This is a genomic window from Novosphingobium sp., assembly GCF_041905565.1.
Classification (GTDB): domain Bacteria; phylum Pseudomonadota; class Alphaproteobacteria; order Sphingomonadales; family Sphingomonadaceae; genus Novosphingobium.
The window spans coordinates 56,775-110,495 of sequence record NZ_JAYRKX010000013.1 but is presented as its reverse complement, the minus strand read 5'-3'; the positions used below and the strand labels follow the sequence as shown (position 1 = coordinate 110,495).

Genomic DNA, 53,721 nt, shown 5'->3' with positions numbered 1-53,721 from the left:
CAAAGCCGCGTCGTGGTCCGCTCGCACCTGCGCTGCCAAGTTGTCCCACCATGACCATGTGCTAGGACTCGGTGGCGTTTCGAGCAGACCTGCGGCCCGGAAGCATTGGCTACCGTTGAGCGGTACTACGCGCATTACCTGCTCGCGACCGCCGGGTGCCAAGCGCGTCCATAGCGGGCGGTGCATATTGATGATAGCGTCGATGCAAGCTCGAAAGAAGATATCGGGAGTGTCGTCCAATAAAGCCGGTAACGCAGCTTCAAGCAGCAGGCCGGCTTCATAGTCGAGAGCGTATAGGTCTGCTCGAATAGCCCTTATCGTCTTCACAGCTTCCTGATCAGGCAAACCCGGATTGCGCTGCCTGAAACTTCTGAGCACTTGAGCTGCTTCAAACGCGCTCATCGACAGCAGGCGTTCCGCCGATACCGAGGACATCAAACGCCCTCGTTTTCGTCGAAGGCCCGATGTCCCTCCAACTCCTCGACAAGGTCGACCAAGTCCTGCACGTCCACGTCATAGTCGATGGGCTCCTCGGCATTTTCCTCGTCGAGGGCAATCTTGTTCAGATCCTCGTCGTCCAGCAGTTCCTGGAGCGCGCGTACCTTCTTCGCGAGGCGGCGACTAACAGAATGGTCGATGCAGCCCAGCCCCATCGGTGACCGAGTCTGGAAGATATGAACATTCGTGATCGTGCCTTCGGGCAGGCCGAGGCGATGAATGCGGTCGATTGATTGCAGGAAATGAGTGCTGACGTAGCTGCGGTCGAGATAGAGTGCTTCATGTGCAGCCATGTGCAGGCTGATGCCCTCACCAGCGGCGGCGGGGTTCGCGATCATCACCATGCAGTCATCATCATCGTGGAAACGCCTAATGCGCCCCTCACGAGTCTCTGGATCAGTCGGGTGGCCGGACGGTACGGCTCCATACAACGAAACAGGATTTAGGTCTGCGAGCATCAGACTCATCTGCTCGATGTTCGCCGTAAAGATGGTCCAGATGACGCATTTGCGATTCGCTCGCGCCAAACTTCGAGCCATGTCGGCGACGGCTCGCATTTTCAGCGAGGGGCCATCTTCCAGCACCTGATCGATCAGACCCGAGTTGACGCCAACGATATCGCCGGTGATGGATCGTAGAGCCAGCACGGGATTAGATGAGAGCTGAAGCAGACGCATGACAGATTTGCGAGCGGCCGCGAAATCGAAGATACCGCTGCGAACACTGCTTAGCTGGCGCAGACTCTCGTCGCGGACGAGGGCATAGAGTGCGAGCTGCCCCTTCGCCATGCCGACCTGGTGAAAATGTGTTTCTCGTGGCGGCAGACCCAACTGTTCCTTGGTCGTCCGCACATAAAGATCGCCCAGAACTTCGCGGGGCGGCTTGCCTGCGATAATCTTCCGGCCGAGGCCTTGACCCGGCCAAAGGAAGTTAAGCTGCGAAATGATGTCATCCTTGCCTTGCGGCATGGGCGTTCCACTCAGGATATCGCGGCGGACAGGAAGCCAGGCGAGGTTCAATAGTAGCGCACCGCGCTGCGAACCTTCGCCCGCTTTCATGCGATGAGACTCGTCAATGATCAGGTGGACGGGATTGCGCGATAAATAATTGGCGATCACGTCCGGCATCTGGATCATGAGATCGTAGTTGATGACAAAGCGTGTGCCGCCCCCGGCCAGTGTGCGTTCCACGGCATAGGCATTGCCGGAAAGCACTTGGAAGGGCTCTGCATTGGCTCCGGCAATAGCTGGGTCGATGCACTCTTCGACAATTTCCATCCAAGCCGGGAACGCCGCCTTGGGGCAGACGACAAGGACGTGCTGTCCGGGCTGACTGGCGAGAAGATGGACGGCGAAGCTAACGGTGGTTTTACCCGCGCCCGGAACCGAGAAATTGGCACCGTTGGCAAGGGCCAAAAGGTGGCGGACGTCACGCTTCTGAAACCATTTCAGATCGCGCCTCACAAAGCCGAGCGCCTTGAGGCGGGTAACGATTTCTTCCTCGGTTAGGGTAAGCTGGAGCGAGCCTTGGGCTGCCAGTACCTTTCGGCGCTCATCGGAATACTGCCGGATTAGATCACGGGCTTCGCCCTCGGTGCGGAAGCGGAAATTATAGTTGAGCTGCTGTTCCTTGCTGCCGTAGTCGTTGAGAATATCGAGAAATGCAGACCAGGCGACATCGATGCTCGTTTCGGTCAGGCGCGGCTCTTGACTGGCCCCCGAGGCTGCGAGCTTTAGCCGTTCCCAGATCGTGTTCTGCGTCGGCTCCGCGATGCTTAGCAAGGCGCGTCGCGTGTTCGGTTCATACCGGACAGCAATGGCGAGAGGCGCGAGATCGTTTGTCACGGCACGGCCCTAGGACGGCTTAGCGCCGTCGCTCTTTTTCTTCGCCACCACGGTGCGGAGTCGGGCGACGTTGCTCTCGATGGCGTCGAGCTGCTTTTCGATAGCCGCGAGGCTCGCCGGGGCAGCGTCCGTCAGGTCCACCTCGGTAAGCTTGCTGTTGGCTTGCTGGATAAGGTTCAGGGGCTGCTGCGCGCGCTTCTTACCTTTGTCCGCTTCAACGATACTTTCCCACACCTCAAGCAATTCGTCGCCGAGGTCCTCGCGAGTCGTCGGATCGTCAAAGAGCGCGATCAGCGGCTTGTAGGAAACCTCTCCAGCCTCAACGATATCGATGTCAAAATCGTCATCGGTTGCATCCAGATATTCCTCAGCTCCTGTTTGCAGCTCCACGCCCATGCGCTCGGCGAGGCGTTCCGCCACCTCGTCGGCTTTCTTCCCGAACATGGGGTTAAAGTTGTAAACGCGTCCTGAGAGACCACCTTTGCCGCGCTTTTCGACGAGCGTCCACGCGAAGCGTCGGCTCATCTCCTGCGCTTCACCCTGCTTTGACGACAGGCTTGAGCCCATGTCGAAAAACAGCTCTTTAGCGAAGTCGATCGCCTCATAATCGCCTGGCGTGCCGCGCCGGTCAGAGAGATAGAGATCTGCTTCGGCCAGCGCGTTAATGGCATCCTCGATGTCGCCTTTGGACTTGTTCATCAGGGCAGACAAATCTTTTATGCCTTTGCCGCTGTCCCTCAGCTCGCGGATGGCGATGGCCTCATCGATCCAATTGTAGGGAAGTTCAGTGCGCCGCTTCATCTGAAGGCGCACCTCGATCTCCACCACCTCATCTTCAGTGATCGTAGAGGGCAGAACCATGCATTTCACGTGGCTGAAGGCGCGGTGTTGGCTGCTGTCTTCACCGTAGAGCTTACGCATGGCCGCCAGACGACGATTGCCGTTCACCACGATGCCAAGGCTGGTGATGAGAAGCGGCAGGCGTTGCTTCTCATCTTTCAGGACTCCGATGATGCTGGCAATCGAACGGTCGCGTTCTTCCTCGGCAAATTTGATCAATATCTGATGCTGGATCGCCTGCGCGTCCTCGTTCTCCTGCTGGAAAAAGCCGGCATCCTTGCCCTCACGGCGTAGATAGCTCTGCTGGGCCGTCCGGGTCCGAAAGTTCGCCATACGGTAGATGGGAACATGCAGGGGAAGGGTGATGACCGGCAGCTTGTGCTCCCGGTTCTGATATTCGTGGAAGGTCTCCGTTTCGGTCGAAACCGCGACCCGCTCCGCAATCATCTCAGCGCGGACGCGCGATGGCTCTACCTTGGTCTCGTACGTCATGCCCCCTCCGTTTGCCGCCTTACTCGAACCCGATCAGAAACAGCGGCACGGTAATCGTTCGGTCGAAAAGCATTAGCTCGCTCATCACCCTTTCGAAATTGGCGATGTTGCTGCCCATCCGGTTCGCTGCCGCCTTCATCGGCAATGCGAGAGCGGCTGCCTCAATGCGTCGGCATTGAAATAGGTGCTGCATCTTCAAAAGGTCATAGGGGGCCCGGCTGATGTTGCCGGTCTGAAGATGGAAGGCGAGATCGTCCTTTACGCCGAACACCGTGAGATCGAAGTTCTGGTCGATGCGCACGTCATAAGCCCAGCCTTGAGCCGCTAGTTCGGTCTTAACGTGATCCCGGATCAGCGTCGACGTGCTCTTGCCGATAGAGATATCGGGGCGTTCGAACACGTCTGTAAGCCATTCGTCAATCTCGCGATCACGCCATTGATCGTGTCCGTTGTGGTGAGAATAGGCTTGAGTGAACCGCATTAACCCTCCCTCATCGGCGGCTCATAGACCGGCTTGTTCATAGGCCGCGTACGGAGTGTGCCGCGCTCCAAGTCCTCAACACGGCTGAGGGCAATGTCGATATACTCTTGCACCACATCACAGCCGAAAGCATTGCGTTCATTCTTGAGCGCCGCAATAGCCGTCGAACCTACGCCCATGTAGGGATCCAGCACGTTGTCGCCTGGGTTGGTAAGGCTGAGCACCAGCCGTTCAACTAGACCGACAGGAAACTGGCACGGATGCTCTGTCTTCTCAACGTGGTTCGCCTTTACGTTGGGTATTTCCCAAACATCAGATGGATTCTTTCCGAGAGGATTACTAGATATCTCGCCTCGCTTTGGGCCCTTAAAATGCTTCTTCTCTGGATATTTAGAAGGAACACGCACCGGATCGAGATTGAACGTGTAATCTTCGGATTTGGTGAACCAGAGGATCGTTTCGTGGCGACCGGAGAACCGTTTTTGGCAATGAAGACCGTGCCCGAATGTCCAAACGATGCGGTTGCGGAGCTTAAGTCCATGATTCTTAAAGAGGGGGTAGAGCAGGATATCCAGCGGAAACACCTCGCCGTCGTCGACGTGATTGCCGACCTGCCAACATACTGATCCTTGCGGGTGCAACAGGCGAGCAGCTTCCGCAATCGCGGCCGCTTGCTGCTCAATGTAGACATCGTTAGTTGTTCGACGCTCGTAGGGTTTTCCAATATTGTAGGGTGGCGAGGTGACGATGAGCTTCATGCTCTCATTCTTGAGAGTGCGCATGAATTCAAGATTGTCACGGCAGTCAATCTGAGCTGCAACAGGACGCCTGAACGGAATGACCGATTGATTTTCGGATTTTCTTGCAAGAGCTGTCATTTCATTCTCACGTTAAGTAACGACCTCCCTGCCTCTATACTCCGAATCAAAAAGAAGATCTAGCCATATGATGGCGGTGACAGCTGGTGCGCGCAAGCGCCGGTTTGGCGTGGATGAGAGGTGGCCCTGCGATGCGCCCTCGGCTCAAGGACAAGCATCACGGACCTTCCCCGCCGGGCCGCACTTTCGGCTCCGCTGGAACTACGCCTGGGGCGCATTTTCAAGCTGGTGCATGGCCGCCGCCACTTGATCCTCAGCAGGTTTGCTAAGGGCCTTGCCCTCGCGCCAGCAAGGTAAGTGGAACCGTCCGGGGCGGTATCCCCTGCCTTCCGCGCCCAAAGGGCTTGTGCAGGCCGGGTGATCCCCCTCCACCCCGGCCGCCCTTGCTCGTTGCTACCCCAGTCTCGGCGACGGCCAGAAGGTCAGGCGCGGCGTTCCGCTTCGCTGACCTTCAGACCCGAGGATCAGAGACATGACCAATGTATCCTGCAGCACCCCCCGCATCTATGTTGCTTGCCTTGCAGCTTACAATAACGGCTTCCTGCATGGAGCTTGGATCGACGCGGATCAGGACGCCGGCCAGATCAGGGACGAGATTGCCGCGACGCTTGCCCGTTCCCCTGTCGAGGACGCGGAGGAATACGCCATTCACGACTATGAGGGCTTCGAGGGCGTCAGCATCTCCGAATATGCCGGCATCGACAGCGTGGCCCGGATGGGCGCTTTCATCGCAGAACATGGCGCACTCGGCGCGGGCCTGCTGGAGCAGTTCAGCGGCGACATGGACCAAGCCGAATCCACCTTGGAGGACTGCTATCATGGTCAGTTCGCCAGCCTCGCCGACTACATGGAGGAATTGACCACCGAGAGCGTCACGATCCCCGAGGCACTACGCTACTATGTCGATTGGCAGGCAATGGCGCGCGACGCTGAGATCGGCGGCGACCTGTTCACCATCGAGACGGCGCAGGGCGAGGTGCATGTGTTTTCAAGCAGATGAGATCATGCCTGCCTGTCCGTGCTCATACGGGCAGGCATCTCGAAAGAACCGGCTGCCGCCAAGCTAAAAACACCAAAGAATGATCGGGTTAGCCGCTCAAGGTATCTGCTTTGAGCGGCTTCTATATTTCCAGTGATCCTTGAACCTCTTTTTGCCGGGCGCTGCCCAGCATCCCGGCTTGGGGAGGTGACGCCATGCTCAGCATCGATTGGCGATCTCCGGCGGCATACGGGCACACAAAGCACATCCCTGCCGCTGGTTTCGCTTGGGAATATTTGCGCCGCAACGACGAATATCGTCGGGACTGCCAGACCATTGCATCGACCGGAGGGGAGGCTGCGCGCGACCTTGAAGCGTTCGCGCATCGCTGGGGGGTGCGATTTCCCGTGCGATCCCGACGCGCCGCATGACCGGCAATCGACGATCTGGTGTCCGCGCCTTCAACCGCAAGCCGTGATGTTGTCGCCGGTCGATCACAAGGACGACGACACCGAACCGATATTGACGTTGGCGCATCTCGACGGCCTCGACTTGCGCCGTGCTTCCGATGGCTGGCACGGCGTCTGGCAGGTGGATGGCGTCGCGCATCAATTCTGGCTGCCCGATTCCGTGCCCGATGCCGCCGCATTCTACGCCGTCACGTTACCGATGGATTCGTTTCTGGAACTGCGTGCTCACGCGGCCCGCCGATTTTGGCGGTCCCTCAACGGTCGCGCGCCCGGTCCTGATTTCCGAGCTGTGCCTGCCCAACTCCGGCAATGGCATATCTTGACCCTGCGCGCGCTTGACGCGCGGTTGCGCGGCGAAAGCTATCGCACCATCGCTGAAGTCCTGCTCGGCTTTCGCGGCACGAAGGAGGATTTCGAGAGCGATCCGCGCAAGAACAAAGCCCGCCGCCTGGTCGCGCACGGCATCAAGATGATGCGCGGGGGCTATCGCCTTCTGCTCCACTATCCGATCAAGCCCGAGAAGCGTTGATGGGCACGGCCATCGACCTCACGCCCTATTGGCTGCCGCCTGCTCCAGAATCTTCCGATAGCCTTCACGCGATAGCCATTGCGCGCGTTCGAGATGGCTTTGCCAGCAACGGCGGGTCAGCAGTTCCTCAGCGGCCGGATCACGGTGCAGCACGATCCGCGCGACTTCCTTCCAGTCCGCACCCTCGGCCTTCGCATCCAGCAAACGCAGATAGGTGACGTAATGCCGTTCGTCATAGACGGTTATGGTGTCGCCGGTCGGCGCTTCATCGTCCACATCTGGATCGAGTTCGACGGGAACCCGCATAGTCATTCCCCGTATCCGAGAGAGCTTTGTCTGCGGTACGCCCCCGCAAACGATTCTCTCTGACTCTTGGTGATCGGGGAGTTCGAAACCGTCACGAAACGGCCCCATGGCCTTTAGCTCGGAAAGCCTGTTGTATACGCCACAGGCTCCCCGACCATAGGTCAAGGAGTTGGTGCCGTTCTGGCCAGCACCAGCCATTCGTGAGGGGTTTCGACGCCCCAGAGCAGCGCGTCTGCTCCACCCGCATTCTTAGCCGAACCGCGTGCGAATGTCTTTGCCTATTCAGCGCCGCAGGCAATGAGCCGCTGAAATCCCTCACCTATTGGCCGCGCGACGCCCCGAAGGGGGGGTGCCGCCAGCGCATAGGCGCAAATGCGGCACGCTACGCGCCGCCAATCCGTCGCCATGGTTCGCCACAGTCCGCCGCCGCCCCCGGCAGCCCAATCCCGACTGGAGGTGATCCATGCCCAACCCGCTTGCGGGCCTGCCGCCGCGCCTGCTGCGCACCAAGGAAGCCGCGCGCTTCCTCGGCATATCCATCAGAACCCTTGAGAAGCATCGCACCTATGGCACCGGGCCGACCTATCGCAAGGTCGGTGGCCGTGTCCTCTACACCGTCCGCGATCTGGAGAGCTGGAGCGCGGCGGGCGAACGCAAATCCACCCGCGATAAGACCGCTGGCACCGTCTTTCCGGCGCGTCCGCTCACCCCCGAAGAACGTGGCGACTGCTAGATGCTGCGCGAGGACGACCACGATCCCGCGCAACCGGCCGAGGACAGCGAGCGCAGCCGCCTAGACCCCTTCGTGGTCGCAACAGGCGATGCGCCCCCGCGCGACCAGCGCGACTTGATGGAACGGCCGTTTTTCTCGCTGGGGAAGACGCCGCGCACCAAGCCGATTCTTTACAACGCCGCCGACATAGAGGTGCAGGTGTTCGGGATGCCCGAGCACGGGATGGCGACCATATGGGACGCCGATGTGCTGATATGGGCGGCCTCGCAGATCGTCGCGGCCGAGAACAATGGCCTCACCACGTCGCGCTTTGTCCGGTTTACGCCTTACCATCTATTGCGCGCCATCGGGCGGCCGACCGGCAATCACCAATATCGGCTTCTGAAAGCCGCGCTGGCGCGGCTGCAATCGACCGTCATTGCCACCACCATCCGCAACGGCCCGCATTGGCGTCGCCGGCAATTCTCATGGATCAACGAGTGGGAGGAAATGACGACGCGCGCCGGTCGCGTCGAGGGCATGGAGTTCGTCCTGCCCGAATGGTTCTACAACAGCGTCATAGACCGCTCGCTGGTCCTGACCATCGACCCGGCCTATTTCCGGCTGACTGGTGGCATCGAGCGTTGGCTTTACCGCGTCGCCAGAAAACACGCCGGGCACCAGCGCCACGGCTGGATTTTCGAGGTCGCGCACCTTCACCAGAAATCCGGCAGCCTCGCGCGGCCGTCCGACTTCGCGCTCGACCTGCGCCGCATCGCGGCCCGCCAGCAGCTCCCCGGCTACCTGCTCCAGATCGAGCGGGAAGACCGCCGCGAGCTGCTGCGCATCCGTCCCGAAAACCTGTCAACAGGCACTGTTGATAACCCTGTTAATGCCATCGGCAGATCAGGCGCACGGGGTATCGGCACATCAGGCGCATCACTATCGGCAGATCAGGCGCACGAACCGCAGCTAACGCTTTGGCCTGAAAAGCGGAATCCGACCGCTAACTTATCTAACAGAGAATCTAACTCTTTTTCTTTGACGCGCGCGCAGGCGAAGCGTGGTGCCGGTTCTGCCCGAAGGGGCGGCGAGCCATGACGGCCGCGCTCGACGCGCTGCGCCCGCGCAGCCCCCAGCACATCACCGGAGACGAACAATGACCCGTCGCGCCCACCGCAGCGCGCACGGCCGTCCGATGCCGGACGGGCCTGCGCCCTTCACAACATTGGTCGAGTTGACCTTCGAGAAACGCAAGGTCGAGCACTGGATACGCTTCGGCCGCAAGAACTACGAGCAGATCATCGACCGCCGCCGCAGCGTCCTCGGCTTCGCGCCGGGCAGCGTCTTTGCCTTCGTGCGATGGGCGAAAGGCGAGCACGGCACTGTCGTTTCCCGCATCGACATTGTGCGCGCCATCGGCCGGGGCGAGCCGTTCCAGACACTGCCGTTCGTGCGCCCCGGCGGCGAAATCCTGTTGCGCCTCGATAGCTGGCCCAAGGTGCAGCGTGCGCTTGCCGCTATCGACGCCGTGGAATCGCTCGGCCTCGATCCGGCCGATGCCTCGCCGGATCATTGGCGGCACGTCCACAACCGTTTGACCGCCAATCTGGAGCCGCACGCCTACACCCCCGAGCGACATGCCGCGTGGCTTCATCGCCGAAGGATCGACCCATGACGCGCCGCCGCACCCTCACGGTGACGGCGCTCGCCGTCATCGGCATCGCTGCTGCAAGCGCGGTCGAGACGCCGACGAAACTCATATGGAACGCCACCGCCAGCGCGCCCATCGGCTTCTACACCGTCGAGCCAGCCGACCGGATCGACGTGCCCGAGCTGGTCGCCATCATGCCGCCCGAACCGCTCGCCGGCTTCATGGTCGAGCGCGGCTATATCGCGCGAGGCGTCCCGCTGTTGAAGCGCGTCTTGAGCCTGCCCGGACAGCGGGTTTGCCGCGCCGGCCGCACGATCACGGTGAACGGGATCGAGATGGGCGAGGCGCTGGAGCGCGACAGCCTCGGCCGCGATCTGCCCGTCTGGCAGGGCTGCCGCGTCATCGGCGACGACCAGCTTTTCCTCATGAATTGGGAAGTCCGCGACAGCCTCGACGGCCGTTACTTCGGACCCATCCCCGCAGCTTCCGTCATCGGCCGAGCGGTCCCGCTCTGGACCGATGAGGAAGGCGTCGGCCGCTACGAGTGGCGCGCTCCAACGCACTGAAACCACCCCCCGAGAACCAACCGCAGGAGATTTCCATGGCAGAGATAGGCACCTTCACCCGCACCGAAACCGGCTATGCCGGGGAGCTTCATTCGTTCGGCCTCCACGAAAAGCTGTTCATCGTCCCGGCCAAGCCGAGCGACGTGAAAAACGCGCCCGATTATCGCGTGCGCCTCGATAGCGAGGACGGCCCGGACGCCGGCCCCGCATGGAAAGACTTCAGCGAGAACGCTGGCGACTTCGTGTCGATGCGATTGGAGGGACCAATCTTCCCGTTCCCGATCCGCGCCAAACTGTTCCAGTCCAACGACGATCCTTCGGTCTGGACCCTGCGCTGGAAGCACGCCCGGAAGATCGAGGATGAGGAATGACGGCCGCGCGCGTTCGGCCCGCCATCCGGTCAAAGATCGGCATCCCTTTGTTCGCGGAAAAGCCGTCTCATCCCTTCGTCCCGCTCGGCGACCAGACGGCCGGCGCGCGCAGCGAAGGTCAGGGGCGGCCATCGGCCGGCGCTTGCGCCTTGCCCTTGACCGCAGCGAGCACGCTGGCAGGCTGGCGGCGCAGCGGAGACAGGCCGGCATGGCATTATGCCGTCCTGCTACTGGCGGGGGCGCTTTCCGTCTGCATCGGATCGGGCGTCGCTGTCGCGCAATCCGTGCCGGTCGAGCGCGTGGCCGCCGCCCATCCCTATGCGGCGCACATCGCCGAGGCGTCGCAGCGTTTCGGCATCCCCGAGCACTGGATTCGCGCCGTGCTGCGCGCCGAGAGCGCGGGCGACGTGCGCGCGATTTCGTCGGCCGGGGCGATGGGATTGATGCAGGTGATGCCCGACACATGGGCGGGCCTGCGCGTCCGCCATGGCCTCGGCCGCGATCCCTACGACCCGCGCGACAACATCCTCGCAGGCACGGCCTATCTGCGCGAGATGTTCGACCGCTACGGCAATGTCGGTGCGATGCTTGCGGCCTATAACGCCGGCCCCGGCCGCTATGACGAGCACCGCGCGACAGGCCGCCCGCTTCCCGCCGAGACGCGCGCCTATGTCGCCGCGCTCGCCCCGATCCTCGGCGGCGCGGCTGCAATCGAACCGCCGTCATCGGCACCGCCACCGCCGCCAGATTGGCGTGAATCACCGATGTTTGTCACACGCTCGACCGACGCCCGAACTGCGCCCGCGCTGCCGTCCGAGGCGCAATCCGGCGATCTGTTTGCTGCCGTTTCGGAGCCGGATCGCCGATGAAGATCGCCTATGCCGACCCGCCCTATATCGGCTGCGCACACCTCTATCGGGACCATCCCGATTACGCGGGCGAGGTCGATCATGTGCGCCTGATCGAGCGGCTGGAGCGCAACTATGACGGCTGGATATTGCACGCCGCCGCGACGCCGCGCTCCATCGCAACGCTTGCCCCGCTGGTCGAGAGGACGGGCGCGCGATGGATGGCATGGGTGAAGGGATTTGCGGCGTTCAAACGCAATATCCCGGTCGCCTTTGCGTGGGAGCCGGTCATCGTGAAGGCGGCGCGAAAGCCTGTCGTCAGCAAACGGCTGGTGATGAGGGACTGGATTCAGGAGAGCATCACGCTTCGCCGTGGCCTCACTGGCGCAAAGCCCGAAGCGGTCTGCCATTGGGCTTTCGAGATGGTCGCCGCGCGTCCCGACGATACGCTCGACGACCTGTTTCCCGGCACCGGGGCGGTTGCCGAAGCATGGCGCACATGGCGGCTCAAATTCGCTTTGCCGGACGAGCCGGCGGCGCGCTCCGCAGCGCCTCCCGGTGTGCAGGATCGTGCAGCGGATGGAGCAGGATCATGAAGGCAGGAGGGGCAGAAAAGGCAGGAAGGGCGGAGGGCAAGATTAAAGAAGACGGCACCATGTCGGGCCGCTTCTGGAAATTATTGTTGTCTGCACACTGGTTAGGTGACCGGTTCCGGCACCATGGTTTTGAGGGGCGGCGTGCCGCGATTTTGCGCAAAGCCTTGGCTTTGCAGGGGTTCGAGCGGCACCATAGGCGCAGATCGGCCGTTTTCCGGCGGTTTGGGCTGGAGTCGCGCCCTTGAGCGCCGACGACGAAAACCGCTTCCGTCCGAAGCCCGGCCGCATCCGATCCGACACGCCGAAGGCTGGCAAGACCAAGAGCTTTTTCACGCAGGTCAAGAAGATCACCCGGCAGCATCAGGCAGCGGCCTCCCGCGATCCTTCCATGCCGTCACCCGCCCGCCCGTCACCGCCGGGCCGGTCCCGCGCCGTGGTCGCCAGCGGCAAGGGCGTGAAGCGCGGCCGGGGCGCAAGCTTCGTGCGCGCTCGCAACATCTCTGGCCATTGGCATCATCGCCAGCCGGGCAGCCGCCGCGTGATGGTCAAGCAGCGCAGCGTCCGGGCTGCGTGGAAGGGCGGCCGCGCCCGCGCGCATCTGCGCTATGTCCAGCGCGACGGCACGTCACGCGATGGCGAGCGCGGCCGGCTCTATTCGGCGACCGAGGACCGCGCCGATGGCGACGCCTTCCTTGATCGCGGCAAGGACGACCGCCACCAATTCAGGTTCATCGTCTCGCCCGAGGACGGCGCGGAGCTATCGGACCTCACGGCTTACACCCGCGATTTCATGAAGCAGGTGGAAGCCGACCTCGGCACGAAACTCGATTGGGTCGCCGTCAATCACTACAACACCGGCCATCCCCATGTGCATGTCATCGTCAACGGCCGCGACGATAGCGGCGGGGATCTAGTCATCAACGGCGACTATCTTTCCGCCGGCCTGCGCGAACGGGCCAGCGAGCTTGCCAGTCTGGAACTCGGCCCTGTCACCGAGATCGAGCAGACCCGCAAGCTGTCCGACGAAATCGACCAAGACCGTTTCACCCGGATCGACCGCGCCATGGCCGAGGAAGCCGACGCCAGTTTCCTCGACCTTCGCCATGAACCGGCAGAGCCGAGGCGGCAGTTCGAGCGGACGCTGCGCCTGCGCCGTCTCGGCAAGCTGGAGAGGATGGGGCTGGCGACGGGGCACGCGCCCGGCGTTTGGGAATTGAGCAAGGACATGGAGCCGGCCCTGCGCGAATTGGGCGAGCGCGGCGACATTATCCGCACAATGCAGAAGGCGCTCGGCCCGCAGGGCGGCGCACGCGATCCCATGAGCTTCCAAATCCATGACGGAACGCCCGAGACACCCATCGTCGGGCGCGTCGTGGACAAGCACCTGTCCGACGAGCTGGGGGAGAACCTGACCGTTGTAGTGGACGGGATCGACGGCCGCACCCACCACATCGCCGGCATCGCGCCCGAGCGGCTGGAGGACGCCCGTATAGGCAGCGTCGTCCAGATCGGCCCGGCAGAGGTGACGGCCCGGCCGTCCGACCGCAGCATCACCGCCATCGCCGAGGACGGCATCTATCGGCCGAGCCGTCATCTGGAGCAGGCCAAGTTCGAGGGGCGCGTCCCCGGCGGCGACTATGAGGGCTATGTCGATGCCCATGTGCGCCGGCTGGAGGCGCTGCGCCGGGCCGGGATCGTCGAGCGGATCGACGCCGACCAATGGCGCATCCCCGATGATCTGGTCAGCCGCGCCGCTACCTATGACGCCGGCCGCGACCGGCAGGCCAGCGTTCGCGTCCTGTCCCCGGTCGGTCTGGAAAAGCAGATCGGATTGGACGGCGCGACATGGCTGGACCGGCGATTGATCCATGGCGAGACGGCCGACCTTGCGCCGTCCGGCTTCGGCCAGCAGGTGCGCGAGGCCATGGACCAGCGCCGCGAGCATCACATCGAACAGGGCGACGCCACCCGAGCACGGAACGGCCGCATCTTCTATCGGCGTAGCCTTCTCGCCACGCTGCGCGAGCGCGAGGTTGAGCGCGTCGGCGCGGAGATGGCCGGGAGCAAGGGCCTGCCGTTCCGCGCCGCCACGGACGGCGAGAGCGTGAGCGGCAAGTTCAGTGGCACCGTGCAGCTATCGAGCGGCAAGTTCGCCGTGGTCGAGAAATCCCATGAGTTCACCCTTGTCCCTTGGCGGCCGGTCATCGACCGCCAGCTCGGCCGCGAGGTCATGGGCGTTGTGCAGGGCGGTTCAGTATCATGGCAACTCGGGCGGCAGAGGGGGATAAGCCTCTAATCTGCTGTAGATGAACGTAGCCGCTCGAAACCGGCGATGAGGCTGTCGAGTCCGAAGTTGAACGCAGCATCCATGCCGTCTGTTTCCAACTCGTGAAACAGATCGTGCAGGAAGGACGACGGTGCTTGCTCGGACACATCTGGCCTGTCCGGAACTCTCTCATCGGCATCAGATGCCTGCTGCTCGAGAACGGAACCGACCACATAGTGACTGACCGCCCGGAGCGCCCAAACGGCGCGCTTCGGACCAAAGCCCGCCGAGCAGAGAAAGCGTATTTGCGTCTCGGCGGTGCCAAAATTCGGTTCTGTAGGTCGAGTGCCGGCATGGATACGCGCGCCGTCGCGATAAGAGAGCAACGCCGTTCTGAAGCTTAGGGCGTTCTCTTTCAGGAACACCCGCCAGTCCTCATCGCCTTCGGGTAGTGAGCGGGTGTGGCGTTCCGCCAGCATCGCCTCCGCCAATGCGTCAAGCAGCGCTCGCTTGTTCTGGAAATGCCAGTAAAGCGCAGGCTGCTGAACCTTGAGGCGTTCAGCGAGCTTCCGCGTCGTCAGGCTGTCCATGCCAACCTCGTTCAACAGCTCCAGCGCCGCCGCGATCACGGTGCCCTTGTCCAGTTTGGTCATTCACGTTCCTTCGCCAGTGCTTGACAATTTATCACCGATAAGTTCTATGTCCACATCCTTATCGTTGATAAAGTCGCTCGCATTGAGCGGCGCTGGAGTTTCAGGTGCGCAGCTCTGCCATCATTGCCCTGCTGATCGTGGGGCTCGACGCCATGGGTCTCGGCCTCATCATGCCAGTCCTTCCGACTCTTCTGCGTGAGCTTGTGCCAGCAGAGCAGGTCGCCGGTCACTATGGTGCCTTGCTGTCGCTCTATGCATTGATGCAGGTCGTCTTCGCGCCCGTGCTTGGACAGCTTTCGGATTCTTACGGTCGGCGTCCGGTGCTTCTGGCTTCCCTTGCGGGAGCCGCAGTCGATTACACGATTATGGCATCAGCGCCGGTCTTATGGGTGCTCTATATCGGCCGACTCGTCTCCGGCATCACGGGCGCAACCGGAGCTGTAGCTGCCTCAACCATTGCCGATTCGACGGGGGAAGGTTCTCGCGCACGCTGGTTCGGCTACATGGGTGCCTGTTATGGGGCGGGCATGATTGCCGGGCCAGCACTTGGTGGCATGCTCGGTGGTATCTCTGCTCATGCCCCGTTTATCGCCGCCGCCCTTCTCAACGGGTTCGCGTTCCTGCTTGCCTGCATTTTCCTCAGGGAGATCCGTCGCGGTCATGGCAAGACCGGAAAGCCGGTTCGTATCCAACCATTTGTTCTATTCCGGCTGGATGATGCATTGCGTGGGCTAATTGCGCTTTTCGCAGTTTTCTTCATTATTCAACTGATCGGCCAAGTGCCTGCGGCCCTATGGGTCATATATGGCGAGGACCGTTTTCAGTGGAACACCGCGACCGTTGGTTTGTCGCTCGCGGCGTTTGGGGCAACACATGCGATCTTCCAAGCGTTTGTTACCGGCCCGCTTTCAAGCCGGCTTGGAGAGCGGCGCACGCTACTCTTTGGCATGGCTGCGGATGCGACTGGCTTCGTTCTTCTGGCTTTTGCCACGCAGGGATGGATGGTGTTCCCGATTCTGTTGCTGCTTGCCGCCGGGGGCGTTGGCATGCCGGCCTTGCAGGCAATGCTCTCAAACAATGTCAGCAGTAACAAGCAAGGGTCTTTGCAGGGAACGCTAACGAGCTTCACCAATCTAAGCTCTATCGCGGGACCGCTTGGCTTCACAGCACTCTATTCTGCCACCGCCGGAGCATGGAACGGTTGGGTTTGGATTGTCGGCGCGATCCTCTATTTAATATGTCTGCCAATACTACGCAGACCATTCGCAACTTCATTGTGATTTAGTCATGGCGAATTGGCATGCGTAGACTTAGGAGAAATGACGGATTAAATCCGTTGAGCAATCATCTCCTTTCGGGGCGAGTGCCAATGATGACCTTAGTTCACACTCTCGCTGTCGCCGAATATCTCAACTTCCGTCACGCCGCCAATGCGCTCGGCGTTGCACAGTCCAGCGTCAGCGCCCGCGTGAAGGCACTGGAAGAAGACCTTGGCATCCTTCTGTTCGAGCGCCATGCGCGGGGTGTTCGGTTGACCGAGGCCGGACGCCACTTCGTCGAGCGGATAGCCGCAGGCATCGACCAACTCGACCATGCGGTGAAGACCGCCGGCATGGCGGCAGCCGGAGAAAGCGGCCGGCTTCGCATCGGTATCCATGCCCTGATCCCTCGCAGCTTCCTCGCAAAGCTGATCGGCCAATACCGCGAAGGCCACCCCGGCGTTGAAGTCGAAATGACCGAAGGCACGGCCCGCGATGCGGTCATGCAGCTTCGCGCCGACCGGCTGGACGTGGTGTTCGTGGCGGGCACGCCCGAGCTGCCCGACTGCCATTCCCGCCACATATGGACCGAACCGCTCTTGGCGGTGTTACCGGAGCGGCATCCGTTCGCCGAGCGGTCGGCCGTTACATGGGCCGATCTGGCGGGCGAGACGTTCCTTGTTCGGCATGGCGGCACTGGCCCGCAAGTTCATAGCCATATCGTGCTGCGCCATGCCGGACTCTGGCCCGCGCCGTCGATCCTGCGCTTCGACGTGGGGCGCGGCGCGCTGCTGTCCATGGTCGGACAGGGCTTCGGCATCACCATCGTCAGTGCGGCCACGGCGCTGTTGCCATCAACCGGCATTGTCTTCTTGCCCTTCGCCGACGAGCCGGAGCCGGTCGCCTTCTCGGCTGTCTGGTCGCCGTCCAACCGCAGCGCGGCGCTTCGCAACCTGCTCAGCCTCGCCAACGACATGGGCCGGCAGGTCTGCACGAATTCAGTACTGCCACGGATAGCGAGGGCGTGAGCCGAAGTGGTCGCGGAAGCACCGTCCGGGACTGTTATTGCCATCGCCGGAAAGCGACACTTGCATTAACGCCGCCAAAGCCGAATCCGTTGGAAATGGCATGTTCCATGAGAATGGGCCGCGCAGATTGGTGAACTAGGTCGATACCTGCGGCAACAGGATCGGGGTTTTCTAAGTTTCTCGTGGGGGGAGCGATTTGATCCCGTAGGGCGAGTATTGTGAAGATTGCCTCAATACCACCTGCGGCACCAAGTAGGTGCCCCGTCGCCGATTTCGTGGCGCTTACGGCCACATCATGATTGCCAAACACGGATTTTATCGCGGCAATTTCTCCTCGATCTCCTACGGGGGTGGAGGTGGAATGAGCGTTCAAATGTTGAATATCGATTGGCTTCAACCCGGCACTCTGGAGCGCGATTTTCATCGCACGGGCCGCACCTCGACCGTCCTCTGGACCGGCAGTCATATGGTGTGCATCAGCGCTTGTGCCGTATCCCACCAATTCGGCTATGGGCGTGGCACCCCGAGCCAGGGCATGTTCCAATTCCTCTATGACGATCAGACCCGCCCCTTCGGACATTACGAAACCATCGCGCTCGGTGTCGAACGGCCTCGACGCCATTTCCGGTGTAGTATTGTACCCCATGGATAGTGCTCGCGCGGCAGCAAATGCCCCGAGACTAACCGTATCAATGCACGCTTCTGCCCCGCCGCACAGAGCGATGTCGGCTTCGTTGGAGCGTATCAGCCGCGCGGCGTCGCCGATGGCCTGAACGCTGGCAGCGCAGGCGGTTACAGGCGTGCCAATTGGGCCTGTAAATCCATACCTGATGGTAACCTGTCCTGCCGCGAGGTTGGCAAGAAACGATGGTACGGTAAACGGTGATAGCCTCCGTGGCCCCCGAGTGTCGGTTATGCGAACTGCCGAAGCGATAGCGGGAAACCCGCCTATACCAGAAGCAATAATCGTTGCTGTGCGCTCAAATTCGTAGTCGCTCGCGGGATGCCATCCCGCCGTTTCAAGAGCCTCCTTTGCGGCCGCAAGTGCAAACAGAATGAAGCGATCCATTTTTCGTTGATCCTTTGTGTCGACGATCAAATCGGGATCGAAACCGGCTTCGGAATCTTCAATCAGACTAGGAACGAGCCCCCCGATTTTCACCGGCAGATTGCTGGAAATTTCATCAGGCAATGTTCTAATGCCTGACTTTCCATCAAGGAGTCTGTTCCAGCTTATTTCAGCCCCGGAACCAAGAGGGCCGACTAAACCCATGCCGGTCACAACAATTCGACGCATTGGATTATTCCGCTCCTTTTTCTGAGCTTATCCGCTTCACGCGGTTTATGACGCGCATCGTTTCTTCCGTTGCCGCTGGGCCTGCTAGAAGAACCGTGTTTTCAGGAGTGATTTTTTCTCCAGTATCCGCATCGACTATGATGGCGTTTCGTTCCCTACCGGTTTCCCTGTCGCCAAGGCGCATGGCTATTTCATTGGGCGCAAGGTTCCGGTTTCCCCATGCGAACAGGGCGATTGCTACCGGATAGAAATCTCGCCCCTTGTCGGTAAGGACGTATTCAAATCGAGGCGGATGATCATTGTATCGTTGCCTTTCAAACAACCCTTCGGCTGTGAGATGTTTCAATCGCCTCGCCAAAATGTTCGCGGAAATACCGAGATTCTTCTCGAATTCATCGAATTTGCTCAACCCTTGGAAGGCGTCCCGCAGGATCAGGATGCTCCACCAGTCACCGACGCTTTCCAGCGCTCGGGCTGCGGGACACTCTAATGACAGAAAGCTTGTTCGTTGCATGACACATCCATAATGGTGTAACTTCCATCATGCAAGTCACTTGTGCGTAGTAGGCGACATAGAGGGAGGGGGCAATCCAATGCGTCATTCTAAGGAAGCCAAGCAACTGCGTCCGCTACGGCGTGCAATGAAGCACTGTAGTGGCATTTGAGCGATGCGACGGCGGCGATCAGCACCGATGAATGGTTGCCCATGAGGCGACCACTCGGCCGGATAACGTGAAGGGAACCCGTCCTATTTGCCGCCGATAGTATCCGGCAGCCCTCCGGCAACCGCTTTCCTGTTGCCTGTCCCGATTTTGCCTACTCTCTGATCGGCTCCGTCTCTTTTGCCGACTGGAGCCTGCATTGCGCGGAGGTCGAATCCTTTGGGGTCAGATTGCCGTAGTCTTCACCATCGTTCTAGTGATGGTGTGGGCAGCGACGCAATGGACGGCGTTCCGCCTCGGATTCCAGCCGCAGCTTGGAGCACCATGGTTCGAGCTGGCGGGCCTGCCGGTCTATTATCCGCCCGCCTTCTTCTGGTGGTGGTTTTCCTTCGACGCCTATGCGCCCGCGATCTTCGTCGAGGGCGGCATCATCGCCGTATCGGGCGGTATCCTCGCCATCGCCGCCGCCATCCTCATGTCGATCATCCGGGCACGGGAGGCGCGCAACGTCGCCACCTACGGCTCCGCACGATGGGCCGAGGACAAGGAAATCCGCGCAGCCGGATTGCTCGGCCCCGATGGGGTCCTGCTCGGCCGATACGACCGCGACTATCTGCGCCATGACGGTCCTGAGCATGTCCTATGCTTCGCCCCGACGCGCAGCGGCAAAGGCGTCGGGTTGGTGGTGCCGACGCTGCTGACATGGCCGGCATCCGCCATTGTCCACGACATAAAGGGCGAGAACTGGACCCTGACGGCGGGCTTTCGCGCGAAGCATGGCCGTGTGCTGCTGCTCGATCCCACGAACGCCAGATCGTCGGCCTACAACCCGCTGCTGGAGGTCCGGCAAGGGGAATGGGAAGTCCGCGACGTGCAGAATATCGCGGATATTCTGGTCGATCCCGAAGGCAGTCTCGACAAGCGCAACCATTGGGAAAAGACCTCTCATTCGCTTCTGGTCGGCGCGATCCTGCATGTTCTCTATGCGGAGACGGACAAGACGCTGGCGGGCGTCGCCAACTTCCTGTCCGACCCCCGCCGTCCGGTCGAGGCGACCTTGCGTGCGATGATGGACACGCCGCATCTCGGCGAAGCAGGCGTTCATCCCGTCATCGCGTCGTCGGCCCGCGAGCTGTTGAACAAATCTGAAAACGAGCGGTCGGGCGTATTGAGCACCGCCATGTCGTTTCTCGGCCTCTACCGCGATCCCGTGGTGGCGCGGGTAACGGCGCGGTGCGACTGGCGCATTGCCGATCTGGTCGGCAGCCGCCAGCCTGTCACGCTCTATCTGGTCGTGCCGCCATCCGACATAAACCGCACCAAGCCGCTTATTCGCCTGATCCTCAACCAGATCGGCAGGCGCTTGACCGAGGATTTGAACACTTCGGCCAAGCGCCATCGGCTGCTGCTCATGCTCGACGAGTTTCCGGCGCTCGGCCGTCTGGATTTTTTCGAGTCCGCCTTGGCCTTCATGGCAGGCTACGGCATCAAAGGCTTCCTGATCGCGCAGAGCCTCAACCAGATCGAGCGCGCCTATGGGCCGAACAACGCCATTCTCGACAACTGCCATGTGCGCGTCAGCTTCGCCACGAACGACGAACGCACCGCCAAGCGGGTGAGCGACGCGCTCGGCACCGCGACCGAGCTGCGCGACTCCACCAACTATGCCGGGCACCGGCTGGCCCCGTGGCTCGGGCATCTCATGGTTTCCCGACAGGAGACGGCCCGGCCGCTGCTCACGCCGGGCGAAATCATGCAGCTACCACCCACCGATGAAATTGTCATGGTGGCGGGCACGCCGCCGATCCGCGCCATCAAGGCCCGCTATTTCGAGGATGCGCGGTTTCAGGAACGCATCCTGACCCCGCCCGATCTGGTTGCCGCTCCGCTGGCGCCCAGCCCATCCGCCGATGATTGGTCCGGCCGCATGGTCGCGGCGGAAAACCGTCCCGCGACCGACGCCGCAGACGGGGCCGAGGGCGATCCGGCCAATGCCGGCATCCGCCGCGAACCCGAATTGCCCGAGCATGAGGAAATCGTCGCCCCGCCGCCGTCGCCCGAACAGGAGTTCGAGTTTCTGGACGACGAGCCGGACGTTGACGCCGCCAAGACCCGCGCCATGCGCCAGCGCATGAGGATGGTCGCGCGGCAGGTCGCCATGAACCCCGATGACGGCATTGAGCTTTAAGGACACGCCCATGACCACACGCACCCGCCTGAATATCTATTTCGACCCCGCGCTCATTCCACAGATCGAGGCGATGGCGCTGCGCCGCTCGGTGGCGCTGCGCCGCAATGTCTCGAAATCCGCCATCGTGGAGGCGGCGGTCATGTCCTACCTGTCCGGCGATGCCGACGACCAACTCGAAGCCGCCATGTCGCGCCGCTTGGATAAACTCGGCCGCCAGATCGACACGCTCGACCTAGATCTCGCCGTCCTCGGCGAGACGGTCGCGCAGTTCATCCATTTCTGGATGACCCTCACGCCGCCGCTTACGGGAGCCGCGCAATCCGCTGCCCGCGCCAAAGGTGCGGAGCGGTTCGAGGGCTTCATGCAGAATCTCGGCCGGCGTCTGGCGACCGGCGACAGGTTCCTCAAAGAGCTGTCGCGCGACCTCGACTCACTTCCCGACGATCCGTTGCCGGACGAATCCGAGAGCAACGGCGATCAAGAGTAAGTATTCGGACCCGTCCTATTTACCGCCGTTCGCCGCCGATCACCGCACGCAGCTAGATACTTGTTGAACCGGGCCAATTCCGGGCTTTCTTAATCGACCCCGTCCGGGGACCGCCTGTTGCGCCCCGCCAGAAGCCGGGGCCGACATGACCACCAACCACCACAGACAGGAAGCGATCCAGCGCGGCGCGCGCATGTTGCGCACCGCGCTCGGCCCCGCAATCGCCCGGCTGCTCGAAGACCCGGCCGTGGTCGAGGTTATGCTGAACCCGGACGGCCGCCTTTGGGTGGATCGGCTGTCCGAAGGGCTTTCCGACACGGGCGAACGGCTGTCTGCCGCCGATGGCGAACGCATCGTGCGGCTGGTCGCGCATCATGTCGGCGCGGAGGTTCATGCCCGCAGCCCGCGCGTCTCGGCCGAACTGCCGGAGAGCGGCGAGAGGTTCGAGGGCCTTTTGCCGCCCGTGGTCGCTGCCCCCACCTTCGCCATCCGCAAGCCCGCCGTCGCGGTGTTCACGCTCGACGACTATGTGGCCGCCGGCATTATGTTCGCCGATCAGGCGGAAACGCTGCGCGAAGCCGTCGCAGCCCGCGCCAATATCCTTGTCGCGGGCGGCACCAGCACCGGCAAAACCACCCTGACCAATGCGCTGCTCGCCGAGGTCGCCAAGGGCGCGGATCGTGTCGTCATCATCGAAGACACCCGCGAGCTGCAATGCGCCGCGCCCAATTTGGTCGCCATGCGGACGAAAGACGGCGTGGCGACGCTTTCCGATCTGGTCCGTTCCTCGCTGCGCCTGCGCCCCGACCGCATCCCAATTGGGGAGGTGCGCGGGCCGGAAGCCCTCGACCTTCTGAAAGCATGGGGCACGGGGCACCCCGGAGGGATCGGCACTATTCACGCCGGCACCGGCATCGGCGCGCTACGCCGCCTTGAGCAGCTCATCCAAGAGGCTGTCGTCACGGTCCCGCGCGCGCTGATCGCCGAAACTATCGACCTTGTTGCCGTCCTTTCCGGGCGCGGTTCTGCGCGCCGGTTGGCCGAGCTTGCCCGCGTCGAAGGGCTGGGGCCGGACGGCGACTACCGCATCACGCATCCCATCCCTTCGGCAATCCCCACCAGCACAGGAGAATCTTCATGATCCGCACGTTTTCGCGCGGCTATCGCTTCGCCGCGACCGCCGCATCCACCCTTGCCATCAGCCTCATACTCGCCCCGGCCGCCCATGCGTCCGGTTCGTCGATGCCATGGGAACAGCCCTTGCAGCAAATCCTCCAGTCCATCGAGGGGCCGGTTGCCAAGATCATCGCCGTCATCATCATCATCGTGACGGGCCTGACTCTCGCGTTCGGCGATACCAGCGGCGGCTTCCGTCGCCTGATCCAGATCGTGTTCGGCCTCAGCATCGCGTTCGCCGCATCGAGCTTCTTCCTGTCTTTCTTCTCCTTCGGCGGCGGGGCGCTCGTTTGATGGCGGGCGGACTCGAACAGCTCGACGCGGTGCCCGGATTCTCGATCCCGGTCCACCGGGCGTTGACCGAGCATATCCTGCTTGGCGGCGCACCAAGAAGCATTGCCATCATGAACGGGACGCTTGCAGGGGCTGTTGGCCTCGGCTTGCGCCTCTGGCTGGTCGGCATCGCCATTTGGGCCATCGGCCATTTCGCCGCCGTATGGGCGGCGAAGCGCGATCCCCAATTCGTCGAGGTCGGGCGCAGGCATCTCCGCATCCCCGGCCATCTGGCGGTTTGAGGGAGGCGCGTCGATGATGAACCTTGCCGAATACCGCCGCACCGCCACCCGGCTCGCCGACTATCTGCCATGGGCGGCGCTGGTCGGCTCCGGCGTCGTCTTGAACAAGGACGGCAGTTTTCAGAGGACCGCGAAGTTTCGCGGTCCCGATCTGGATTCCGCCGTCGCGGCCGAGCTGGTCGCCGTCGCCGGCCGCATCAACAATGCCGTGCGCCGTCTCGGCTCCGGTTGGAGCATCTTCGTCGAGGCGCAGCGCAGCGAGGCCGCGACCTATCCCGACAGCACGTTTCCCGATGCCGCATCGGCGCTGGTCGATGCCGAGCGCAAGGCCGGTTTCGAGGAAGCGGACGCGCATTTCGTGTCCGGCTACTTCCTGACCTTCCTCTGGCTGCCTCCGGCCGAGGAAGCCGCCCGCGCCGAAACATGGCTCTACGAGGGCCGCGAGAAAACAGGCGTGGACCCGTGGGAGCTGCTGCGCGGCTTCATCGACCGCACCGACCGCGTGCTGGCGCTGCTCGACGGCTTCATGCCCGAGTGCCGTTGGATGGATGACGGCGCGACGCTGACCTATCTCCATTCCACCATTTCGACCAACCGCCATCGCGTGCGCGTGCCCGAGGTGCCCATGCACCTCGACGCGCTGCTCGCCGACCAGCCGTTGACCGGCGGGCTGGAGCCGCGCCTTGGCGACGCGCATCTCCGCGTCCTGACCATCGTGGGATTCCCGACCGCGACGACGCCGGGCCTGCTCGACGAAATGAACCGGCTGCCGTTCCCCTACAGGTGGAGCACGCGCGCGATCCTGCTCGACAAGACCGATGCGACCCGGCTGCTGACCCGCATCCGCCGCCAATGGTTCGCCAAGCGCAAGAGCGTCGCCGCGATTCTGAAAGAGGTGATGACCAACGAGGCGTCCGCCCTTGTGGACACCAACGCAGCGAACAAGGCGCTCGACGCCGACATGGCGTTGCAGGAGCTTGGGGCGGACGTGGCGGGCATGGCCTACGTCACGGCGACCGTCACAGTATGGGATGCCGACCCGCGCCTTGCCGACGAGAAGCTGCGCCTGGTCGAGAAGATCGTTCAGGGCCGCGACTTCACCGCCATGCCCGAGAGCGTCAACGCGGTTGACGCATGGCTCGGCAGCCTGCCCGGACACACCTACGCGAATGTGCGGCAGCCACCCATCAGCACTTTGAATCTCGCCCACATGATCCCGCTTTCGGCAGTGTGGGCGGGGCCGGAACGGGACGAGCATTTCGGCGACGCTCCATTGCTTTACGCTAGGACCGAAGGCTCAACCCCGTTCCGGTTGTCTTTGCATGTCGGCGACGTAGGGCACACCCTTGTCGTCGGCCCGACCGGCGCGGGCAAATCCGTGCTGCTCGCCCTCATGGCGCTCCAGTTCCGCCGTTACGCAGGATCGCAGGTTTTCGCCTTCGACTTCGGCGGTTCGATCCGCGCCGCGTCGCTCGCCATGGGCGGGGATTGGCACGATTTGGGCGGTGGCCTCACGGAAGGAGACGAGGCGTCCGTTTCGCTCCAGCCGCTTGCCCGCATCCACGACACCTATGAACGTGCATGGGCGGCGGATTGGATTGCGGCCATCCTCATGCGCGAGGGGCTGGCGATCACGCCAGAGGTGAAAGAGCATCTTTGGACGGCGCTGACCTCTCTGGCGTCCGCGCCGGTCGAGGAACGCACCATCACCGGCCTCGCGGTCCTGCTGCAATCCAACGATCTGAAACAGGCGCTCCGGCCGTTCTGCGTCGGCGGTGCCTATGGCCGACTGCTCGACGCCGAGGCGGAACATCTCGGCTCGGCGGACGTGCAGGCGTTCGAGATCGAGGGCCTTGTCGGGACCGGCGCGGCCCCGGCCGTGCTCGCCTATCTGTTCCATCGCATCGGCGACCGGCTCGACGGGCGGCCTACGCTGCTCATCATCGACGAGGGTTGGCTCGCGCTGGACGACGAGGGGTTTGCCGGCCAGCTCCGCGAATGGCTGAAAACGCTCCGCAAGAAAAACGCCAGTGTCATCTTCGCCACGCAAAGCCTGTCCGACATTGACGGCAGCGACATTGCGCCGGCCATCATCGAGAGCTGCCCAACGCGGCTCTTGCTGCCGAACGAGCGGGCCATCGAACCGCAGATCACGGCCATCTATCGCCGCTTCGGCCTCAATGACAGGCAGATCGAAATCCTCGCAAGGGCCACCCCAAAGCGGGATTATTACTGCCAGTCACGGCGCGGCAACCGGCTGTTCGAGCTGGCCTTGTCCGAAGTCGGCCTCGCGCTCTGCGCCGCATCCGCCAAATCCGACCAGACGCTCATAGCGCAGATCATCGCCGAACACGGCCGCGACGGCTTCCTCGCCGCATGGCTGCGCGAGCGCGGCGTCGATTGGGCGGCCGACCTGATCCCGAACCTCACCAATCTTGCCGACCAGCCGGAATCCGCCGCGCCGGCCCGGCTCGATAACCACCCCACACAGGAGATTCTTCCATGACCTATCCCAAGATTGTCGGGGCCTCGGCCCTCGCGCTGGCGCTCGCCGTGCCTGTCGCGCTTTCGCCCATGCTGGTAAGCCCGGCCCATGCGCAATTCGGCTTCGGCCGCATCGTCTATGACCCGAGCAACTACGCGCAGAACGTCCTCACGGCGGCGCGCACGCTCGAACAGATCAATAACCAGATCACCAGCCTCCAGAACGAGGCGCAGATGCTCATCAATCAGGCCCGCAACCTTGCGAGCCTGCCGCATAGCTCGCTCCAGCAGCTCCAGCAGAACGTCCAACGCACGCAGCAGCTTCTCGGGCAGGCCCAAAATCTCGCGTTCGAGGTCGGCCAGATCGACCAAGCGTTCCAGAGCCAATACGGCAATGTCTCGCTTTCGGCGACCGACGCCCAGCTTGTCGCCGATGCGCGCAGCCGCTGGGAGAACACGGTCGGCGGCTTGCAGGACGCGATGCGCGTTCAGGCGGGTGCGGTCGGCAACATCGACAGCAACCGCGCCGAGATGGCCGCGCTTGTCGGCCAGAGCCAAGGAGCGACCGGCGCGCTGCAAGCCACGCAGGCCGGCAACCAGCTTCTCGCGCTCCAGTCGCAGCAGCTTTCCGACCTGATCGCCGTCATCTCGGCGAACGGCCGCGCCGACGCGCTCACGGAGGCCGAGCGCGCGACCGCCGCCGAACAGGGCCGCATCCAGCGCGAGCGGTTCCTGACGCCCGGCAGCGGCTACCAGCCGGGCAACGCGCAGATGTTCAACGGCAACAACTGATGGGGAGGCTCGCCATGGACGGCAAGATGCTGGCCCGGCTCGGGGCCGTGGTGTTCATCGCCATCGCCGTCACGGCGACCGCAATCGACATGGCGCGGAAGGACGAGCCTTCCGCGCCGCCCCCGGCCTCGGCCTTCCAGCCCCCGGCCGATCCCCTGCGCGAAACCCTGCGCCGTTGCCAGCAGCTCGGCGAGGCGGCGGCGAATAATGCCGACTGCCTCGCCGCATGGGCAGAATCCCGCGACCGCTTCCTCGGCCGTGACCGCAGCGAGGCGCGCTGACCATGGGCAACACGGGCGTCATCGACTCGTTTCTAGGCGTATTCACCTCCTACATCGACAGCGGTTTCGGGCTGCTCGGCGGTGAGGTCGCCTTCATCGCCACGACGCTCATCGTCATCGACGTGACGCTTGCCGCGCTCTTTTGGGCATGGGGTGCGGATGACGACATTATCGCGCGGTTGGTGAAGAAGACCCTTTTCGTGGGCGTATTCGCCTACATCATTTCAAACTGGAACAACCTCGCCCGCATCGTCTTCGAGAGCTTCGCCGGCCTCGGCCTCATGGCGTCGGGCACCGGCTTTTCCGTCACCGACCTGATGCGGCCGGGCCGCGTCGCGCAGACCGGCCTCGACGCCGGCCGCCCGCTGCTCGATTCCATTTCCGACCTGATAGGCTGGATCGCCTTCTTCGAGAACTTCATCCAGATCGCTTGCCTGCTGTTCGCATGGGCGCTGGTGGTGCTGGCCTTCTTCATCCTCGCCATCCAGCTATTCGTCACCCTGATCGAGTTCAAATTGGTGACGCTCGCCGGCTTCGTGCTGATTCCGTTCGGCCTGTTCGGCAAGACCGCGTTCATGGCCGAAAAGGTGCTCGGCAACGTGGTGTCGTCCGGCATCAAGGTTCTGGTTCTCGCCGTCATCATCGGCATCGGCAGCACCTTGTTTTCGCAGTTCACGGCCGGTTTCGGCGGGGCAACCCCGACCATCGACGACGCCATGGCAATTGTGCTTGCAGCCCTGTCGCTGCTCGGCCTCGGCATCTTCGGTCCCGGCATAGCAAACGGCATCGTTTCGGGCGGCCCGCAGCTCGGCGCGGGTGCTGCCGTGGGAACCGGGCTTGCGGTTGCAGGTGCGGCCGTCGCCGCTGGCGGCGGGGCCATGCTCGCCGCCAAAGGTGGTGCCGCTGCCCTGTCCGGCGGGGCCGCGGCCGTCCGCGGCGGCGCGGCCACCGCGGGCGCAGCGACCGCCGCCTATAGCGTCGGATCGCTCGGCCAGACCGGGGCGGCGGGCGTCGCCTCCGGCCTCGGCGGCGTCGCGCGTGCCGCAGGATCGGCGGCTATCTCGCCGCTCAAACGCGCCGCTGCGCGCGCCAGCGAATCCGTCAAATCCAGCTTCTCCGCTGGCGCGAAAGCCGGATTCGGCGCGTCGGGCGGCAGCTCGACCATGGGCACGGTCGGCGGCGCGAGCGCCGATCCCGCCGCCGCAGCATCCGGCCCGGCCGGCAGCCCGCCCGCATGGGCGCAACGGATGCGGCGCTCGCAGGCCATGAACCACGGCGCGACCATGGCCGCCCATGCGGTGCGCTCCGGCGACAGCCACGGCTCCGGTTCCTCCATCAACCTTTCCGAAAGTGACCGCTCATGAGCATCTTCAAACGACCAGCAACCCATTACGGCAAATCGCCAGAACCCGAGACGCCCTATCAAAAGGGCGCGCAGGCTTGGGACGAGCGCATCGGCTCGGCCCGCGTGCAGGCGAAAAACTGGCGCTACATGGCGTTCGGCTCGCTGATCCTTTCGGCCGGCTTCGCCTCGGCGCTGGTCTGGCAGTCCGCACGCGGAACCGTGGTGCCTTGGGTCGTGCAGGTGGACAATCTCGGTCAGGCGCAGACCGTCGCGCCTGCCAACGCCGACTATCGGCCGACCGATCCGCAGATTGCTTTCCATCTCGGCCGATTCATCGAGCAGGTGCGCGCGATCCCGGCCGACGCGATCATTGTCCGCCAGAACTGGCTTCGCGCCTATGAGTGGACCACAGATCGCGGCGCGGCGGCGCTCAACGACTACGCCCGCGCCAATGATCCCTTCGGCAAGGTCGGCCGCCAGCAAGTCGCCGTCGAGGTGTCTAGCGTCATCCGGGCGTCCCCCAACAGCTTCCGCGTCGCGTGGACCGAACGCCATTTCGAGAACGGCCAGCTTTCCACCACGGAACGATGGACGGCCATCCTCACCATCGTCATCCAGCCGCCGCGCGACGCCGAGCGTCTGCGCGCCAATCCGCTGGGAATCTACGTCAATGCAATTTCATGGTCGCGGGAGATGAGCCAATGAAAGCGTCAGCTTGCATCAATCACCTCGCTGATCTTGCCCTCGGAGATCATGAAGAACGAGGTGCCCGTCATCTTAATCTCCTGTCCGGCTTTCCAGCCGTTGGGAAGGTCAGCTTTGACTTTCGCTCTATACCCGATCCGCACCGCTGCGCGATCCTCGATGGCGATGCAATCGAGGATCGTCTGCTCTCTTTCCGCAAACAATTGAACGCCCTGTTCAGCCAACGCGCGAAATTCTTCAATTCCGCGCGTCTCGTTCGTTATTTCGCCGTTCGATCTGTTAACAAACCGAACATCGCTCGACAGACAGTCAAGCATCGCCCGAACATTCATCGTGTTGTAGGCGTCGATATACCGGGCAACAATCGTTGGGACAGAATCCATTCTGTCGGCTCCTCATCATTGGTTGTGAAGCCGCTATCCTATGCGACTTTTGTGACGGTCGTGGCAATCGCTTTGGCAGGCTGCGCCACCAACCGGACGCCGCAATTCAGCTACGATGCCAGCGTGCCGCCGCTGCCGACCGTGCAGGCGGCGGCAACCGACAACACGCCCCGGCCGTTGCATGTGCCCCCGGCATGGACCGTCGCACGCGGCGGCACGACTGCCGGCACGCCGACCGGCCGCGTCGAGAACGCCAATGCAGCCGCTCGCGTCGAGCCGCGCCGCGAAGGCTACTACAACGCCATCCAGATTTATCCGTGGTCGGAAGGCGCGCTCTATCAGGTCTATGCCGCAGTCGGGCAGATCACGACGATCGCGCTGGAGCCGGGCGAGAGTCTGACAGGCGCGGGGCCGATTGCGGCGGGCGACACCGCCCGCTGGATCATTGGCGACACGGAATCCGGTTCGGGCGCACACCGCCGCGTCCATATCCTCGTGAAGCCGACGCGCCCGGACATTTCGACCAACCTTGTCGTGACCACCGACCGGCGCACCTACATGCTCGAGCTGCGCGCACGGGAATCGCTCTACATGCCCGCTGTCGCCTGGGCATATCCCGCAACGCCCGGCCAGCGCCGAACCGTTCCGGCCACGCCGATCATCCCGGCCGAGGCGGCGCGGAACTATCGCTATGGCTTGCAGGTGCAGGGCGACAGCCCGCCATGGCGGCCAGTTTCCGTGTTCGACGATGGACGGCGCGTCTATGTCGTCTTCCCGGCCGGGATCGTGCAGGGCGAGATGCCGCCGATCTTCGTGCTCGGCTCCAATGGCGAACCGCAGATCGTCAACAGCCGAGTCCACCAGAACGTCTTGATCGTGGACCGCCTGTTCGGCGCGGCCGAGCTGCGCCTTGGCAGCGGCAATCGCCAGCAGGTCGTCAGGATCGTCCGCATCAACCCGACGCAGGCCGCCGCCGCACAGCCCGCCAGCGCGACCGGAGGCTCCCCGTCATGACCGACAACACCATTGCCGACACCGCCGCGCCCATGCGGCTGCGCGCTGAATCGCCCCGCGTCACCCGCCTGTCGCGCAAGATGCTGGCAGGCGTCGGAGCCGTCGCGCTTCTCAGCATCGGCGGGGCGCTGATCTATGCGCTCCAGACCCGCGATGCAGGACCGGGAAGGGACGAGCATTATTCAACCGAGAACCGGCCCACGGCGGACGGCCTGTCCGGCCTGCCGAGCGACTATAGCGGGCCGGCGCTCGGCCCGGCGCTGCCCGGCGACCTCGGCCGCCCGATCCTCGACGCGCAGAACCGGGGACAGCCCATTGTAACGCCGGCAATCACGACGCCCGCCGTCGATCCAGAGGAAGAACGCCGCCGCGCCGAGGAAGAAGCCGCACGCTTGAGCAACGTCTTTTTCCAGTCTGGCCCGCGCACGGTAGCGCCAGCCAGCACGGCCATGCCCGGCCTCGCCGGGCTTGGCCTCGGCGGGCAGCCCGCGACACAGGATCGCCACGCGGCGTTTCTCAACGGGCCGGTGGACCGGCAGACCGTCTCCCCGGATCGCGTTGCGCCGCCGGCATCGCCCTATATCCTTCAGGCCGGGGCCGTGATCCCGGCCGCGCTCATCACCGGCATCCGTTCCGACCTTCCGGGCCAGATCACCGCACAGGTGACGGAAAACGTCTATGACAGCCCGACCGGCTCGCTGCTGCTGATCCCGCAGGGCACCCGCATCATCGGCCAATACGATGACGGTGTGACCTTCGGCCAGCGCCGCGTGTTGCTTGTCTGGAATCGCCTGATCCTGCCGGGCGGCCGTTCCATCGTCCTTGAGCGCCTGCCGGGCGCGGACGCCAGCGGCTATGCCGGGCTGGAAGACGGGGTTGATTACCATTGGTGGGATCTAATGAAGGCCGCAGGGCTGTCCACGCTGCTCGCAGTCGGTTCGGAGCTGGCGACGAGCGACGAGGACCGGCTGATCCGCGCCATCCGCGACGGGGCGCAGGATACCGTCAATCAGGCCGGCCAGCAGATCGTCCAGCGCCAGTTGCAGGTCGCGCCGACGCTCACCATCCGGCCGGGCTTTCCGGTCAGGATTATCGTCACCCGCGATCTTGTGTTCGAGCCGGCAGGAGGTTGACCATGACGAAACTGAAACTCGGCCCGCTGCCAGACGACAAGCCCGTGAAGATCACCGTGGAGATGCCCGCGCCGCTCCACCGCGATCTGGTCGCCTACGCCGAGGTGCTGGCCCGCGAAACCGGCCAGCCCGCCGCCGATCCCGTCAGGCTCATCGTGCCAATGCTGGAGCGGTTCATCGCCACGGATCGCGGTTTCGCCATAGCACGGCGAGCCGCCAACTAAGTCCCATCCCGGCAGGGGTGCCGCCAGCGCATAGGCGCAAATGCGGCACGCTACAGGCCGCCGACTGCCCTCCATGGTTCGCCTAATTCCGGGGCCTATTGCGCCCCGGAATCCACCAGAACCAAGGAGGATTCCATGTGCGCAGAGCGCCGCCGCGCCCGCAAAGGGCGACCGCGATACCCGGTCCCCGAAGCACTTCCCGACGATCTTTTCGATTACGCCGATGAACCCACGCCGGACGGCCGGGAGCGCCGCAAGTCGCCGCTTCGCATCGTCGATGTGGAGTCGTTGCCTGTCTTCGACGACTGGCCCGAGAAGGTGCCGATCACCGAGGAAGAACTGCAAATCTTCGAGCGGTATTTCGGCGACGTGCTCGACCGGCTGTTCGGCCCAATCGACCTTGAAGCCGAGAATAAATCCTTGCAACACTTATCAGAAAGTGATAAGGATAAGCCATGAGCTCGGAACGTGATCCGAGCCTCGATACGCTTCTGGACCTCGACGGACAGGTGCTCGTTGTCGATCCCGAGGGTGGCCATTGGGTGAAGTTCGTTGTCACCCGCGTTCCGGCATCGCCGGAAAAGCCGCACGGCCTCGATTACTCGCTCACGCTTCACGGGCCTTCGGGCGAACGGCTGGTCGGCTTCGATAATGCCCATCCGGTCGGCCGAGGCAGGAGGGGCGAGCCGATGGACCATCGGCACCGCCTCCAGACCGTGAAGCCCTACGCCTACGAGGATGCGGCCACGCTGCTGGCCGACTTCTGGCAGGCGGTGGACGCGGTATTGAAGGAGCGAGGCGTAACATGACCACCCTGAAAGTCGGGATTGCCGGCTACGACGAGATGAAGGCCCGCACCATGCGGATCGCGCGCGGCGAGGAAAAGCCGGCGGCGGACGATCCGAAGGTGTGGTTCACCTCGACCGAATCCTTCGCCAAGGTGCTGTCGGCCGGGAACCGCGAACTGCTGCGCGTCATCGCCGAGAAGGCCCCGGCCTCGCTGGAGGAACTTTCGGAGATCACCGGCCGGGCCTTATCCAACCTGTCGCGCACCATGAAGACGATGGAGAGCTACGGCCTTGTCCGCTTGGAGAAGGAAGGCCGCAAGCTCGCGCCCAAGGTTGTCCATGACCGTGTTGAACTGGCCTTGCCCTTGCTCGAACGCCGCGCGGCGAAAGGAGGCGCGCTATGAACATTCATTCCCCGCACGTCGCCTTGCGCGCCGCGCTCTATCTGCGCGTCTCGACGGCGCGGCAGGCCGAGCATGACGTGTCGATCCCTGACCAGAAGCGGCAGGGCGAAGCCTATTGCGAGTCTCGCGGCTATCAGCTTGTCGAAACCTTCATCGAGCCGGGTGCATCGGCGACAAACGACCGCCGCCCCGAGTTCCAGCGCATGATCGAAGCCGGCACGTCGAAGCCGCCAGCGTTCGACGTGGTGGTGGTGCATAGCTTCTCGCGGTTCTTCCGCGACGAATTTGAAATGGAATACTACTACCGGAAGCTGGCGAAGAACGGCGTCAAGCTCGTATCCATGACGCAGGAACTTGGTGACGATCCGATCCACCAGATGATGCGGCGGATCATGTCACTGTTCGACGAATACCAGTCGAAGGAGAACGCCAAGCACGTCCTGCGCGCCTTGAAGGAGAACGCCCGGCAAGGCTTCTGGAACGGCTCGCTGCCGCCCATCGGCTACCGCGTCGTCGATGCCGAGCAGCGCGGCACGAAGATGAAGAAGAAGCTGGAAATCGACCCGCTGCACGCCGACACCGTGCGGCTCATCTTCCGCCTTGCATCGGAAGGCGACGGCACGTCCGGCCCGATGGGCGTCAAGAACATCGTCAGCTACCTCAACAGGAACCGCATGTTCACCCGCAGCGGCGGGCGTTGGGGCATCGGCCAGCTTCACCGCGTCCTGACCCGCCGCACCTACATCGGCGAACATCGGTTCAATCGCCGGTCCAAGAAAGGCGAGGTGAAGCCCGAGGAAGAAGTCGTTACCGTCGCGGTGCCGCCCCTGATCGACCTTGAGATATTCGAGGCGGTGCAGAAGCGGTTGCAGGTCAACAATCCGAAGGTGACGCCGCCGCGCGTCGTCAGCGGCCCGAACCTGCTGACCGGCATTTGCTTTTGCGGCAATTGCGGCGGGGCCATGACGCTGCGCACCGGCAAGAACGGCCGCTATCGCTATTATGCCTGCTCGATCCGGGCACGGCAGGGCGAAACCGGCTGCAAGGGCCGTGCGATCCCGATGGACAAGCTGGACCGCATCGTGGTCAGCCACATCGAGGAAAGGCTGCTGGACCCCGAGCGGATCGAAGATGTGCTCGCCTCGCTGCTGGATCGCCGGCAGGAGAGCGTCGAGCGGCGCAGCCAGCACATCGCCGAATTGAACCAGCGCGCGGCCGAGGCCGATATGCGCCTCAAGCGGCTCTATGACGCTATCGAGTCCGGTTCGCTCGACCCGGCCGAATCCGCCCTCGGCGAGCGGATCGCGGGCCTTACGGCAATACGGGATCAGGCACGGGCCGACGCCGTAAGGACCGAGGCCATGCTGAAAAACTCGGCCCATAAGGGCCTCACGGGGGCAGCCGTGCGGGAACTGGCGAGCGAAGCGCGCACCGGGCTTCGGCTCGAAAAGGGCGGCTATCGGCGGGATCACGTCCGGGCTTTCGCCCAGCATGTCGAGGTCGCGGACGACGCGATCTACATCAACGGCAGCAAAAACACGCTGTTGAAGGCGCTGATCGCCGCAAAGGGAGGGAAATCGGCGGGAATCGGCGTTCCCGGTTTTATACCAAGGTGGCGGAGCGGGAGGGATTCGAACCCTCGATACGCTTTTGACGTATACTCACTTTCCAGGCGAGCGCCTTCGACCACTCGGCCACCGCTCCGCATGCACTGGAATGGCGCGCCCTAGCCCGGCAGAAGCGCTTAGGCAAGCGTTGCGGATCGCGCCGGGGCGCCTATCTTGCAGGGATGGAGCGCATATTCGGAACTGCCCCGGACGTTGTGGAGATCGAACGCCTGGCCCTCGCCGCGCTGGCGCGCCTGCCGGAGCCGTTCGCCGCGCACCTGGGCGGCGTCAGGCTGGTGGTCGAGGAATTCGCCGATGCGGAAACGCTGGCGGATCTGGGCATCGACGATCCGTTTACCCTCTCGGGCCTGTATGAAGGGGTGCCCGTGGGCGAAAAGCATCTGGCCCCCACCGGCACGATGCCTGACCGCATCCGCCTGTTCCGCGCCGCGATCCTCGATGAATGGATCGCGCGCGGGGACGAGACGCTGGAGCACCTGGTGGCCCACGTGGTGGTGCACGAGGTGGGCCACCACTTTGGCCTGAGCGATGCACAGATCGAGGCGCTGGAGCAGGACGCCTAGACGGCCCAGCGCGCCGCTGGCACAGTGCGGCGATGCGCAAAGCCTTGATTCCCTTCGCCCTCCTGGCCGCTGCTCCACTGCTGGCCGCAGACAAGCCCGCGTTGCCGGCCCCGTCCGAGATCGTTGCCGGTGCGCCCAGGGCGGACTGGACGGCGATTGCCGCAAGCGACCTCCTGGTGATGGACCTGGCCCCCGCCGCCAATGGCAAGCCGCGCTGGGTGGTGATCCAGTTGATGCCCGCGCCCTTTTCGCAAGGGTGGATCGGCAACATCCGCAAGCTCGCCGCCGCGCAGTGGTGGGACGGCCTGGCGGTAACGCGGGTGCAAGACAATTATGTCGCGCAGTGGGGCGATCCCGACGGGGAGGACAAGGCCAAGGCGCGCAAGCTGCCCGACGGTTTGGCCACCGTGCCGGAGAGTGGTTATATGCTGGACCTGCAAAGCGATCCGGCGCTGTTGGACCGGGCTGCGGACATGGTTGAGCCACTCGCCGCCACCATGCAGACATGGTTCGAAACCAAAGGTGCATCTGGCCTGCGCGGCGATCGCTATGCATCCTTGACCCTGGCATGGCAGGGGTGGCCGCTGGCCATTGAAGACGGCTGGGCCTGGCCCGTCCACTGCTATGGCATGGTCGGCGTCGGCCGGAACATGTCGCCGGACACTGGCTCGGGCGCAGAGCTTTACACGGTGATCGGCCATGCCCCGCGCCATCTCGATCGCAACATCGCGCTCGTGGGCCGGGTGATCGAGGGGATCGAGCACCTGTCCAGCTTGCCGCGCGGGACGGGGCCGCTGGGGGTTTATGAAAGCCGGGCCGAACAGGTACCGATTACCGCGATCCGGCTAGGCAGCGCAGTGCCGGGCCTGCCGGCCTACGAATACCTTTCGACCGAAAGCGAGAGCTTCGCCAAATATGCCGAGGCGCGCGCCAACCGCCGCGATGCCTTCTTCATCCGGCCCGCCGGCGGCGCGGACATCTGCAACATCCCGGTGCCGGTGCGGCGCGCCCAGTGAGCGAGCGGCTGACCCACACTGGCCCGCTGTGGCGCTGGACCGGCGGCAATGGCGGTTCGTGGCATTTCCTGAGCATCGACGGGGCGGCGGGCGAGGCCCTGTCCGGCACTGCGCTGATGCGGCGGCTGGAGCAGACCATCGGCGGCTTCGGATCGCTGAAAGTGCGCGCGACGATTGGCGGCAGCAGCTTTGCGACTTCCGTGTTCCCCAGCAAGAGCGCGGGCTGGATGCTGCCGGTCAAGGCCAGCGTGCGCAAGGCCGAGGGGCTGGCCGAAGGCGACGCGGTGACCGTAGTTCTAGAAGTTTGAACGGAGGAAAAGATGCTCAAATGGTTGCCGGGCGGAGAAACGGGTTTCTTGCTGGCTGCGGTGCTGGTGGTGCCGGCAGTTCTGGCCCGCTATCTGATCGGAGCCCCTTGGCTGCAGGTTTGCTGCGCCTTTCTGGTTTGGTATCTGGGGCTCTGGTCGATGCTGGGTGGCCCGGTCAATCCGCGCGGAGAGAGCTTCGGCTGGACCGTGATCCTGAGCATGTTTTTCAGTTGGGCGGGCGTGCCGATCGTCGCGCTGGTCCTGCGGCTGCTTAACGTGCCCTATCGTTTCCTGTAACTTTGCGCGGTTCGATAAACCTGCCGAAGGGGCCATCGGCATAACTGGTCGGACGGGGCTTACCCTGACCTGCCGCGTGATCAGATCCGCTGCGCCTCGGCCACGGCATCGCTGGCGCGCAGGGCACTGACGATGCGGGTCAGGTGGGCCAGGTCCGCCACTTCCAGATCGACCTCGTAGCTGCTGAACAGGTCGTCGCGGCTGGTATTTTCCAGGCTGGCGATGTTCGCGCGGTTGCCGGCAAAGATGCCTGCCGCCTCGGCCAGGGTGCCGGGCCGGTTGTACAGCACCATGCGCAGCCGCCCGACCGCGCCGGTGGTGCGTTCGCCCCACGACAGGTCGAGCCAATCCGCATCGACGCCGCTGGCCAGCGTCAGGCAGTCAATCGCGTGGACTTCCACCCCGCGATCGGGAATGCGGATGCCAACGATCCGGTCACCCGGCACCGGATGGCAGCAGTGCGCCAGGTGAAAACCAACCCCTGCGGTCAGCCCCTTGATCGAGATCGCACGGTCCTGGCTGGGCCACGATTCGGGTTCGGGCAGGTGCGCGGCGCTGCCCGGGACAAGCGCTTCCATCACCTGCCGGTCATCCAGCTTGGCGCTGCCGATCGCGGCCATCAGGTCGGTTTCGCTGGCCAGCCCCAGCCGCTTGCAAGCGTCCTTGACCGCCTTTTTGCCGATCTTGCTGGGCAGCCGCTCGACGATCTCGTCATACAGCTTGCGGCCGATCGCGGCCAGTTCCTCGCGCTCTTTCGCACGCACCGCGCGGCGGATCGCGGCGCGGGCCTTGCCGGTGACGACAAAACCCAGCCACGGCAGCTGCGGGCTGGCCTTGCGGCTCTTGATGATCTCCACCACGTCGCCGTTGCTCAGCGCGGTGCGCAGCGGCATGTGCCGCCCGTTGATCTTGGCCCCGACCGCCCAGTTGCCGAGATCCGAATGGACCGCATAGGCGAAGTCCACCGGGGTCGATCCCTTGGGCAGCTGCAGCAGCTGGCCCTTGGGCGTGAAAGCGAAGATGCGGTCCTGGTAGATCGCCATCCGGGTGTGTTCGAGCAGTTCTTCGGCGTCGTGGCTCGCATCGACGATTTCGATCAGGTCGCGCAGCCAGCCGACCTGCCCATCGGGCCGGGCCGCCTGCTTGTAGGCCCAGTGCGCCGCCAGCCCGAATTCGTTGGTTTCGTGCATGTCATGGGTGCGCACCTGCACTTCCATGCGCATCGAATTTTCGAAGATCAGGCTGGTGTGAAGGCTGCGATAGCCGTTCGACTTCGGCGTGGAGATGTAGTCCTTGAACCGCCCCGGGATCATCTGCCAGGTGGTGTGCAGCACCCCCAGCGCCTGATAGCAATCGGCCACGCTGTCGGTCAGGACGCGGAAAGCCATGATGTCGGTGATCTGTTCGAAGGAGACGTGGCGTTCGGCCATCTTCTTCCAGATCGAATAGGGGTGCTTTTCGCGCCCCGACACTTCCACTTTCAGCCCGGCTTCGGCCAGCGCCTGCTTGATCGACAGCGCGATCGCATCGACCTGCCCGCCTTCACTGCTGCGGATCTGGGCCAGGCGGCCGGTAATCGTCGCATAGGCTTCGGGCTCCAGCTGCTCGAAGGCCAGCAGCTGCATTTCGCGCATGTATTCGTACATGCCCACGCGCTCGGCCAGCGGGGCATAGATCTCCATCGTCTCGCGGGCGATCCGGCGGCGCTTTTCCTCGCTCTTGATGTAGTGGAGCGTGCGCATGTTGTGCAGCCGGTCGGCCAGCTTGACCAGCAGGACGCGGATGTCCTCGCTCATCGCCAAAAGGAACTTGCGCAGGTTTTCCGCCGCGCGTTCCTTTTCGCTCATCGCCTCGATCTTGGACAGCTTGGTCACCCCGTCGACCAGCTTGGCGACATCGGGGCCGAACAGCTTATCGATCTCTTCGGGGGTGGCGAGCGTGTCTTCCAGCGTATCGTGAAGCAGCGCCGTTACGATGGTTTCCTGGTCGAGCTTGAGCTCGGTCATCAGCCCGGCCACTTCGACCGGATGGCTGAAATAGGGGTCGCCGCTGGCGCGCTTTTGCGTGCCGTGGCGCTGCACCGTGTAGACATAGGCACGGTTCAGCATCGCCTCGTCCGCATCCGGATCGTAGGCCATGACCCGTTCGACAAGTTCGTACTGGCGCAGCATCAGGGCACTATGTGGACACTAAAGACACGGCTGGGCAAGGGCTTTCGCGGCCAAATCAGCTCCACACAGCTTCGGGCGGCAGGCTCATCAGGATCGCATCGATGTTGCCGCCGGTCTTGAGGCCGAACAGCGTGCCGCGATCATAGACCAGGTTGAATTCGGCATAGCGCCCGCGCCACTCAAGCTGCTGGCGCTTCTCCGCCTCGCTAAAGGCCATGCGCATGCGGCGGCGCACCAGCCTTGGGAACACGTCCAGGAACGCGCGGCCGACGTCCTGGGTGAAGGCAAAGTTCGCTTCCCACTGCGCTTCGTCGGTGCATTCGAGGTGATCGTAGAAGATCCCGCCAACCCCGCGGTGGACCTGACGGTGCGGTATGTAGAAATAGTCGTCGGCCCAGGCCTTGAAGCGCGGGTAATAGCCTTCGTCGTGGGCGTCGCAGGCGGCCTTGAACGCGGCGTGGAACTCCTCGGTATCCTCGGCATAGGGCAGCGGCGGGTTAAGGTCGCCGCCGCCGCCGAACCAGGCCTTGCTGGTGGTCAGGAAGCGGGTGTTCATGTGCACCGCCGGCACGTGCGGGTTGGCCATATGCGCGACCAGGCTGATGCCGGTGGCGGTGAAACCCGGGCTATCCGCCCCCGCGCCGTGGATCGTCTTGGCGAATTCGGGCGCAAACTGGCCGTGGACGGTGGACACGTTGACCCCGACCTTCTCGAACACCTGGCCTTTCATCACCCCGCGCGTGCCGCCGCCGGGGTTGGCATTGCCTTCCTCCTCGCGGTTCCAGCTGGTGTATTCGAACTTCGCGGCGCTGCCCATTTCGGCCTCGATGCTTTCGAATTCGGCACAGATCCGGTCGCGCAGTTCCTCGAACCAGGTCTTGGCGCGGGCGGTATAAGGGGTCCAGTCGGTCATGGTCCCAGCCCTTGCCAAGCAATTCGGCTTGCGGCAAGGGAAAGCCATGGTTCCCTTTTCGTTCGCAGGGCAGGAATTGGTGCTGGCGGGCCCGCGCGCGCTCTACTGGCCGGCGGAGCAGGCGCTGCTGGTGGCCGACCTGCATCTGGAAAAGGCCAGCTACTTTGCCCGGCATGGGCAACTCCTGCCCCCCTACGACAGCCGCGAGACGCTGGAACGGATAGCCGTGGCGATCCGCGAAACGGGCGCACGGCGGGTGCTGTGCCTGGGCGACAATTTCCATGACGTGGACGGCGCGGCCCGGCTGGAGCCGCACGCCGCCGGTATGCTGGCCGCGCTGGTCCGGGCGACCGACTGGGTGTGGATCACCGGCAACCACGACCAGGGCGTGGTGGGCGAAGGCGCGGCGCTGCCGGAACTGGAACTCGCCGGGCTGGTGCTGCGGCACGAGGCCGTGACGGGCGAAGCGCGGCCCGAGCTGTCGGGCCACTGGCACCCACGCCTGCGCGTCAATGCACGCGGGCGCACCGTGGCCCGGCCATGCTGGGTACGCAGCGAGCGCAAGCTGGTGCTGCCGGCCTTCGGCGCCTTGACCGGCGGGATGGATGCGGCCGATCCCGCGATCATTGCGGCACTGCAACCGGCCAGCGTGGTCGATGCTTTGCTTCCGGCCAAAGGGCGGCTGGTGCAGTACCCGCTGTGGCGAGCGGCTTAACCCGCGTTTCAACCCTTTCCCCTAGGCGCGATTCGGATTAAGGACGCGCGCGATGGCTTTTTGCCGCAACAGGAGACTACGACATAGCACCCCCACCCCGGCGCATGATGACGCCCCCCGTGAAGAGCGGGCCGCGCTACAATCACATGATCACCTCGGACAAGGTCCGCGTCATTGACGAAGAAGGTGAGAACCTTGGCGTGATGTACACGCGCGAAGCGATCGAACAGGCGGCCGAAGCCGGCCTCGACCTGGTCGAAGTGTCGCCGAACGCCGACCCGCCGGTGTGCAAGTTCCTCGATGTCGGCAAGTTCCGCTACGAAGCGCAGAAGAAGGCCAACCTCGCCCGCAAGACCCAGAAGACGCAGGAGATCAAGGAGATCAAGATGCGCCCGAACATCGACGATCATGACTATGATACGAAGATGCGGTCGGTGAACAAGTTCATTGGCGAAGGCGACAAGGTGAAGATCACCCTGCGCTTCCGTGGGCGCGAGTTGTCGCACCAGCAGATCGGCATGGACCTGCTGCGCCGCGTGCAGCAAGACGTGGCCGAGATCGCCAAGATCGAAAGCTATCCGCGCATGGAAGGTCGCCAGATGCTGATGGTGATCTCGCCCAAGTAAAGGCGCCGCGGGCCAGGGGGCGAAAGTGCCCCCGCCCGATCCGGGGGGAGCGAGGATGACCGCACGCCGCATCGGCCTCTGGCTTGGCATTGTCGGCTTCGTCGCCACCCAGGTCCTGCCCGCACCGGCGGGCATGCCCGACATGGCCTGGACCGCTGCCGGACTGGTGTGGTGGATGGCCGCCTGGTGGATGACCGAGGCCCTGCCGCTGGCGGTTACCGCGCTGCTGCCGTTCCTGGTCCTGCCGCTGGGCGGAATCGCCGATGCCAACAAGACGGCGGTGGCCTATTATTCACCGATCCTGTTCCTGTTCATCGCCGGGGGCTTCCTGGCGCTGTCGATCGAGCGCACCGGGCTGCACCGGCGGCTGGCGCTGTTCATCATGGGGCTGGCCGGGGCCAGCCCGTGGCAACTGCTGCTGGGGGTGATGACCGCCACGGCGCTGATTTCCTCGATCATTTCCAACACCTCGACCGCGCTGATCATGATGCCGATGGGCCTTGCCATGTTGCGCGCCGGTGGGGTCAAGGAAGGGGAGACCAATGGCATCGCCGGAGCGCTGCCGATGGGTATCGCATTTGCCGCTTCGCTGGGCGGACTGGCAACGATGATCGGCACGCCGACCAACGCCATTGCCGCCGCGATGATCGAAAAGGGCGTTGGCCAGCGTATCACCTTCCTCGAATGGAGCCTTTATGGCGTGCCGCTGGTCTTGCTGGCGGTGCCGCTGGCGGCCTGGATCATCGCCCGGGTCCAGCGCCTGCACGAGGACGATTTCGACCCCGTCAGTGCCCGCGCCGCGATTGGCCATTCCGCCGCCTGGACCACGCCTGAAAAGCGCCTGATGCCGCTGATCGCACTGGCCTTCCTCGCCTGGATCGCGCAGCCGTGGCTGGAAGGTCTGTTCCCCAAGGGCGGGCTGACGGATGGTACCATCGCCGCCGCCGTGGGGCTGGCGCTGTTCCTGCTGCCCGATGGCACCGGCCGGCCGATGCTGGTCTGGCAGGAAGCCAACCGCGTGCCGTGGGACATCGTCTTCATGTTCGGCGGCGGGCTGGCGCTGGCCATGGGCATGACCGCTTCGGGGCTGACCGACTGGCTGGGCAAGATGATGCTGCCCCTGTCCGCCGTGCCGCTGCCGCTGGTCGCGCTGATCCTGGTGCTGTTCGTCATCCTGGTCACCGAATTCGCCAGCAACATCGCCGCGGCCAGCGCGATCATCCCGGTGGTTGCCGCCCTGGTGGTGGCGCTGGGCGCCGATCCGGTACTGCTGGCGCTGCCGGCCGCCTTCGCCGCGACCTGGGGCTTCATGCTGCCGGCCGGAACCGGCCCCAACGCACTGGCCTGGGCCACCGGGCACATCACCATGGGGCGGATGTTGCGCGCCGGGCTGTGGCTGGATCTGGCGGGTGCGCTGTTGATCGTCGGCGTGGTCTGGGCGGTCGCGGCGCTGCACTGATCCGCGCTTGCATGGCCGCGCGCGATCTGCTGTGGCCATGGGCATGAGCGACACCCCGCATGACAAGCTGCAAGCCGACGATCTCCCGCTGCGCCCCGGCCTGGCGCTGATCCGCGAAGGCCCTTGGGCGGGCTGGTACCACTGGGAACCGGTCGACGATTTCGAGGAGCACGCCGGGCCGTTCTATTGCCAGCCCGAAGGTGAAGGGCCGGATGCCCCGGTGGTCTGCGGATTCATGCCCGAAGCCAAGAACCGCAACGGCGGCGGCAACATCCACGGCGGCGCGCTGATGACCTTTGCCGACTATGCCCTGTTCATGATCGCCGGGGGGATGAGCACGTCGGTCCACGGCGTGACGGTGACGATGAACTGCGAATTCGTCGGCGGGGCAGAGCCAGGCAAGCTGCTGACCGCGCGCGGCGAAGTGGTCCGCGCGGGCGGCAGCCTGGTCTTCGTGCGCGGGCTGATCAGTGAAGGCGAACGCGCCGTGCTGGCGTTCTCTGGCACGATCAAGCGGTTGAAGCGGAACGCCTAGAAATCGACGGCGATCCCGTCCTTCACCCAGTCGCCATAGCGGGTGGGGGAAAGCCCGGCCGGATCGTCGGCCTCACCCTTGCCCTGCTGCGGCGCGGGCACGGGCTCGTTGGTCCAGTGCGCGGGCTTCTGGAACGGGGCGGGGCGTTGGGTGGCGCGCTTGGTCATGGGCCCTATCTGGCTATTGCCGGGCTTCGCGTCTAGAGGCTGCGGCATGGATATTCCGGGACTTCCCGCCCGCAAGGCGGCGCTGCGGCTTCTCGATGCCGTGCTGCATCGCGGCGAAACGCTCGATCAAGCGGCGCATGGCGCATTACAGGGGCTGCGCAGCGCCCCGGACAAGGCGCTCGCCCGCGCTCTGGCGGGCGAGGCGCTGCGCTGGCTGACCGACCTCGATGCGCTGATCGACAGCGCGACGCGCCAGATCCTGCCCCCCGATGCCAAGCCGCGCAGCGTGCTGCGGCTGATGCTGGCGGGCTGGCTGCGGCTGGAAACCCCGCCCCATGCCGTGATTGCCACCGCGCTGCCCCTGCTGTCGGGCGGCCCCCGCCGGCTGGCGCACGGGGTGTTTGCCGCACTGGTGCGCCGTCAGGTCGCGCTGCCGGCCCAGCCCACCCTGCCGCCTGCCGTGGCCGAACGCTGGGGCGCGCGGGCCGAGGCGATTGCCGCCGGGCTCGCCGATCTGCCGCCACTTGACCTGACCCTGCGCGATCCGGCGACAACAGCCGAATGGGCCGAGCGGCTTGGCGGCCAGTCACTGCTCCCCGGCCACCTGCGCCTGCCGCGCGGTACGGCGGTGGAGAACCTGGCCGGCTACGAAGAGGGCGCCTGGTGGGTCCAGGACCTGGCCGCCAGCCTGCCCGCCCGGCTGCTGGGCGCGGGCCAGGGCCGCCGCGTGCTCGACCTTTGCGCCGCGCCGGGGGGCAAGACGCTGCAACTGGCCGCCGCAGGCTGGCAGGTCACCGCGCTCGACACCAGCGCCAAGCGGCTTGAGCGGATGCACGCCAACCTGGACCGGGTTGGCCTGACCGCCGATCTGGTCACGGCCGATGCGCTGGCGTGGGAGCCGGACGCCGCTTTCGATGCCGTGCTGCTCGACGCTCCCTGCACCGCCACCGGCACCTGCCGCCGCCACCCGGACGTGCTGCACCGCATCGGCGCGCGCCAGATTGCCGAACTGGCGGAATTGCAGGGCCAGTTGCTGGACCGCGCCGCCCGCTGGGTGCGCCCGGGCGGCAGCCTGGTCTATGCCACCTGCTCGCTCGAACCGGCCGAGGGCGAAGAGCAGGCCATGCGCGTTGCGCTGGCCCCAGATCCGATTCGCGCCGAAGACCTGCCGCAGGGGCTTGCCCCCACCGCGCAGGGCTGGCTGCGCACCGATCCCGGCATGCTGGCCGAGGTCGGCGGACTGGACGGGTTCTTCGTCGCGCGCTGGCGCGCTTAGCCCTTCAGCCGCTCGGCAAACCCCTTGCGCAGCTTGGCCAGCTTGGGCGGGATCACCGCCAGGCAATAGGGATTGCGCTGCCCTTCACCTTCCCAGTACTCTTGGTGATAGTCCTCGGCGGGATACCAGGTGGCCGGACCTTCGATGGTGGTGACGATCGGCGCATCGCGCTCGACCTGGGCGCGGGCGATCGCCGCTTCCACTTCGCCGCGCGGGCTGTCCTCGTTGAGAAACACGGCCGAACGGTACTGGGTGCCCACATCGCCCCCCTGGCGGTTGAGCTGGGTCGGATCGTGGGTCGCGAAGAACACGTCGAGCAAGTCGGCATAGCCGATCACCGCCGGATCATAGGTCACGCGGATCGCTTCGGCATGGCCGGTATCGCCGGTGCAGACCTGCTTGTAGCTGGGGTCTGGCACCGTGCCGCCAATGTAGCCGCTTTCCACTTCGCTCACCCCGGCCAGTTGCCGGAAGACCGCCTCGGTGCACCAGAAGCAGCCACCTGCGAGGATTGCCTGAGCCATGGTTCGATCACCTTCTATCTGATTGCCTGCGACAAATAGGTACAAAGGGCCGCCTTGTCATCGCCGGGCCGCTGCCTAGTTTCCCCGCCAGCACCAAAAGACATGCGGGAGAACCCTTTCATGCGTCTCGTCATTGCCCTTGCGGCCAGCGCGCTGGCCCTGTCCGCCGCGCCGCTCGCCGCGGCCGCCAAGGCCCCCGTGGCCGTCACCGCCGAAGCCCGCGCCGCCTTGGCCAAGGCCGTCGCCCACCCCCTGCGCGAGAGCGACCGCCCTCGCGACCAGTATCGCCGCCCGGCCGAAACGCTGGCCTTCTTCGGCGTCGCTCCCGACATGAAGGTGGGCGAATATGCCCCCGGCGGCGGGTGGTATTCGCGCCTGCTGGGACTGTACCTGGGCGAACGCGGCAAGCTTGTCGGCCTCTACTACGATCCCACTTCGGGCGCGTTCAATGAAAAGACGCAGCAGAACATCCGCGATGGCGCGGCCAAGTATCCCGCCGATGTCGCCACCTGGTCGGGCCTGCCGGCAGAGCGCTTCGCGGCCCATACGCTTGATGCAGTGCCTGCGGCGGAAAAGGGCACCTTCGACCGCATCCTGGTGATGCGCGCGATGCACAACATGATGCGCATGAACATCGCCGACCGCGAGATCAAGGCGCTGCGCGAGCTGCTTAAGCCCGACGGGATGATCGGGATCGAACAGCACCGCGCCCGCCCCGACGCGCCCTATGCCTATGCCAATGGCGCCAACGGCTATCTGCGCGAGGCAGACGTGATCAAGTTCATGGAAGTCCACGGCTTCACTTTCGTCGGCAAGAGCGAGGCCAATGCCAACCGCAAGGACCCGGCCAACCATGCCGATGGCGTCTGGAGCCTGCCGCCGTCGCTGCGCGGGGCCAAGGACGATGCCGCCAGGGCGCGGCTCCAGGCGATCGGCGAATCCGACCGGATGACGCTTTTGTTCCGCAAGCGCGCCTGATAATGGGCGGCGGATGACCAATCTCACCGTCGCCGCCCTGCAACTGCCGCTCGGATCGCAAGACGAGGCAGAGAACATCGTCGCCGTCTCGATGCTGGTCGAGGAGGCCGCGGCCCGGGGCGCGCAGGTGATCCTGCCACCCGAGCTGTTTTCCGGCCCCTATTTCTGCAAGGTCGAGGACGAGGCGCTGTTCGCGCTGGCCCGCCCGACGCAGGACCATCCCTCGGTCCGGGCGATGCAGGCGCTGGCCGCCAAGCTGAAGGTCGCGATCCCGACCAGCTTCTTCGAGCGCGACGGGCATCATTATTACAACACGCTGGCCTGGATCGACCCGGACGGGCAGATTCAGGGTACCTACCGCAAGAGCCACATTCCCGACGGCCCGGGGTACGAGGAAAAGTACTATTTCCGCCCCGGCAACGACGGGTTCAAGGTGTGGGACGCCTTTGGCCACAAGCTGGGCGTGGGGATCTGCTGGGACCAGTGGTATCCCGAATGCGCGCGGGTGATGGCGCTGCATGGCGCCGAAGTGCTGCTCTATCCCACTGCGATCGGTAGCGAGCCCTATGACGCCGAACTCGACACCAGCCGGATGTGGCGCCGCGCGATGCAGGGCCATGCCGTGTCGAACTGCATGCCGGTCATCGCCGCCAACCGCATCGGCACCGAAGACGGGCAGCGCTTTTATGGTCACTCGTTCATCAGCGACGAATGGGGCGATCTGGTCGCCGAATTCGGCGCTGCGGAAACCGGGGTGCTGGTCCACACGCTCGACCTGGCCCGGGCCGCCACCCACCGCGCCGGGATGGGCTTCTTCCGCGATCGCCGTCCGCAGCTCTACACCCGCATCGCCCAGGACATCTGAGCGTACCCGATGGGCGAGCGCTACCTGATCGCCCTTGGCTCGAACCGGCGGCACCATCGCCACGGCTCGCCCGAACGGGTGCTGGCGGCGGCGCTGACCGCGCTCGATCAGGCAGGCATTGCGGTGCGCGCGCGCGGGCCGGTGATCCGCAGCGATCCGATCGGTCCCTCGCTGCGGCGCTATGCCAACAGCGCGGTGACGGTCGAAACCCCGCTGTCCCCGCCCGAGCTGCTCGCCGCGCTCAAGCACATCGAGCGCGCGTTCGGGCGCACCGCATCGGGCCAGCGCTGGTCGAGCCGGGTGCTCGATCTTGACATCGTGCTGTGGAGCGGCGGTTGCTGGTCTTCGCCCGGACTGACCGTGCCCCATGCCCTGTTCCGCGAGCGCGCGTTCGTCCTCGGCCCAGCCCTGCCCATCGCCGGACAGTGGCGCGACCCGGTCAGCCATCGCACCTTGCGCCAGCTGGCTGCGCGGCTGACCAAGCCAGGACGCCTGCGAGCGGATTGACCAGCGCAAGCACTACCAGGCGAGCGCGCCCTGACACCCGATGCTTGACCCCGCCGCCCGCGCCCCCTAAGCGCGCAGCCGTGGTCAGGGCCCTTAGCTCAGTCGGTAGAGCAACTGACTTTTAATCAGTAGGTCGCTGGTTCGAACCCAGCAGGGCTCACCATACTAGAATCTGCCTTCAGCAAGCGCCAGGTAAGCATTGCCCTGAGCAACACACCCTTGGTTTGCGCAGGCCAGAACGTGTTGGTCAGGTGCCTTGGGGCGCAGGATAACGCGAGGCCGACAGGGACAATAGAGCCAACAGGTCCGAACCGGCCCAATCAATCCAGCAAGTGCTCGCCCCAGCCAAATCGCGGGCGCTCAAACTGACCAATTCATCAATAGTCAATGAGACCGCCGAACGAGCAACTCTACGAGTTTACCCACTTCTTCAACCGAAACCGGTTTAACGGAATGGCGAGAGGTTCCGTATATTTTGGGGAACCGGTTCTGGAAAAACGGCTCTCGAGCAAGGCCTCGATACACCAGATCTTCTTCGACAAACGCAAGTTCGAGCGAAATGGCTTCAATCGTTGCATCGTCAAGCGTCTCGATTGGGGAACGTTCATCGCCGGACTGACAGGCCGCGAAAACCTCTTCGACCAAATCGTGCGAAAACGCTTCAACCCTGCCACGATCTTGCAGGTACTTCCAGGTGAGGAAGGAAACATCATAGAACTTGCGCGATCTGGTAGAATTGACGTGGTCGGACAAGTGCGATTTGGCACTTTCGCGAAACGACGTCGCGCAGATGCCGATAACTGAAAGAAAATCTTCGAGTAGATCGCCACGAGCCAATTGTGCGGTCTCGAACGGGCGAACGGTGATCGATTCAAATCCGCCTTGGGCGAAGACGCTGTAGCAGCGTCCCATGCAGGCCGCATATACATTCGAGAGCATCTGGATCGCCATCTCGTAAGGCAGAAGGCCCGCCTGCCAAGGCAATGAAGCAGTGAAGGCATTGTAGGGCATGGTCATCTCGGCAGCCCAGGACGCGACCAGTTCGGCGGGTTGTCTGACATAGACAACAACCTCCTTTCGAAATCCATCAAACATCGGAGCCAACATCAGCTGCGGCCGTCCGAACAGGCCTTCTTCAGAGATCACCACCCGGTCGCAAGGCGAGGATTCAATCAGTTCGCGCGCAGTTTGGTGAAGCGACGGATCATCCAAGAAATCGGCATTGGCATAGCGCGGCAAATGCAATTTCGGCGGTGTTACCTGAACATAATCCAAGCCATCGTTCTGCAATGCGGACCGGTTTTCCCACATCACCTTTTGTAGAAACGTGCTGCCAGTTTTCACCGTTCCTATATGAAAATAAACGGTTTTTCCCAAGGCACCCTCCGACCCAATGTGTTGCCCGCCCTCTAGAGATCATCATTGCACTGGCGCGATTGGCTAGGGGCGCCCGTTGACGCCCTCCGTGCCACACTGTCGGCAATTTATACAATCTGCCAAATCAGCAGATGCATATCATCTGTTGAGCTATGGTCACCATCAGGCGCGGCGCGGCATCGAAGCCAAGGGCTTCGACACCCGGGAGGACATTGCAGCTGAAGTCGAAAGCGATGGCTTCGCGGGGCGGTTCGCAGGGCAAGCGCGTTCGGCGTCGCCCGCACCGAGCCACTCGACGCCGGCCTCGACCTGTCCGAAGTTTGGCAGGTCAACGGGAATCGCGGTCGAGCGCTAGTCCGTTTGCAGCATGTTTCAGCCCGCTGGGATAACCCATGAGTTCCCGCCAACGGACATGAAACTGACTCTTGTCCGTTGACGGGAAACGCTCACATTGCTGCCATTCGATCGGTGCAAATTTGCACCGGGTGCGTTTGCCTTGCCAGATACCGGCCCTCCGGTTCAGGCCGCGCGGACCAGGCGCCCAGGCAAGGCTCCGGTCGGATTGCCACCGCGCGCGACGATTTCACCCGCGATCATCGTCACGTCATAGCCGTTCGCGCGCTGGATCAGGCGGCGGCCGCCCGCCGGCAGGTCGTGGCAGACCTGCGGCGCGCCGAGCGCCAGCCGGTCCAGATCGATCACGTTGATGTCGGCGCGCTTGCCCACCGCCAGTTCGCCGCGATCGTCCAGCCCGATCAGCCGGGCCGTGGCCTGGGTCATCCGGTGGACCATGTCGGCCACGGTCTTGCGGCCGCGCTGGCGGTCGCGCGCCCAGTGGGTCAGCGCGAAGGTCGAAAAGCTGGCATCGCAGATCGTGCCGACGTGCGCGCCGCCATCGCCCAGCCCCAGCACGACGTCAGGGTGCGACAGGATTTCGCCCACCGCATCCAGGCTGCCATCGGCGTAATTGGCCATCGCCAGATAGAGCAGCCCGCCGTTCTCTCCCTCGATCATCACGTCATAGGCGAATTCCTCGGGCGTAACCCCGGCAGCCTTGGCCAGTCCGGCAATGCTGCGTTCGGGGGGCTGTTCGTAATCCGGTTCATCGCCCAGCAGGAACATGTGTTCGAAATCGCGCACGGCGCGGCCCAGCACCAGGGCGGGGTCGGGATCGACCGGTTCCGACAGGATCGCGGCCCTGATTTCCGGGCGGCGCAGCTGTTCCAGCCGCTGCGGCAGCGGCAGGGCGGACAGGCTGGCGAAAGTGGCCGTGGTGTAGAACGGGTTCAGCGTCAGCTCGAAGCCCAGGATCATGCCGATCCCGCGCGGCATCAGCTGGCCCTTCATCACCAGCCCTTCGGCATTGGCGGCGGCCAGTTCATCCAGCAGACGCGGATAGCCATAAGGGCCGGTATTGCCGGTGCCGATCGAGAAGGTCAGCGGCCGGCCGGACGTCCGCGCCAGTTCGCGCATCGCATCAAGGCTGGCGCCGGGGACATGGATATCCTCGACGATCTGGAACACGCCCTTGCCCTTGGCCCGCAGCACTTCGGCAAAGGCCAGCAGTTCGGCCTGGGCTGCCTGATAGGTCGGGATCGCCTTGCCATCGCTGGAGCGGTGGAACAGGCTGCGCGACGTGGCGATGCCCAGCGCGCCCTGGTCGAGCGCCTGGTCCAGCAGGCGGCACATTTCCGCAATGTCTTCCGCCGTCGCCGGTTCGCGGTCAGCACCGCGCTGCCCCATCACATAGACACGCAGCGGCGCGTGCGGGACATAGGCCGCAATGTCCATGTCGTAGGGACGCGAGGCGAGGAAATCGAGGTACTCGGGAAAGGTCTCCCAGGTCCACGGCAGCCCTTCGGTCAGCACCGGATGGGGAATGTCCTCCACCCCTTCCATCAGGCGAACCATCGCATCGCGGGACGCTTCGTCGCCGCGGCACGGGGCAAAGCCGACGCCGCAATTGCCGATCACTGCCGTGGTCACGCCGTGATAGGACGACGGCGAGAGCCGGTTGTCCCACGTGACCTGCCCGTCATAATGGGTGTGCACATCGACAAACCCGGGCGTGACGATCCGCCCCCGCGCATCGACTTCGTTGGCCCCGGCCGGCAAATCGGGACCGATTGCCACGATCCGCCCCTCGGCGATGGCCACATCGGCCACGAACGGTTCGGCGCCGGTCCCGTCAACCACCGTGCCGCCGCGAATGACAGTGTCGAACGCGCTCATGCCGCGGCTCCCGCTTCGGCGGTTTCGGGCAGGATCCGGCCCATCGCCACATTGCCCTTGATCGTGGTGCGATGGACGATGCGGATCTGGTCCACCGGATGGCCAAACGCGGCGTGCATCGTACGGCGGTTGTCCCACAACACCATGTCGTTGTTTTCCCATTCGTGGATGTACTGGAAACGCGGCTGGAGCGCATGTTCGATCAGCCGCCGGATCAGCGCGTCGCCCTGTTCGTTCTGCTGGCCGATGATGTATTCGATGTTCAGCGTGCTGACGTTCAGCACCTTGCGGCCGGTTTCAGGATGGGTCCAGACCAGCGGATTGGCGACCGGCGGGAAGTGGGGATAGCTGTCCTTGCGCGGGGACAGGCGCGTGCCGCCCTGCTGGTTGAAGCGCATGTCCTCAAGCCCGGCACGGAACAGGTAGACCGCTTCAAGATCGGCAATTTCGGCCTTGGTCGCGTCATCCAGCGCGTCATAGGCGGCGGCGGTATCGAGCCAGCCGGTCTGGCCGCCCGTTTCGACCTTGCGGATCATCCGCAGCAGCGCGCCGGCATTGGGCGTGGCGGTAAAGGCCAGGTCCGTGTGCCAGGGGATGCGCTGGGTCGTGGCCACGCCATCGAAATCATATACCGGGCCAACCGGGCCGCCCTCGTTCGTCAGCAGGATCAGTTCGGGATAGCCTTCCAGCCGGAACTGCGCGATCGGATGGGGTTCCAGCTCACCAAAGCAGCGGCTCAGTTCCAACTGCACTTCGGGCGATGTGCCGATGCCGCGAAACACCAGCACGCCGTGTTCCAGCCATGTGTTGCGCAGCGCGGTGGCGGTTTCCGGCGAAATCCCGCCTTCGACATCCAATCCCACCACTTCCCGGCCGAACCCGCCGTCCAGCTCTCGCAAGGTAAAGCTCATCTCGTTTCTCTCCCGCATGCAAAGTCGTTTCGCGGGTCATCTGCGCCCGATTCGGCGCATCCGCATCATCCATCTGCATGATGCCGCCCCGGCAGGTGCTGCTAGATACGCGGCACAGGCGCACCCCGCGCCCGCACCACCGCGGGCGAAGTGAGGTCAAAAGCCAACGGGAGATGACGGACATGACGATGCAGGCCAATGCGCAAGGCAGCGAATGGGCGCGGGGCTGGCCGATTGCCGTGGTTGGCCAGCTGGGCATTGCCGGCTGCACGATCTTCGCGTTCGCCACCGGCGTGTTGATGGAGCCGATGATCGCCGAACTGGGCTGGTCGCGCACGGCATTTTCATCGGCCTTCTTCCTGCAGATGCTGGCTGGCCTGGTGATCCTGCCGGCCACGGGCTGGCTGGCGGACCGGTATGGCCCCCGCCGGATCGCGATCCTGGGACTGTTGCCCTATACGCTGAGCGTGGGCCTGCTGGGGGCGGTCGGCCAACCGCTGTGGCAATGGTGGGCGCTGTGCCTGGTGATGGCCACCGCCCAGGGCTTCGTCACCCAGACGATCTGGATTTCCGCCGTGGTCGGCTGGTTCCAACGGTCGCGCGGGCTGGCCATTGCGGTCGCCTTGTCGGGCGTGGGCCTGGGTAGTTTCGCCTGGCCGATCCTGGCGGCGATGGCGCTGGAACAGTTCGGCTGGCGCTGGACCTTTTTCGCGCTGGCCGCCGGCTGGGCCGCCCTGATGGTGCCGACCTTCCTGCTGGGCTTTCGCGATCCGCCGCGCGCAGCGGCGGAGCAAACCGGCGGCGGCAAAGGGGCCTGGCTGGCATCCGTGCGCTCTCCCACCTTCCTGGGCCTGATGCTGGCCGGGGGTTTGTTCTCGTGTGCCTACTTTGGCGCCACGGTGAACCTGGTGCCGATCATCAAGGCGAGCGGCCAGCCCCTGGCCACCGCCGCCCGGATCGCCGGAGCGCTGGGGCTGGCGGCCATTGCCGGGCGGTTGCTGGTCGGCTGGCTGCTGGATCGCTTCCCGACCCGGCCATTGGCGATCTGCGTCTTTATGATGCTGCCGCTCGCCGCCGTGGCGCTGCTCAACGCCGAAGGGTCGATGCCGCTGGCGCTGCTGGGGACCGTGCTGATCGGCTTTGCGACCGGCGCGGAAATGGATGTGGTGACCTTCATCGCCGCGCGCACGTTTGGCACAAGGGTCTTCACCTCGATCTATGCGCTGTTCACTTCGGTCCTGGCCATTTCGGCCAGCCTGGGGCCGCTGCTGGCCGGATACCTGTTCGACCGGACGGGCAGCTATGCCGTGTTCCTGATGGCGATCATTCCGCTGGGCACGGTCGGCGCGCTGATCATGGGCTTGTTACCCGCGCCCCGCACCGACTGACGGCGCCCCCCGATCAGACCATTCCCAGCCGCTGGGCCACCCTGGCTGCCGGGA

At 64.2% G+C, this 53,721-nt stretch carries 60 protein-coding genes, 2 tRNA genes and 2 pseudogenes (2 of these 64 running past the window's edge); 45 read left to right on the top strand and 19 right to left on the bottom strand.

Annotation, left to right across the window (positions count from 1 at the left end):
* The 5 genes in view from ACE3N9_RS11840 to ACE3N9_RS11820 are tightly spaced (at most 32 nt apart) and all read right to left on the bottom strand, a layout consistent with a single transcriptional unit that may run on beyond the window.
* Positions 1 to 402: the start of a DUF3883 domain-containing protein gene (locus ACE3N9_RS11840; RefSeq protein WP_374283930.1), read on the bottom strand. 414 nt of this gene lie to the left of the window's left edge; the window shows 402 of its 816 coding nt (coding positions 1–402); its start codon is at positions 400 to 402; the stop codon falls past the left edge of the window.
* Positions 403 to 434: 32 nt separating this feature from the next.
* On the bottom strand, positions 435 to 2,342 hold the full coding sequence (locus ACE3N9_RS11835; RefSeq protein WP_374283928.1) for an SNF2-related protein: 1,908 nt from the start codon (positions 2,340 to 2,342) through the stop codon (positions 435 to 437).
* 9 nt (positions 2,343 to 2,351) lie between these two features.
* Positions 2,352 to 3,674, bottom strand: a complete 1,323-nt coding sequence (locus ACE3N9_RS11830; protein ID WP_374283927.1) for a hypothetical protein — start codon at positions 3,672 to 3,674, stop codon at positions 2,352 to 2,354.
* Between the two features lie 19 nt (positions 3,675 to 3,693).
* Positions 3,694 to 4,155, bottom strand: coding sequence for a BglII/BstYI family type II restriction endonuclease (locus ACE3N9_RS11825; protein WP_374283926.1), 462 nt, complete (start codon positions 4,153 to 4,155; stop codon positions 3,694 to 3,696).
* A complete protein-coding gene (locus ACE3N9_RS11820; protein WP_374283925.1) occupies positions 4,155 to 5,033 on the bottom strand; it encodes a site-specific DNA-methyltransferase in 879 nt (292 codons plus the stop codon). The genes ACE3N9_RS11825 and ACE3N9_RS11820 overlap by 1 nt, the downstream gene beginning before the upstream one ends.
* 472 nt (positions 5,034 to 5,505) lie before the next feature.
* On the opposite strand from ACE3N9_RS11820, the gene ACE3N9_RS11815 reads away from it, so the two are divergent.
* From ACE3N9_RS11815 to ACE3N9_RS11805, 3 genes are all read left to right on the top strand, one after another.
* Positions 5,506 to 6,033, top strand: a complete 528-nt coding sequence (locus ACE3N9_RS11815) for an antirestriction protein ArdA (protein WP_374283924.1) — start codon at positions 5,506 to 5,508, stop codon at positions 6,031 to 6,033.
* 194 nt (positions 6,034 to 6,227) lie between these two features.
* Positions 6,228 to 6,443 (top strand): transcriptional regulator domain-containing protein, encoded by a 216-nt coding sequence (locus ACE3N9_RS11810; RefSeq protein ID WP_374283923.1) that lies wholly within the window; start codon positions 6,228 to 6,230, stop codon positions 6,441 to 6,443.
* Complete coding sequence (locus ACE3N9_RS11805; protein WP_374283922.1) at positions 6,382 to 7,011, top strand: DUF2285 domain-containing protein; 630 nt, start codon at positions 6,382 to 6,384, stop codon at positions 7,009 to 7,011. Before ACE3N9_RS11810 ends, ACE3N9_RS11805 begins: the two co-directional genes overlap by 62 nt.
* Positions 7,012 to 7,029: 18 nt before the next feature.
* On the opposite strand, the gene ACE3N9_RS11800 is transcribed toward ACE3N9_RS11805, so the two are convergent.
* Entirely contained in the window at positions 7,030 to 7,317 is a 288-nt protein-coding gene (locus ACE3N9_RS11800; RefSeq protein ID WP_075657200.1) for a DNA -binding domain-containing protein, read from the bottom strand.
* A 463-nt stretch (positions 7,318 to 7,780) separates the two neighbouring features.
* On the opposite strand from ACE3N9_RS11800, the gene ACE3N9_RS11795 reads away from it, so the two are divergent.
* The 9 genes and pseudogenes from ACE3N9_RS11795 (at position 7,781) to ACE3N9_RS11755 (ending at position 14,360) form a co-directional block, all read left to right on the top strand.
* A complete protein-coding gene (locus tag ACE3N9_RS11795) occupies positions 7,781 to 8,050 on the top strand; it encodes a helix-turn-helix transcriptional regulator (protein WP_374283921.1) in 270 nt (89 codons plus the stop codon).
* Entirely contained in the window at positions 8,051 to 9,130 is a 1,080-nt protein-coding gene (locus tag ACE3N9_RS11790) for a replication initiator protein A (protein WP_374283920.1), read from the top strand.
* Between the two features lie 58 nt (positions 9,131 to 9,188).
* Positions 9,189 to 9,707, top strand: coding sequence for a DUF2840 domain-containing protein (locus ACE3N9_RS11785; protein WP_374283919.1), 519 nt, complete (start codon positions 9,189 to 9,191; stop codon positions 9,705 to 9,707).
* Positions 9,704 to 10,249 carry a S26 family signal peptidase gene (locus ACE3N9_RS11780; protein ID WP_374283918.1) on the top strand — a complete coding sequence of 182 codons (546 nt, stop codon included), beginning with the start codon at positions 9,704 to 9,706 and terminating at the stop codon, positions 10,247 to 10,249. The genes ACE3N9_RS11785 and ACE3N9_RS11780 overlap by 4 nt, the downstream gene beginning before the upstream one ends.
* A 35-nt stretch (positions 10,250 to 10,284) precedes the next feature.
* Positions 10,285 to 10,620: a DUF736 domain-containing protein gene (locus tag ACE3N9_RS11775; protein ID WP_374283917.1), complete on the top strand. Its 336-nt coding sequence runs from the start codon at positions 10,285 to 10,287 to the stop codon at positions 10,618 to 10,620.
* Positions 10,617 to 11,489: a lytic transglycosylase domain-containing protein gene (locus tag ACE3N9_RS11770; protein ID WP_374283916.1), complete on the top strand. Its 873-nt coding sequence runs from the start codon at positions 10,617 to 10,619 to the stop codon at positions 11,487 to 11,489. The genes ACE3N9_RS11775 and ACE3N9_RS11770 overlap by 4 nt, the downstream gene beginning before the upstream one ends.
* Positions 11,486 to 12,064, top strand: a complete 579-nt coding sequence (locus tag ACE3N9_RS11765; protein WP_374283915.1) for a hypothetical protein — start codon at positions 11,486 to 11,488, stop codon at positions 12,062 to 12,064. Before ACE3N9_RS11770 ends, ACE3N9_RS11765 begins: the two co-directional genes overlap by 4 nt.
* 388 nt (positions 12,065 to 12,452) lie before the next feature.
* Positions 12,453 to 12,956: pseudogene (locus ACE3N9_RS11760) on the top strand (relaxase/mobilization nuclease domain-containing protein); the annotation flags it as partial.
* 171 nt (positions 12,957 to 13,127) lie between these two features.
* Entirely contained in the window at positions 13,128 to 14,360 is a 1,233-nt protein-coding gene (locus ACE3N9_RS11755) for a DUF3363 domain-containing protein (protein WP_374283943.1), read from the top strand.
* On the opposite strand, the gene tetR(G) is transcribed toward ACE3N9_RS11755, so the two are convergent.
* Positions 14,357 to 14,983, bottom strand: coding sequence for a tetracycline resistance transcriptional repressor TetR(G) (gene tetR(G) / locus ACE3N9_RS11750; protein WP_374283914.1), 627 nt, complete (start codon positions 14,981 to 14,983; stop codon positions 14,357 to 14,359). The genes ACE3N9_RS11755 and tetR(G) overlap by 4 nt on opposite strands.
* 104 nt (positions 14,984 to 15,087) lie before the next feature.
* Between tetR(G) and tet(G) the strand changes: the two genes are divergently transcribed.
* Positions 15,088 to 16,263, top strand: coding sequence for a tetracycline efflux MFS transporter Tet(G) (gene tet(G), locus ACE3N9_RS11745; protein WP_374283913.1), 1,176 nt, complete (start codon positions 15,088 to 15,090; stop codon positions 16,261 to 16,263).
* A gap of 89 nt (positions 16,264 to 16,352) precedes the next feature.
* Positions 16,353 to 17,270 (top strand): LysR family transcriptional regulator, encoded by a 918-nt coding sequence (locus ACE3N9_RS11740; RefSeq protein ID WP_374283912.1) that lies wholly within the window; start codon positions 16,353 to 16,355, stop codon positions 17,268 to 17,270.
* Positions 17,271 to 17,304: 34 nt separating this feature from the next.
* Here the strand turns inward: ACE3N9_RS11740 and fabF are convergent, their stop codons facing one another.
* On the bottom strand, positions 17,305 to 18,567 hold the full coding sequence (gene fabF / locus ACE3N9_RS11735; RefSeq protein WP_374283911.1) for a beta-ketoacyl-ACP synthase II: 1,263 nt from the start codon (positions 18,565 to 18,567) through the stop codon (positions 17,305 to 17,307).
* A gap of 4 nt (positions 18,568 to 18,571) precedes the next feature.
* A complete protein-coding gene (locus ACE3N9_RS11730; RefSeq protein WP_037405040.1) occupies positions 18,572 to 19,081 on the bottom strand; it encodes a helix-turn-helix domain-containing protein in 510 nt (169 codons plus the stop codon).
* A gap of 347 nt (positions 19,082 to 19,428) precedes the next feature.
* Between ACE3N9_RS11730 and ACE3N9_RS11725 the strand changes: the two genes are divergently transcribed.
* From ACE3N9_RS11725 to trbF, 10 genes are all read left to right on the top strand, one after another.
* Positions 19,429 to 21,417 (top strand): conjugal transfer protein TraG, encoded by a 1,989-nt coding sequence (locus tag ACE3N9_RS11725; RefSeq protein WP_374283910.1) that lies wholly within the window; start codon positions 19,429 to 19,431, stop codon positions 21,415 to 21,417.
* A 10-nt stretch (positions 21,418 to 21,427) separates the two neighbouring features.
* Positions 21,428 to 21,907 (top strand): CopG family transcriptional regulator, encoded by a 480-nt coding sequence (locus ACE3N9_RS11720; RefSeq protein WP_374283909.1) that lies wholly within the window; start codon positions 21,428 to 21,430, stop codon positions 21,905 to 21,907.
* A gap of 145 nt (positions 21,908 to 22,052) precedes the next feature.
* Positions 22,053 to 23,048, top strand: a complete 996-nt coding sequence (trbB, locus tag ACE3N9_RS11715; RefSeq protein WP_374283907.1) for a P-type conjugative transfer ATPase TrbB — start codon at positions 22,053 to 22,055, stop codon at positions 23,046 to 23,048.
* The gene (locus ACE3N9_RS11710) at positions 23,045 to 23,377 is read left to right on the top strand and encodes a TrbC/VirB2 family protein (protein WP_374283906.1); all 333 of its coding nucleotides are present in this window, start codon (positions 23,045 to 23,047) and stop codon (positions 23,375 to 23,377) included. The genes trbB and ACE3N9_RS11710 overlap by 4 nt, the downstream gene beginning before the upstream one ends.
* Positions 23,377 to 23,658, top strand: coding sequence for a VirB3 family type IV secretion system protein (locus ACE3N9_RS11705; RefSeq protein WP_174835068.1), 282 nt, complete (start codon positions 23,377 to 23,379; stop codon positions 23,656 to 23,658). The genes ACE3N9_RS11710 and ACE3N9_RS11705 overlap by 1 nt, the downstream gene beginning before the upstream one ends.
* A gap of 13 nt (positions 23,659 to 23,671) precedes the next feature.
* Complete coding sequence (gene trbE / locus ACE3N9_RS11700; protein ID WP_374283905.1) at positions 23,672 to 26,164, top strand: conjugal transfer protein TrbE; 2,493 nt, start codon at positions 23,672 to 23,674, stop codon at positions 26,162 to 26,164.
* Positions 26,161 to 26,934 (top strand): P-type conjugative transfer protein TrbJ, encoded by a 774-nt coding sequence (gene trbJ, locus ACE3N9_RS11695; protein WP_374283903.1) that lies wholly within the window; start codon positions 26,161 to 26,163, stop codon positions 26,932 to 26,934. The genes trbE and trbJ overlap by 4 nt, the downstream gene beginning before the upstream one ends.
* Before the next feature lie 14 nt (positions 26,935 to 26,948).
* Positions 26,949 to 27,215, top strand: a complete 267-nt coding sequence (trbK-alt, locus tag ACE3N9_RS11690; protein WP_374283902.1) for a putative entry exclusion protein TrbK-alt — start codon at positions 26,949 to 26,951, stop codon at positions 27,213 to 27,215.
* Positions 27,216 to 27,217: 2 nt separating this feature from the next.
* The gene (trbL, locus tag ACE3N9_RS11685; protein ID WP_374283900.1) at positions 27,218 to 28,579 is read left to right on the top strand and encodes a P-type conjugative transfer protein TrbL; all 1,362 of its coding nucleotides are present in this window, start codon (positions 27,218 to 27,220) and stop codon (positions 28,577 to 28,579) included.
* Positions 28,576 to 29,265, top strand: coding sequence for a conjugal transfer protein TrbF (trbF, locus tag ACE3N9_RS11680; protein ID WP_374283899.1), 690 nt, complete (start codon positions 28,576 to 28,578; stop codon positions 29,263 to 29,265). Before trbL ends, trbF begins: the two co-directional genes overlap by 4 nt.
* Before the next feature lie 5 nt (positions 29,266 to 29,270).
* On the opposite strand, the gene ACE3N9_RS11675 is transcribed toward trbF, so the two are convergent.
* Positions 29,271 to 29,582 (bottom strand): nuclear transport factor 2 family protein, encoded by a 312-nt coding sequence (locus tag ACE3N9_RS11675; RefSeq protein WP_374283942.1) that lies wholly within the window; start codon positions 29,580 to 29,582, stop codon positions 29,271 to 29,273.
* A gap of 90 nt (positions 29,583 to 29,672) precedes the next feature.
* Here ACE3N9_RS11675 and trbG point away from each other — a divergent pair, with 90 nt between their 5' ends.
* The 7 genes and pseudogenes from trbG to ACE3N9_RS11640 all read left to right on the top strand — a co-directional run.
* Positions 29,673 to 30,662: a P-type conjugative transfer protein TrbG gene (trbG, locus tag ACE3N9_RS11670; protein WP_374283941.1), complete on the top strand. Its 990-nt coding sequence runs from the start codon at positions 29,673 to 29,675 to the stop codon at positions 30,660 to 30,662.
* 32 nt (positions 30,663 to 30,694) lie between these two features.
* The gene (locus ACE3N9_RS11665) at positions 30,695 to 31,795 is read left to right on the top strand and encodes a TrbI/VirB10 family protein (protein ID WP_374283940.1); all 1,101 of its coding nucleotides are present in this window, start codon (positions 30,695 to 30,697) and stop codon (positions 31,793 to 31,795) included.
* A gap of 2 nt (positions 31,796 to 31,797) precedes the next feature.
* Positions 31,798 to 32,019, top strand: a complete 222-nt coding sequence (locus tag ACE3N9_RS11660; protein ID WP_374283898.1) for a DUF2274 domain-containing protein — start codon at positions 31,798 to 31,800, stop codon at positions 32,017 to 32,019.
* Positions 32,020 to 32,154: 135 nt separating this feature from the next.
* Positions 32,155 to 32,478, top strand: coding sequence for a hypothetical protein (locus ACE3N9_RS11655; protein WP_374283897.1), 324 nt, complete (start codon positions 32,155 to 32,157; stop codon positions 32,476 to 32,478).
* Entirely contained in the window at positions 32,475 to 32,828 is a 354-nt protein-coding gene (locus ACE3N9_RS11650; RefSeq protein ID WP_374283896.1) for a DUF6516 family protein, read from the top strand. Before ACE3N9_RS11655 ends, ACE3N9_RS11650 begins: the two co-directional genes overlap by 4 nt.
* Positions 32,825 to 33,211, top strand: coding sequence for a helix-turn-helix domain-containing protein (locus tag ACE3N9_RS11645; protein WP_023516013.1), 387 nt, complete (start codon positions 32,825 to 32,827; stop codon positions 33,209 to 33,211). Before ACE3N9_RS11650 ends, ACE3N9_RS11645 begins: the two co-directional genes overlap by 4 nt.
* Positions 33,208 to 34,248, top strand: a pseudogene (locus ACE3N9_RS11640) (recombinase family protein); the annotation flags it as partial. The gene ACE3N9_RS11645 and the pseudogene ACE3N9_RS11640, both read left to right, overlap by 4 nt.
* A 576-nt stretch (positions 34,249 to 34,824) precedes the next feature.
* Here the strand turns inward: ACE3N9_RS11640 and ACE3N9_RS11635 are convergent.
* Positions 34,825 to 34,915, bottom strand: a tRNA-Ser gene (locus ACE3N9_RS11635).
* 85 nt (positions 34,916 to 35,000) lie between these two features.
* Here ACE3N9_RS11635 and ACE3N9_RS11630 point away from each other — a divergent pair.
* From ACE3N9_RS11630 to ACE3N9_RS11615, 4 genes are read left to right on the top strand one after another with little or no spacing between them, the layout of a single operon-like run.
* Positions 35,001 to 35,402, top strand: coding sequence for a metallopeptidase family protein (locus ACE3N9_RS11630; protein ID WP_374283895.1), 402 nt, complete (start codon positions 35,001 to 35,003; stop codon positions 35,400 to 35,402).
* A gap of 32 nt (positions 35,403 to 35,434) precedes the next feature.
* Positions 35,435 to 36,418, top strand: a complete 984-nt coding sequence (locus ACE3N9_RS11625; protein ID WP_374283894.1) for a peptidylprolyl isomerase — start codon at positions 35,435 to 35,437, stop codon at positions 36,416 to 36,418.
* Positions 36,415 to 36,726 (top strand): DUF1905 domain-containing protein, encoded by a 312-nt coding sequence (locus ACE3N9_RS11620; protein WP_374283893.1) that lies wholly within the window; start codon positions 36,415 to 36,417, stop codon positions 36,724 to 36,726. Before ACE3N9_RS11625 ends, ACE3N9_RS11620 begins: the two co-directional genes overlap by 4 nt.
* A gap of 12 nt (positions 36,727 to 36,738) precedes the next feature.
* Positions 36,739 to 37,023, top strand: coding sequence for a hypothetical protein (locus ACE3N9_RS11615; protein ID WP_374283892.1), 285 nt, complete (start codon positions 36,739 to 36,741; stop codon positions 37,021 to 37,023).
* 80 nt (positions 37,024 to 37,103) lie between these two features.
* On the opposite strand, the gene ACE3N9_RS11610 is transcribed toward ACE3N9_RS11615, so the two are convergent.
* Together ACE3N9_RS11610 and hemF are read right to left on the bottom strand one after the other, a co-directional pair.
* On the bottom strand, positions 37,104 to 39,194 hold the full coding sequence (locus ACE3N9_RS11610; protein ID WP_374283891.1) for a bifunctional (p)ppGpp synthetase/guanosine-3',5'-bis(diphosphate) 3'-pyrophosphohydrolase: 2,091 nt from the start codon (positions 39,192 to 39,194) through the stop codon (positions 37,104 to 37,106).
* 55 nt (positions 39,195 to 39,249) lie between these two features.
* Entirely contained in the window at positions 39,250 to 40,107 is an 858-nt protein-coding gene (gene hemF, locus ACE3N9_RS11605; RefSeq protein WP_374283890.1) for an oxygen-dependent coproporphyrinogen oxidase, read from the bottom strand.
* 46 nt (positions 40,108 to 40,153) lie between these two features.
* Here hemF and pdeM point away from each other — a divergent pair, with 46 nt between their 5' ends.
* From pdeM to ACE3N9_RS11585, 4 genes are all read left to right on the top strand, one after another.
* Positions 40,154 to 40,822 carry a ligase-associated DNA damage response endonuclease PdeM gene (pdeM, locus tag ACE3N9_RS11600; protein WP_374283889.1) on the top strand — a complete coding sequence of 223 codons (669 nt, stop codon included), beginning with the start codon at positions 40,154 to 40,156 and terminating at the stop codon, positions 40,820 to 40,822.
* Positions 40,823 to 40,926: 104 nt separating this feature from the next.
* The gene (gene infC, locus ACE3N9_RS11595; RefSeq protein WP_374283888.1) at positions 40,927 to 41,448 is read left to right on the top strand and encodes a translation initiation factor IF-3; all 522 of its coding nucleotides are present in this window, start codon (positions 40,927 to 40,929) and stop codon (positions 41,446 to 41,448) included.
* Positions 41,449 to 41,503: 55 nt separating this feature from the next.
* Entirely contained in the window at positions 41,504 to 42,907 is a 1,404-nt protein-coding gene (locus ACE3N9_RS11590; protein WP_374283887.1) for an SLC13 family permease, read from the top strand.
* A 43-nt stretch (positions 42,908 to 42,950) separates the two neighbouring features.
* Positions 42,951 to 43,442 (top strand): PaaI family thioesterase, encoded by a 492-nt coding sequence (locus tag ACE3N9_RS11585; protein WP_374283885.1) that lies wholly within the window; start codon positions 42,951 to 42,953, stop codon positions 43,440 to 43,442.
* Here ACE3N9_RS11585 and ACE3N9_RS11580 read toward each other — a convergent pair.
* A complete protein-coding gene (locus tag ACE3N9_RS11580; RefSeq protein ID WP_374283884.1) occupies positions 43,439 to 43,609 on the bottom strand; it encodes a DUF1674 domain-containing protein in 171 nt (56 codons plus the stop codon). The genes ACE3N9_RS11585 and ACE3N9_RS11580 overlap by 4 nt on opposite strands.
* A gap of 46 nt (positions 43,610 to 43,655) precedes the next feature.
* Here ACE3N9_RS11580 and ACE3N9_RS11575 point away from each other — a divergent pair, with 46 nt between their 5' ends.
* On the top strand, positions 43,656 to 44,885 hold the full coding sequence (locus ACE3N9_RS11575; RefSeq protein ID WP_374283883.1) for an RsmB/NOP family class I SAM-dependent RNA methyltransferase: 1,230 nt from the start codon (positions 43,656 to 43,658) through the stop codon (positions 44,883 to 44,885).
* Here ACE3N9_RS11575 and msrA read toward each other — a convergent pair.
* Entirely contained in the window at positions 44,882 to 45,409 is a 528-nt protein-coding gene (msrA, locus tag ACE3N9_RS11570; RefSeq protein WP_374283882.1) for a peptide-methionine (S)-S-oxide reductase MsrA, read from the bottom strand. The genes ACE3N9_RS11575 and msrA overlap by 4 nt on opposite strands.
* Before the next feature lie 120 nt (positions 45,410 to 45,529).
* Here msrA and ACE3N9_RS11565 point away from each other — a divergent pair, with 120 nt between their 5' ends.
* The 4 genes from ACE3N9_RS11565 (at position 45,530) to ACE3N9_RS11550 (ending at position 47,922) form a co-directional block, all read left to right on the top strand.
* On the top strand, positions 45,530 to 46,387 hold the full coding sequence (locus ACE3N9_RS11565; protein WP_374283881.1) for a class I SAM-dependent methyltransferase: 858 nt from the start codon (positions 45,530 to 45,532) through the stop codon (positions 46,385 to 46,387).
* Between the two features lie 13 nt (positions 46,388 to 46,400).
* Positions 46,401 to 47,252: an N-carbamoylputrescine amidase gene (aguB, locus tag ACE3N9_RS11560; RefSeq protein WP_374283880.1), complete on the top strand. Its 852-nt coding sequence runs from the start codon at positions 46,401 to 46,403 to the stop codon at positions 47,250 to 47,252.
* A 9-nt stretch (positions 47,253 to 47,261) separates the two neighbouring features.
* Positions 47,262 to 47,759, top strand: a complete 498-nt coding sequence (gene folK, locus ACE3N9_RS11555) for a 2-amino-4-hydroxy-6-hydroxymethyldihydropteridine diphosphokinase (protein ID WP_374283878.1) — start codon at positions 47,262 to 47,264, stop codon at positions 47,757 to 47,759.
* Between the two features lie 87 nt (positions 47,760 to 47,846).
* Positions 47,847 to 47,922, top strand: a tRNA-Lys gene (locus ACE3N9_RS11550).
* Positions 47,923 to 48,143: 221 nt separating this feature from the next.
* On the opposite strand, the gene ACE3N9_RS11545 is transcribed toward ACE3N9_RS11550, so the two are convergent.
* The 3 genes from ACE3N9_RS11545 to ACE3N9_RS11535 form a co-directional block, all read right to left on the bottom strand.
* Positions 48,144 to 49,136 (bottom strand): hypothetical protein, encoded by a 993-nt coding sequence (locus ACE3N9_RS11545; protein WP_374283877.1) that lies wholly within the window; start codon positions 49,134 to 49,136, stop codon positions 48,144 to 48,146.
* Between the two features lie 519 nt (positions 49,137 to 49,655).
* Positions 49,656 to 51,368: an amidohydrolase family protein gene (locus ACE3N9_RS11540; RefSeq protein WP_374283875.1), complete on the bottom strand. Its 1,713-nt coding sequence runs from the start codon at positions 51,366 to 51,368 to the stop codon at positions 49,656 to 49,658.
* Complete coding sequence (locus ACE3N9_RS11535; RefSeq protein ID WP_374283874.1) at positions 51,365 to 52,279, bottom strand: TauD/TfdA dioxygenase family protein; 915 nt, start codon at positions 52,277 to 52,279, stop codon at positions 51,365 to 51,367. Before ACE3N9_RS11535 ends, ACE3N9_RS11540 begins: the two co-directional genes overlap by 4 nt.
* Positions 52,280 to 52,461: 182 nt before the next feature.
* Here ACE3N9_RS11535 and ACE3N9_RS11530 point away from each other — a divergent pair, with 182 nt between their 5' ends.
* Positions 52,462 to 53,667 carry an MFS transporter gene (locus tag ACE3N9_RS11530; RefSeq protein ID WP_374283873.1) on the top strand — a complete coding sequence of 402 codons (1,206 nt, stop codon included), beginning with the start codon at positions 52,462 to 52,464 and terminating at the stop codon, positions 53,665 to 53,667.
* A gap of 13 nt (positions 53,668 to 53,680) precedes the next feature.
* Here ACE3N9_RS11530 and ACE3N9_RS11525 read toward each other — a convergent pair whose 3' ends face one another.
* Positions 53,681 to 53,721, bottom strand: partial view of an NAD(P)/FAD-dependent oxidoreductase gene (locus ACE3N9_RS11525; protein WP_374283872.1) — the 3' end only. The gene runs 1,276 nt beyond the window's last position; the window shows 41 of its 1,317 coding nt (coding positions 1,277–1,317); its start codon lies off the right edge, out of view; its stop codon occupies positions 53,681 to 53,683.

Excerpts from the sequence above, each read along its gene's own strand:
- aguB (WP_374283880.1), top strand. The coding sequence starts at position 46,401 with ATGACCAATCTCACCGTCGCCGCCCTGCAACTGCCGCTCGGATCGCAA.
- ACE3N9_RS11815 (WP_374283924.1), top strand. The coding sequence starts at position 5,506 with ATGACCAATGTATCCTGCAGCACCCCCCGCATCTATGTTGCTTGCCTT.
- ACE3N9_RS11820 (WP_374283925.1), bottom strand. The coding sequence starts at position 5,033 with ATGACAGCTCTTGCAAGAAAATCCGAAAATCAATCGGTCATTCCGTTC.
- ACE3N9_RS11720 (WP_374283909.1), top strand. The coding sequence starts at position 21,428 with ATGACCACACGCACCCGCCTGAATATCTATTTCGACCCCGCGCTCATT.
- ACE3N9_RS11650 (WP_374283896.1), top strand. The coding sequence starts at position 32,475 with ATGAGCTCGGAACGTGATCCGAGCCTCGATACGCTTCTGGACCTCGAC.
- ACE3N9_RS11795 (WP_374283921.1), top strand. The coding sequence starts at position 7,781 with ATGCCCAACCCGCTTGCGGGCCTGCCGCCGCGCCTGCTGCGCACCAAG.
- fabF (WP_374283911.1), bottom strand. The coding sequence starts at position 18,567 with ATGCGTCGAATTGTTGTGACCGGCATGGGTTTAGTCGGCCCTCTTGGT.
- ACE3N9_RS11770 (WP_374283916.1), top strand. The coding sequence starts at position 10,617 with ATGACGGCCGCGCGCGTTCGGCCCGCCATCCGGTCAAAGATCGGCATC.
- ACE3N9_RS11665 (WP_374283940.1), top strand. The coding sequence starts at position 30,695 with ATGCGGCTGCGCGCTGAATCGCCCCGCGTCACCCGCCTGTCGCGCAAG.
- ACE3N9_RS11800 (WP_075657200.1), bottom strand. The coding sequence starts at position 7,317 with ATGCGGGTTCCCGTCGAACTCGATCCAGATGTGGACGATGAAGCGCCG.
- ACE3N9_RS11610 (WP_374283891.1), bottom strand. The coding sequence starts at position 39,194 with ATGCTGCGCCAGTACGAACTTGTCGAACGGGTCATGGCCTACGATCCG.
- ACE3N9_RS11590 (WP_374283887.1), top strand. The coding sequence starts at position 41,504 with ATGACCGCACGCCGCATCGGCCTCTGGCTTGGCATTGTCGGCTTCGTC.
- trbJ (WP_374283903.1), top strand. The coding sequence starts at position 26,161 with ATGACCTATCCCAAGATTGTCGGGGCCTCGGCCCTCGCGCTGGCGCTC.
- ACE3N9_RS11535 (WP_374283874.1), bottom strand. The coding sequence starts at position 52,279 with ATGAGCTTTACCTTGCGAGAGCTGGACGGCGGGTTCGGCCGGGAAGTG.
- ACE3N9_RS11575 (WP_374283883.1), top strand. The coding sequence starts at position 43,656 with ATGGATATTCCGGGACTTCCCGCCCGCAAGGCGGCGCTGCGGCTTCTC.
- ACE3N9_RS11765 (WP_374283915.1), top strand. The coding sequence starts at position 11,486 with ATGAAGATCGCCTATGCCGACCCGCCCTATATCGGCTGCGCACACCTC.
- infC (WP_374283888.1), top strand. The coding sequence starts at position 40,927 with ATGATGACGCCCCCCGTGAAGAGCGGGCCGCGCTACAATCACATGATC.
- ACE3N9_RS11660 (WP_374283898.1), top strand. The coding sequence starts at position 31,798 with ATGACGAAACTGAAACTCGGCCCGCTGCCAGACGACAAGCCCGTGAAG.
- ACE3N9_RS11540 (WP_374283875.1), bottom strand. The coding sequence starts at position 51,368 with ATGAGCGCGTTCGACACTGTCATTCGCGGCGGCACGGTGGTTGACGGG.
- trbE (WP_374283905.1), top strand. The coding sequence starts at position 23,672 with ATGATGAACCTTGCCGAATACCGCCGCACCGCCACCCGGCTCGCCGAC.
- ACE3N9_RS11675 (WP_374283942.1), bottom strand. The coding sequence starts at position 29,582 with ATGCTTGACTGTCTGTCGAGCGATGTTCGGTTTGTTAACAGATCGAAC.
- msrA (WP_374283882.1), bottom strand. The coding sequence starts at position 45,409 with ATGGCTCAGGCAATCCTCGCAGGTGGCTGCTTCTGGTGCACCGAGGCG.
- trbB (WP_374283907.1), top strand. The coding sequence starts at position 22,053 with ATGACCACCAACCACCACAGACAGGAAGCGATCCAGCGCGGCGCGCGC.
- ACE3N9_RS11630 (WP_374283895.1), top strand. The coding sequence starts at position 35,001 with ATGGAGCGCATATTCGGAACTGCCCCGGACGTTGTGGAGATCGAACGC.
- folK (WP_374283878.1), top strand. The coding sequence starts at position 47,262 with ATGGGCGAGCGCTACCTGATCGCCCTTGGCTCGAACCGGCGGCACCAT.
- ACE3N9_RS11810 (WP_374283923.1), top strand. The coding sequence starts at position 6,228 with ATGCTCAGCATCGATTGGCGATCTCCGGCGGCATACGGGCACACAAAG.
- trbK-alt (WP_374283902.1), top strand. The coding sequence starts at position 26,949 with ATGGACGGCAAGATGCTGGCCCGGCTCGGGGCCGTGGTGTTCATCGCC.
- ACE3N9_RS11740 (WP_374283912.1), top strand. The coding sequence starts at position 16,353 with ATGATGACCTTAGTTCACACTCTCGCTGTCGCCGAATATCTCAACTTC.
- ACE3N9_RS11755 (WP_374283943.1), top strand. The coding sequence starts at position 13,128 with ATGGCCGAGGAAGCCGACGCCAGTTTCCTCGACCTTCGCCATGAACCG.
- ACE3N9_RS11565 (WP_374283881.1), top strand. The coding sequence starts at position 45,530 with ATGCGTCTCGTCATTGCCCTTGCGGCCAGCGCGCTGGCCCTGTCCGCC.
- ACE3N9_RS11825 (WP_374283926.1), bottom strand. The coding sequence starts at position 4,155 with ATGCGGTTCACTCAAGCCTATTCTCACCACAACGGACACGATCAATGG.
- ACE3N9_RS11585 (WP_374283885.1), top strand. The coding sequence starts at position 42,951 with ATGAGCGACACCCCGCATGACAAGCTGCAAGCCGACGATCTCCCGCTG.
- ACE3N9_RS11730 (WP_037405040.1), bottom strand. The coding sequence starts at position 19,081 with ATGCAACGAACAAGCTTTCTGTCATTAGAGTGTCCCGCAGCCCGAGCG.
- trbL (WP_374283900.1), top strand. The coding sequence starts at position 27,218 with ATGGGCAACACGGGCGTCATCGACTCGTTTCTAGGCGTATTCACCTCC.
- ACE3N9_RS11580 (WP_374283884.1), bottom strand. The coding sequence starts at position 43,609 with ATGACCAAGCGCGCCACCCAACGCCCCGCCCCGTTCCAGAAGCCCGCG.
- ACE3N9_RS11710 (WP_374283906.1), top strand. The coding sequence starts at position 23,045 with ATGATCCGCACGTTTTCGCGCGGCTATCGCTTCGCCGCGACCGCCGCA.
- ACE3N9_RS11775 (WP_374283917.1), top strand. The coding sequence starts at position 10,285 with ATGGCAGAGATAGGCACCTTCACCCGCACCGAAACCGGCTATGCCGGG.
- ACE3N9_RS11790 (WP_374283920.1), top strand. The coding sequence starts at position 8,051 with ATGCTGCGCGAGGACGACCACGATCCCGCGCAACCGGCCGAGGACAGC.
- pdeM (WP_374283889.1), top strand. The coding sequence starts at position 40,154 with ATGGTTCCCTTTTCGTTCGCAGGGCAGGAATTGGTGCTGGCGGGCCCG.
- ACE3N9_RS11830 (WP_374283927.1), bottom strand. The coding sequence starts at position 3,674 with ATGACGTACGAGACCAAGGTAGAGCCATCGCGCGTCCGCGCTGAGATG.
- ACE3N9_RS11705 (WP_174835068.1), top strand. The coding sequence starts at position 23,377 with ATGGCGGGCGGACTCGAACAGCTCGACGCGGTGCCCGGATTCTCGATC.
- ACE3N9_RS11780 (WP_374283918.1), top strand. The coding sequence starts at position 9,704 with ATGACGCGCCGCCGCACCCTCACGGTGACGGCGCTCGCCGTCATCGGC.
- ACE3N9_RS11645 (WP_023516013.1), top strand. The coding sequence starts at position 32,825 with ATGACCACCCTGAAAGTCGGGATTGCCGGCTACGACGAGATGAAGGCC.
- ACE3N9_RS11625 (WP_374283894.1), top strand. The coding sequence starts at position 35,435 with ATGCGCAAAGCCTTGATTCCCTTCGCCCTCCTGGCCGCTGCTCCACTG.
- ACE3N9_RS11615 (WP_374283892.1), top strand. The coding sequence starts at position 36,739 with ATGCTCAAATGGTTGCCGGGCGGAGAAACGGGTTTCTTGCTGGCTGCG.
- hemF (WP_374283890.1), bottom strand. The coding sequence starts at position 40,107 with ATGACCGACTGGACCCCTTATACCGCCCGCGCCAAGACCTGGTTCGAG.
- ACE3N9_RS11655 (WP_374283897.1), top strand. The coding sequence starts at position 32,155 with ATGTGCGCAGAGCGCCGCCGCGCCCGCAAAGGGCGACCGCGATACCCG.
- ACE3N9_RS11785 (WP_374283919.1), top strand. The coding sequence starts at position 9,189 with ATGACCCGTCGCGCCCACCGCAGCGCGCACGGCCGTCCGATGCCGGAC.
- trbF (WP_374283899.1), top strand. The coding sequence starts at position 28,576 with ATGAGCATCTTCAAACGACCAGCAACCCATTACGGCAAATCGCCAGAA.
- ACE3N9_RS11530 (WP_374283873.1), top strand. The coding sequence starts at position 52,462 with ATGACGATGCAGGCCAATGCGCAAGGCAGCGAATGGGCGCGGGGCTGG.